Annotated in this window: 38 protein-coding genes and 1 tRNA gene; 11 read left to right on the forward strand and 28 right to left on the reverse strand. The window is 69.3% G+C overall.

From position 1 onward, the window contains the following. Positions 1-151 precede the first annotated feature (151 nt). Positions 152-1,315 carry an alpha-hydroxy acid oxidase gene (locus FE811_RS12970; RefSeq protein ID WP_116220894.1) on the forward strand — a complete coding sequence of 388 codons (1,164 nt, stop codon included), beginning with the start codon at positions 152-154 and terminating at the stop codon, positions 1,313-1,315. A gap of 35 nt (positions 1,316-1,350) precedes the next feature. On the opposite strand, the gene FE811_RS12975 is transcribed toward FE811_RS12970, so the two are convergent. After that, positions 1,351-2,352 (reverse strand): acyltransferase family protein, encoded by a 1,002-nt coding sequence (locus FE811_RS12975; RefSeq protein ID WP_240540431.1) that lies wholly within the window; start codon positions 2,350-2,352, stop codon positions 1,351-1,353. A 183-nt stretch (positions 2,353-2,535) separates the two neighbouring features. Between FE811_RS12975 and FE811_RS12980 the strand changes: the two genes are divergently transcribed. From FE811_RS12980 to gluQRS, 3 genes are all read left to right on the forward strand, one after another. Then, positions 2,536-3,165, forward strand: coding sequence for a 50S ribosomal protein L25/general stress protein Ctc (locus FE811_RS12980; protein WP_036754782.1), 630 nt, complete (start codon positions 2,536-2,538; stop codon positions 3,163-3,165). Between the two features lie 117 nt (positions 3,166-3,282). Beyond that, positions 3,283-4,623 (forward strand): methylenetetrahydrofolate--tRNA-(uracil(54)-C(5))-methyltransferase (FADH(2)-oxidizing) TrmFO, encoded by a 1,341-nt coding sequence (trmFO, locus tag FE811_RS12985; RefSeq protein ID WP_116220892.1) that lies wholly within the window; start codon positions 3,283-3,285, stop codon positions 4,621-4,623. Next, positions 4,602-5,465, forward strand: a complete 864-nt coding sequence (gene gluQRS / locus FE811_RS12990; RefSeq protein WP_166435395.1) for a tRNA glutamyl-Q(34) synthetase GluQRS — start codon at positions 4,602-4,604, stop codon at positions 5,463-5,465. Before trmFO ends, gluQRS begins: the two co-directional genes overlap by 22 nt. Here the strand turns inward: gluQRS and hisI are convergent. Then, entirely contained in the window at positions 5,454-5,813 is a 360-nt protein-coding gene (hisI, locus tag FE811_RS12995) for a phosphoribosyl-AMP cyclohydrolase (protein ID WP_072463542.1), read from the reverse strand. The two genes, gluQRS and hisI, sit on opposite strands and share 12 nt — an antisense overlap. 60 nt (positions 5,814-5,873) lie before the next feature. Between hisI and FE811_RS13000 the strand changes: the two genes are divergently transcribed. After that, the gene (locus FE811_RS13000; RefSeq protein ID WP_116220890.1) at positions 5,874-6,308 is read left to right on the forward strand and encodes an iron-sulfur cluster assembly scaffold protein; all 435 of its coding nucleotides are present in this window, start codon (positions 5,874-5,876) and stop codon (positions 6,306-6,308) included. 373 nt (positions 6,309-6,681) lie between these two features. Here FE811_RS13000 and recG read toward each other — a convergent pair whose 3' ends face one another. The 4 genes from recG to FE811_RS13020 form a co-directional block, all read right to left on the reverse strand. Further along, positions 6,682-8,793, reverse strand: a complete 2,112-nt coding sequence (gene recG / locus FE811_RS13005) for an ATP-dependent DNA helicase RecG (RefSeq protein WP_116220889.1) — start codon at positions 8,791-8,793, stop codon at positions 6,682-6,684. Then, positions 8,769-11,066 carry an NAD-dependent DNA ligase LigA gene (gene ligA, locus FE811_RS13010; protein WP_116220888.1) on the reverse strand — a complete coding sequence of 766 codons (2,298 nt, stop codon included), beginning with the start codon at positions 11,064-11,066 and terminating at the stop codon, positions 8,769-8,771. The genes recG and ligA overlap by 25 nt, the downstream gene beginning before the upstream one ends. Before the next feature lie 123 nt (positions 11,067-11,189). After that, positions 11,190-11,906, reverse strand: a complete 717-nt coding sequence (gene ctrA, locus FE811_RS13015; protein WP_036754655.1) for a response regulator transcription factor CtrA — start codon at positions 11,904-11,906, stop codon at positions 11,190-11,192. A 92-nt stretch (positions 11,907-11,998) separates the two neighbouring features. After that, positions 11,999-12,274 carry a DUF1153 domain-containing protein gene (locus tag FE811_RS13020; protein ID WP_036754658.1) on the reverse strand — a complete coding sequence of 92 codons (276 nt, stop codon included), beginning with the start codon at positions 12,272-12,274 and terminating at the stop codon, positions 11,999-12,001. 163 nt (positions 12,275-12,437) lie between these two features. Between FE811_RS13020 and mnmA the strand changes: the two genes are divergently transcribed. Beyond that, a complete protein-coding gene (gene mnmA, locus FE811_RS13025; RefSeq protein ID WP_036754660.1) occupies positions 12,438-13,607 on the forward strand; it encodes a tRNA 2-thiouridine(34) synthase MnmA in 1,170 nt (389 codons plus the stop codon). 2 nt (positions 13,608-13,609) lie between these two features. Here the strand turns inward: mnmA and FE811_RS13030 are convergent, their stop codons facing one another. After that, complete coding sequence (locus FE811_RS13030; protein ID WP_036754663.1) at positions 13,610-14,017, reverse strand: SufE family protein; 408 nt, start codon at positions 14,015-14,017, stop codon at positions 13,610-13,612. A gap of 128 nt (positions 14,018-14,145) precedes the next feature. Between FE811_RS13030 and FE811_RS13035 the strand changes: the two genes are divergently transcribed. Then, the gene (locus tag FE811_RS13035; RefSeq protein ID WP_116220833.1) at positions 14,146-14,661 is read left to right on the forward strand and encodes a hypothetical protein; all 516 of its coding nucleotides are present in this window, start codon (positions 14,146-14,148) and stop codon (positions 14,659-14,661) included. 303 nt (positions 14,662-14,964) lie between these two features. On the opposite strand, the gene FE811_RS13040 is transcribed toward FE811_RS13035, so the two are convergent. The 6 genes from FE811_RS13040 to FE811_RS13065 all read right to left on the reverse strand — a co-directional run bounded on the left by FE811_RS13040 (position 14,965) and on the right by FE811_RS13065 (position 18,597). Then, positions 14,965-15,510: a GNAT family N-acetyltransferase gene (locus FE811_RS13040; protein ID WP_036754676.1), complete on the reverse strand. Its 546-nt coding sequence runs from the start codon at positions 15,508-15,510 to the stop codon at positions 14,965-14,967. A gap of 110 nt (positions 15,511-15,620) precedes the next feature. Beyond that, entirely contained in the window at positions 15,621-15,893 is a 273-nt protein-coding gene (rpmA, locus tag FE811_RS13045) for a 50S ribosomal protein L27 (RefSeq protein ID WP_114535471.1), read from the reverse strand. Between the two features lie 19 nt (positions 15,894-15,912). Beyond that, positions 15,913-16,335: a 50S ribosomal protein L21 gene (rplU, locus tag FE811_RS13050; RefSeq protein WP_116220832.1), complete on the reverse strand. Its 423-nt coding sequence runs from the start codon at positions 16,333-16,335 to the stop codon at positions 15,913-15,915. A 191-nt stretch (positions 16,336-16,526) separates the two neighbouring features. Further along, positions 16,527-17,588, reverse strand: a complete 1,062-nt coding sequence (locus FE811_RS13055) for a CaiB/BaiF CoA-transferase family protein (RefSeq protein ID WP_181180865.1) — start codon at positions 17,586-17,588, stop codon at positions 16,527-16,529. Positions 17,589-17,606: 18 nt separating this feature from the next. Next, a tRNA-Val gene (locus tag FE811_RS13060) sits at positions 17,607-17,682 on the reverse strand. A gap of 48 nt (positions 17,683-17,730) precedes the next feature. After that, positions 17,731-18,597, reverse strand: a complete 867-nt coding sequence (locus tag FE811_RS13065; protein ID WP_116220783.1) for an NAD(P)-dependent oxidoreductase — start codon at positions 18,595-18,597, stop codon at positions 17,731-17,733. Between the two features lie 129 nt (positions 18,598-18,726). On the opposite strand from FE811_RS13065, the gene FE811_RS13070 reads away from it, so the two are divergent. Continuing rightward, positions 18,727-21,183: a penicillin acylase family protein gene (locus FE811_RS13070; protein ID WP_116220782.1), complete on the forward strand. Its 2,457-nt coding sequence runs from the start codon at positions 18,727-18,729 to the stop codon at positions 21,181-21,183. 63 nt (positions 21,184-21,246) lie between these two features. Then, the gene (locus tag FE811_RS13075; RefSeq protein WP_116220781.1) at positions 21,247-22,194 is read left to right on the forward strand and encodes a nucleoside hydrolase; all 948 of its coding nucleotides are present in this window, start codon (positions 21,247-21,249) and stop codon (positions 22,192-22,194) included. Positions 22,195-22,224: 30 nt separating this feature from the next. Here the strand turns inward: FE811_RS13075 and FE811_RS28275 are convergent, their stop codons facing one another. From FE811_RS28275 to pyrH, 8 genes are all read right to left on the reverse strand, one after another. Further along, complete coding sequence (locus tag FE811_RS28275) at positions 22,225-23,193, reverse strand: OmpH family outer membrane protein (RefSeq protein WP_244294888.1); 969 nt, start codon at positions 23,191-23,193, stop codon at positions 22,225-22,227. Continuing rightward, positions 23,193-25,526: an outer membrane protein assembly factor BamA gene (bamA, locus tag FE811_RS13085; protein ID WP_036754698.1), complete on the reverse strand. Its 2,334-nt coding sequence runs from the start codon at positions 25,524-25,526 to the stop codon at positions 23,193-23,195. The genes FE811_RS28275 and bamA overlap by 1 nt, the downstream gene beginning before the upstream one ends. 103 nt (positions 25,527-25,629) lie before the next feature. Beyond that, a complete protein-coding gene (gene rseP, locus FE811_RS13090; protein ID WP_116221675.1) occupies positions 25,630-26,955 on the reverse strand; it encodes an RIP metalloprotease RseP in 1,326 nt (441 codons plus the stop codon). Continuing rightward, entirely contained in the window at positions 26,952-28,124 is a 1,173-nt protein-coding gene (gene dxr, locus FE811_RS13095) for a 1-deoxy-D-xylulose-5-phosphate reductoisomerase (protein ID WP_036754701.1), read from the reverse strand. Before dxr ends, rseP begins: the two co-directional genes overlap by 4 nt. Before the next feature lie 4 nt (positions 28,125-28,128). Further along, positions 28,129-28,983 (reverse strand): phosphatidate cytidylyltransferase, encoded by an 855-nt coding sequence (locus FE811_RS13100; RefSeq protein WP_116220780.1) that lies wholly within the window; start codon positions 28,981-28,983, stop codon positions 28,129-28,131. Continuing rightward, on the reverse strand, positions 28,980-29,714 hold the full coding sequence (gene uppS / locus FE811_RS13105) for a polyprenyl diphosphate synthase (protein WP_072462786.1): 735 nt from the start codon (positions 29,712-29,714) through the stop codon (positions 28,980-28,982). The genes FE811_RS13100 and uppS overlap by 4 nt, the downstream gene beginning before the upstream one ends. A 3-nt stretch (positions 29,715-29,717) precedes the next feature. Continuing rightward, positions 29,718-30,281, reverse strand: coding sequence for a ribosome recycling factor (gene frr / locus FE811_RS13110; RefSeq protein ID WP_140847837.1), 564 nt, complete (start codon positions 30,279-30,281; stop codon positions 29,718-29,720). 80 nt (positions 30,282-30,361) lie between these two features. Next, positions 30,362-31,096, reverse strand: a complete 735-nt coding sequence (gene pyrH, locus FE811_RS13115; protein WP_024844453.1) for a UMP kinase — start codon at positions 31,094-31,096, stop codon at positions 30,362-30,364. Between the two features lie 85 nt (positions 31,097-31,181). Here pyrH and miaA point away from each other — a divergent pair, with 85 nt between their 5' ends. Together miaA and FE811_RS13125 are read left to right on the forward strand one after the other, a co-directional pair. Further along, complete coding sequence (gene miaA / locus FE811_RS13120) at positions 31,182-32,072, forward strand: tRNA (adenosine(37)-N6)-dimethylallyltransferase MiaA (protein ID WP_116220779.1); 891 nt, start codon at positions 31,182-31,184, stop codon at positions 32,070-32,072. Between the two features lie 186 nt (positions 32,073-32,258). Then, positions 32,259-33,335, forward strand: coding sequence for an AraC family transcriptional regulator (locus tag FE811_RS13125; protein ID WP_116220778.1), 1,077 nt, complete (start codon positions 32,259-32,261; stop codon positions 33,333-33,335). Positions 33,336-33,644: 309 nt separating this feature from the next. Here FE811_RS13125 and hflX read toward each other — a convergent pair whose 3' ends face one another. From hflX to FE811_RS13160, 7 genes are all read right to left on the reverse strand, one after another. Further along, a complete protein-coding gene (gene hflX / locus FE811_RS13130; protein WP_116220777.1) occupies positions 33,645-34,952 on the reverse strand; it encodes a GTPase HflX in 1,308 nt (435 codons plus the stop codon). After that, positions 34,953-35,186 (reverse strand): RNA chaperone Hfq, encoded by a 234-nt coding sequence (gene hfq, locus FE811_RS13135; RefSeq protein WP_010394165.1) that lies wholly within the window; start codon positions 35,184-35,186, stop codon positions 34,953-34,955. Positions 35,187-35,262: 76 nt separating this feature from the next. After that, positions 35,263-36,882 (reverse strand): potassium transporter TrkG, encoded by a 1,620-nt coding sequence (locus FE811_RS13140; protein WP_036754716.1) that lies wholly within the window; start codon positions 36,880-36,882, stop codon positions 35,263-35,265. Between the two features lie 8 nt (positions 36,883-36,890). Further along, complete coding sequence (gene trkA / locus FE811_RS13145; protein ID WP_036754718.1) at positions 36,891-38,267, reverse strand: Trk system potassium transporter TrkA; 1,377 nt, start codon at positions 38,265-38,267, stop codon at positions 36,891-36,893. 342 nt (positions 38,268-38,609) lie between these two features. Next, positions 38,610-39,998, reverse strand: coding sequence for a sigma-54 dependent transcriptional regulator (locus FE811_RS13150; protein WP_036754721.1), 1,389 nt, complete (start codon positions 39,996-39,998; stop codon positions 38,610-38,612). Continuing rightward, complete coding sequence (locus FE811_RS13155) at positions 39,995-42,253, reverse strand: PAS domain-containing sensor histidine kinase (RefSeq protein WP_114535482.1); 2,259 nt, start codon at positions 42,251-42,253, stop codon at positions 39,995-39,997. Before FE811_RS13155 ends, FE811_RS13150 begins: the two co-directional genes overlap by 4 nt. An 85-nt stretch (positions 42,254-42,338) precedes the next feature. Beyond that, on the reverse strand, positions 42,339-42,667 hold a 329-nt coding region (locus FE811_RS13160), incomplete at its 5' end, for a helix-turn-helix domain-containing protein (protein ID WP_305034190.1).

Below are 42,667 nucleotides of genomic sequence, written 5' to 3' on the forward strand. Positions count from 1 at the left end.
CGCGCCGGCGCAGCGCCCGCCGCGGGCGACGCCGCATTGCAGCGCCGCGCCGAGGCCCTGCGCGCCCGCGCCAAGGCGCTGTCGCAGCAATCCCCGGCCGAGGACTGCCCCGAGGGCAGCGCCGATTGCCCGCCGAACTGAGGAGAAGCCCATGCCGGTCATCACCTGCATCGACGACCTGAAGGCGATCTATCGCCGACGCGTGCCCCGCATGTTCTACGACTATTGCGAAAGCGGCAGCTATACCGAGGGCACCTTCCGCGACAATTGCAGCGATTTCCAGCGCATCAAGCTGCGCCAGCGCGTCGCCGTGGACATGACCGGGCGCACCACCGAAAGCACGATGATCGGGCAGAAGGTCGCCATGCCGGTGGCGCTGGCCCCGGTCGGCATGACCGGCATGCAATGCGCCGATGGCGAGATCAAGGCGGCGCGGGCGGCGAAAGCCTTTGGCGTGCCCTTCACGCTTTCGACCATGTCGATCTGCTCGATCGAGGACGTGGCCCAGGCGACCCAGGCGCCGTTCTGGTTCCAGCTTTACGTGATGCGCGACCAGGAGTTCCTGGAGGCGATCATCGAGCGGGCCCGGCGTGCCCATTGCTCGGCGCTGGTGCTGACGCTGGACCTGCAGATCCTGGGCCAGCGCCACAAGGATCTGAAGAACGGGCTGTCCGCGCCGCCGCGGCTGACCCTGCCGGTGCTGCTGGACCTGGCGACGAAATGGCGCTGGGGCATCGAGATGCTGCAGACCAGGCGCCGCTTCTTCGGCAATATCGTCGGCCATGCCAAAGGGGTGGGCGATCCCTCGTCGCTGGTCGCCTGGACGGCCGAGCAGTTCGACCCGCAGCTCGACTGGGGCAAGATCGCCCGCATCCGCGACCTCTGGGGCGGCAAGCTGATCCTCAAGGGCATCAACGACCCCGAGGACGCCCGCATCGCCGCGGATTTCGGCGCCGATGCGATCATCGTCAGCAACCACGGCGGCCGGCAACTGGACGGTGCGGTCAGTTCCATCCGCATGCTGCCCGAGATCGTCAAGGCGGTGGGCGACCGGGTCGAGATCCATCTCGACAGCGGCATCCGTTCGGGCCAGGACGTGCTGAAGGCGCTGGCCATGGGGGCACATGCCACCCATATCGGCCGCGCCTTCATCTATGGGCTGGGCGCCATGGGCGAGGCCGGCGTGACCCGCGCGCTGGAGGTGATCCAGAAGGAGCTGGACATCACCATGGCGCTCTGCGGCGAGCGGGACGTCAAGAATCTCGACCGCCACAACCTGCTGGTGCCGCAGGACTTCCTGCAGCCCTGGAGCTAGGGTGCCGGGTTAGAATGTCGGGCTAGAATGTCAGGCTAGGGCGCGGGATCGGGCCGGGGCCGTTCGCCCCGCCCACGCTTCCTGTCCTTGCCGAAGCCGGGGATCGGCAGCCGGCCCAGCAGCAGCGCGGCCAGCGTCGGCAGGCCGAGCGCGAACAGCATCAGCTCGCCCAGATGCTCGAAACCCAGCGAGCGGGCCAGATGCAGCGCCATCACATGCATGAAATAGATCATGGCCGAGATCGGATCCAGCCGGATCGGCGGCTGCGGCATGGCCGTGCCCAGCACCGCCACGAACAGGGCCGGCGCCGCGACGTAAGAGCTGATCGGGATGTCCAGCATCACCTGGTCGCTGCGCCAGGCCTGCACCAGCCAGGCCTCGGCCATCAGCAGCCCGGCCCCGGCGGCGGTGGCGGCCAGCACCAGCCAGCGCGGCGGCAGCCCCGCCATCCCCAGCCGCGCCATGCGCCGGCCGCAGAGATAGCCGATGGCCACGAAGGGAAAGCACATGAAGAGGCCGTTCGAGAATTTCTTGACGCCGATAGGCGCGATCCCCGACAGGGCGACATATTGCAGCACCAGCCCGGTCGCGGCGCAGACCGCCGCGGCCGCCAGCAGGATGCGGTATTCATAGGCCGGCGCCAGCGCGCGGGCGATGCCGCGCAGCAGCAGGATCACCGCCCCGGCGACCAGGATGCCGGCCATGAACCACAGGTGGAAATAGCCCCAGGCCAGGGTCTTGAGCAGCGAGACCAGCCCATGCACCTCGTTCAGCCAGAAGGGCAGATAGACCGCCATCCAGAACAGGTAGAGCGCCGCCACGCGGGCCAGCCATTTGTTGCCCTTGTCGCGCGCCACCGCAGAATAGAGGAAATAGCCCGCCACGATGCAGAAGGCCGGCACCATGACCCGCATCAGCCCGTTGCCGATCATGAACAGCCTGGGCGTCATGTGCGACTGCAGCCAGTAGGTATGGGCAAAGGCAACCAGGACCGCCAATCCCAGCTTGAGATAGTCCAGCGAATGAATACGATGCAACGCGAAAACCCCGGCCCCGTGTGCTGCAATGCTCTGCAACCGCGAGGGCCATCTGACAAGCCTTTTTCCCCTCGCATGCAAGTGTTTTTTCGCTTCACATCCATCTGACGTCGCGCTATAGGCCCGCATTCGGCCATGCACCCTTGGAGGATGGCCGCGAACCGTCAACAAAGGAATACCATCATGGCCAAAGAGATCCCGGATCTGGTGGCCGAGGCACGCGCGGGGACAGGCAAGGGGGCCGCCCGCCAAGCTCGCCGCGAAGGCAAGGTGCCCGGCATCGTTTATGGCGACGGCAAGGAGCCGCAGCCGATCCAAATCGAGTTCAACTCGCTGCTGACCAAGCTGCGCGCCGGTCGCTTCATGTCCACGCTGTGGAACCTGAAGATCGACGGCCAGGACGACGTGCGCGTCGTCTGCCGCGGCGTCCAGCGCGACGTGGTCAAGGACCTGCCGACGCATATCGACTTCATGCGCCTGCACCGCAACACCCGCGTGAACCTGTTCATCCACGTGAACTTCGAAAACCAGGAAGCCGCCCCCGGCCTCAAGCGCGGCGGCACGCTGGTCGTGGTGCGCCCCGAGGTCGAACTGGTCGTGACCGCCTCGGACATCCCCGAGCAGATCACCGTGGACCTGACCGGCAAGCAGATCGGCGACACCATCCACATCAACGACGTGGTGCTGCCCGCCGGCGTGAAGCCGACCATCGACCGCAATTTCGTCATCGCCAATATCGCGGCGCCCTCGGGCCTGCGTTCGGCCGACAACGAGGAAGCCGCCGCTGCCGAAGGCGAGGCCACCGAGGCCTGATCGCAGGCCCAGGCAAGGCGAATCACATCGGGCGGCACCCCTGCGGGCGCCGCCCTTTCTCTTGCCGTCATGGCCCGCGGTTGCTAGGAGATCGCGCCTGACGCGAAGGGGAAAACCATGGAACCGATCCATATCATCGGCGCCGGCCTTGCCGGGTCCGAGGCCGCCTGGCAGATCGCCCGCGCCGGCGTGCCGGTGGTGCTGCACGAGATGCGGCCCCAGGTCGCGACCTTCGCCCACCGCACCGGCGATTGCGCCGAGATGGTCTGCTCGAACAGCTTCCGCTCGGACGACGACCGCATGAACGCCGTGGGCCAGCTGCATTGGGAGATGCGGGCGGCGGGCGGGCTGATCATGGCCATGGCCGACCGCCACCGCCTGCCGGCCGGCGGCGCGCTGGCCGTGGACCGCGACGCCTTCTCGCAGGCGGTGACGCAGGCGCTGCAGGCCGAGCCGCTGGTCAGCTTCCAGCCCGGCGAGATCCGCAGCCTGCCCTCCGAGGGGCGCTGGATCGTCGCCACCGGCCCGCTGACCTCGGACGCGCTCGGCCGGTCGATCCGCGACCTGACCGGCGAGGGCTCACTTGCCTTCTTCGACGCCATCGCCCCCATCGTCCATGCCGAGAGCATCGACATGTCGATCTGCTGGCGCCAAAGCCGCTACGACAAGGGCGAGACCGAGGAAGAGCGCACCGCCTATATCAACTGCCCGATGACGCGCGCGGATTACGAGGGCTTCATCGACGCCCTGCTGGCGGCCGACAAGACCGAGTTCCACGAGGGAGAAACGGCCGGCTATTTCGACGGCTGCCTGCCGATCGAGGTGATGGCCGAGCGCGGCCGCGAGACCCTGCGCCACGGCCCGATGAAGCCGGTCGGCCTGACCAATGCGCATAACCCGGCGGAAAAGCCCCATGCCGTGGTGCAGCTGCGCCGCGACAATGCGCTGGGAACGCTCTACAATATCGTCGGCTTCCAGACCAAGATGAAATATGGCGCGCAAGTGGATGTTTTTCGGCGTATTCCCGGATTGCAGGACGCGAGTTTCGCCCGTCTGGGCGGCATCCATCGCAACAGTTTCCTGAATTCGCCGCGGCTGATCGACGACCGGCTGCGGCTGCGCGCGCGTCCGAACCTGCGCTTTGCCGGCCAGGTGACGGGGGTCGAGGGCTATGTCGAAAGCGCCGCCATGGGCCTGCTCGCCGGGCGCATGGCCGCGGCCGAGGCGCTGGGGCGCGACCTGCCGCCGCCGCCCGCGACCAGTTCCATGGGCGCGCTGGTCAACCACATCACCGGCGGCGCGGATGCCAGAACCTTCCAGCCGATGAACGTGAATTTCGGCCTCTACCCGCCGCTGGACGCCATGCGCGGCGGCCGCAAGGGGCGCAAGGACCGCTACCCGGCCTATACCGACCGGGCAAAAGCCGATTTTAATGAATGGCTTGCGGGGCAGAGTTGAACCGGACGCGGTTCGCCCCCTCGCCGACCGGCCCCCTGCATCTGGGCCATGCCTTCGCGGCGCTGACCGCCGCGCGGCTGGCCGATCCCGGCCAGTTCCTGCTGCGGATCGAGGACATCGACCAATCCCGCTGCCGCCCGGAATACGAGGCGCTGATCGCGCAGGATCTGCACTGGCTGGGCCTCGACTGGCCGCAGCCGGTCATGCGCCAGTCCGAACGCCTGCCCGCCTATCAGGCGGCGCTCGACCGGCTGGCGGCGCTTGGCCTGACCTATCCCTGCCGCTGCCGCCGCGCCGACATCCGCGCGGCGCTTTCCGCCCCGCAAGAAGGTGCGGCGCCGGCCATCGGCCCGGACGGCCCGGTCTATCCCGGCACCTGCCGCCACTGCCCCATGGCGGATGCCGGGCCGGACGACGCCATCCGCCTGGACGCCGCCCGCGCGTTCCGGCACCTCGGCCTCGACGAGATCGCCTTCCTCGACGAGAATGTCGCCCCCGGCCTGCCGCACCGGCTGTCGGCGCAGGATTTCATCGCCGGCATCGGCGATGTGGTTCTGGCGCGGCGCGGCATGGGCACCAGCTATCACCTTTCGGTGGTGGTGGACGATGCCGCCCAAGGCATCACCTTGGTCACGCGCGGAAAAGATCTTCTGGATTCAACATGGATCCATGTGCTTCTTCAGAAACTGCTGGAGCTTTCGACGCCGCGCTATCACCACCACCGGCTGATCCGAGACGACCAGGGCAAGCGGCTGGCCAAGCGCGACGACGCCCGCGCGCTGAAGCTGTTCCGCGACGAAGGCATCAGCGCCGACGAGATCCGCCGCCGGCTAGGCTTCTGACGGCTCCATGATGACGACCTCCGCCCCCTCGCGGATGGCGGTGTAAAAGCAGCTGCGCCGGTTGGTGTGGCAGGCCGGCCCATGCTGGTCCACCAGCAGCAGCAGGCAGTCGCGGTCGCAATCCACCCGCAACTCCACCAGCTTCTGCACATGGCCCGAACTCTCGCCCTTGACCCAGAAGCCCTGGCGCGAGCGCGACCAATAGGTGACGCGTCCCGTCTCCAGCGTCCGCTGCACGGCCTCGGCATTCATCCAGGCCATCATCAGCACCTCGCCGCTCCGATGATCCTGCGCGATGGCGGGAATCAGGCCCTTCGCGTCATATTTCAGGCTGGCGGGGTCGAACATCGGCTTTCCTTTCGGCTGCACCGTCCCTATCTAGACCGGGCGGCAGCAAGGGAAAAGACCATGTCCGACAGCGACCTGATGCAGCTCTATTCCCGGCGCATCCTGGCGCTGGCCTCGGACATCCCGCATCTGGGCAAGCTTGACCATGCGACAGGCAGCGCCCATCGCCGTTCGCCGCAATGCGGCTCGTCGGTGACGGCACATGTGGCGATGCAGGACGGCCGCATCGCCGATTTCGCGCAAGAGGTGCGGGCCTGCGCCCTGGGCCAGGCCTCGGCCGGGGTGCTGGGCCGCACCGCGCTCGGCCGCACACGGGCCGAGATCGCGCAGGCCCGCGACGAATTGCAGGCCATGCTGAAATCCGGCGGCCCCGCCCCCGCCGCCCCCTTCGAGGAACTCGAGGCGCTGCTGCCCGCCCGCGAATTCCCGAACCGCCACGCCTCGATCCTGCTGGCCTGGGAGGCGCTCCTGGGCGCCATCGACGCCTCGGCCTGACCGGCTTCTTCGTTCCCCAAATACCCCCGCCGGAGGCGCGCCCCGCCCGGCTTCTTCGTTCCCCAAATACTCCCGCCGGAGGCGATAAAAAAAGAAAGCCGGCCCGCAGGGGACCGGCAGTTGCGCGCAGGATCGTCCGGGGAAAGGGACCGGCCCCAGGCGAAGGGCCGTCGATTGCGCGGGGCAGTAGGGATCAGGCTGCCAGGATCGAAGGCAGCGAAAACAGGATGATCGCCGTCACCGAGATCGCGACGGTGCCGAGCAGGTCAGAGAGGGATTCGCGGGTCATGAGGTCTCTCCACGGTTCGTTTATGGTTTGTTCTCATGAGTCGGGAACAAAGTAAAGAACTTTTTAAGAACATCCTGCGAACATCTATCCGGCGGTGATCAGGCGGATGGCGCGGTCCTGTTCCATCAGCCACAGAAGCAGCCGCACCGCCTGGCCGCGCTCGCTCTCCATCGCAGGGTCGCGCTCCAGGAAGCTCTGCGCATCCTTGCGCGCCAGGGCCATCAGCCCGGCCTGGCGTTCCAGGTCGGCGATGCGGAATCGCGGCAGGCCGGATTGCGCCGTGCCGATCACGTCGCCGGCGCCGCGCATGGCCAGGTCTTCCTCGGCGATGCGGAAACCGTCCTCGGTCTCGCGCAGGATCGTCAGCCGCCGCCGCCCGGTTTCCGACAGCGGCTCGTGATACATCAGCAGGCAGCTCGACGCGCCCGAACCGCGCCCGACCCGGCCGCGCAGCTGGTGCAATTGCGCCAGGCCGAAGCTTTCGGCGCGCTCGATCACCATGATCGTCGCCTCGGGCACGTCCACGCCGACCTCGATCACCGTGGTCGCGACCAGGATGCGCGCCCGCCCGGCGGCGAAATCGGCCATGGCGGCATCGCGTTCCTCGGCCGGCATCTGGCCATGCACCATCCGCACCTGCGCGCCGAATCGCGCCCGCAGCTCCTGGAAGCGCGCCTCGGCCGCGGTCAGGTCCACCGCCTCGCTTTCCTCGACCAGCGGGCAGACCCAATAGGCCCGCGCCCCACCCTCGAGCGCGCGGGCCAGATGCGCCACCACCTCGGCCATGCGGGCGTCCGAGATCACCGTGGTGCGGATCGGCTGCCGCCCCGCGGGCTTTTCGTCCAGCACCGACAGGTCCATGTCGCCGAATTGCGCCAGCGCCAGCGAACGCGGGATCGGCGTCGCCGTCATCACCAGCATGTCGGGCGGCTGGTGCCCGCCCTTGGCGCCCAGTTCCATGCGCTGGTTGACGCCGAAGCGGTGCTGCTCGTCGACGATGGCCAGCCGCAGGTCGTGGAACTCGACCGATTTCTGGATCACCGCATGGGTGCCGACCAGGATGTCGATGCGGCCCTCGGCCAGGTCGGTCAGGATATTGGCGCGCGCATCGCCCTTGTCGCGGCCGGTCAGCGCCTCGAGCCGGATGCCGGCCAGCCGCGCGAGCGGCTCCAGCGCGCGGAAATGCTGGCGCGCCAGGATCTCGGTCGGGGCCATCAGCACGCCCTGCCCGCCCGCCTCGACCGCGACCAGCAGCGCCAGGAAGGCGACCAGCGTCTTGCCGGCGCCGACATCGCCTTGCAGCAGCCGGTTCATCCGCCGCGGCGCGGCCATATCACCGGCGATCTCCTCGACCGCGCGGGCCTGCGCCCCGGTCGGCGGCCAGGGCAGCCCGGCCAGCACCTTGGCGCGCAGATGGCCGTCGCCCTGCGTGGACAGCCCCGCCTGCCGCCGCCGGTCGCGCCGCAACAGCGCCAGCGTCATCTGATGCGCGAACAGCTCGTCATAGGCCAACCGCGCGCGCACCGGATCGGTCGACGACAGGCCCGCCGGCCCCTGGGGCGCATGGGCGCGGGCCAGCGCCTCGGCCCAGGCCGGCCAGCCCTCGCGCGCCAGGACCGAGGCGTCGATCCACTCGCCCGCCTGCGGCAGCCGCGCCATCGCGGCCCCCACCGCCTTTTGCACCACCCCCTGGGTCAGCCGGCCCGAGAGCGGATAGACCGGCTCGAATTCCGGCGGCGGGGCCACACCCTCGGCGCCGATATGGTCGGGATGCACCATCTGCGCCACGCCGTCGAACAGCTCGACCTTGCCGGACACCAGCCGCCGCGCGCCCAGGGGCAGCTGGCTTTCGATCCAGTCCTTGCGCGGATGGAAGAAGACCAGCAGCAGGTCGGCGCTGCCGTCCGAGCAAAGCACCCGCCAGGGCCGGCCCTTGGCCGTGGGCGGGCTGTGGCGCTGCACGGTGACGGCCACGGTGACGATCTCGGGCGGGCGGGCCTCGACAAGTCGGGCGATCGGGCGGCGGCGGATGCCGGAATGCGGCAGGGTCAGGACCAGGTCGCGCAGCCGCGTCACGCCCATCTGGGCAAAGGATTCGGCCGCGCGCGGGCCGACACCGGGCAGGGTCTCGACGCCCGCGAACAGCGGGAACAGCGCCGGCGGCCGGCCCGTCACCCCTGGGCGATCGCCAGCCATTCGTCCTCGTCGATGACCTTGATGCCAAGCTCGGCCGCCTTCTTCGCCTTCGACCCCGCGCCCGGCCCGGCGATCAGCAGGTCGGTCTTGGCCGAGACCGAGCCCGCGACATGGGCGCCAAGCGCCTCGGCCCGCGCCTTGGCCTCGGCCCGCGTCATCTTTTCCAGCGTGCCGGTAAAGACCAGCGTCTTGCCGGTGATGGCGCTGTCGGTGGCGCGCGCCTCGGGCGGCAGCACGGTCAGATGCGCGACCAGCCGGTCGATCGCCGCCCGCTCGCGCTCATTGGCAAAGGCGTCCGAAAGCGACATGGCCAGCACCGGGCCGATGCCGTCGGCGGCGATCAGCCCGGCCCAGGCATTCGCCGCATCGGCCGGCAGGTCGGCCTGCGCCAAGGCGGCGGCGCGCGCCTCCGCGGGGCGGGCGCGACGGCCCTCGGCCTGCGCGGCCTCGCGTTCGGCCTGGACCGCCTCCTCGGCGGCGCGATGGGCGATGGCGGCCGGGCGCGCGGTGTCGAGCGCCGCCTCCAGCGCCTGCCAGCTGCCGTAATGGCGGGCCAGATCCTGCGCCGCGACCTCGCCGACATGGCGGATCCCGAGCGCGAACAAGAGCCGCGCCAGCGGGATCTCGCGGCGCTTCTGGATGGCCTGGAACAGGCTCGCGGCGCTTTTCTCGCCCCAGCCCTCGCGATTCTTCAGCTGCCGGGGCTGGCCGGGGCCATAGCGGTCCTCCAGGGTAAAGATGTCGGCCGGCTCGGCGATCCAGCCGTCGCGGAACAGCTCCTCGACCAGCTTGGCGCCCAGCCCCTCGATGTCGAAGGCGGCGCGCGAGACGAAATGGCGCAGCTTCTCGACCGCCTGGGCCGGGCAGATCAGCCCGCCGGTGCAGCGGCGGACCGAATCGCCCTCTTCCCGGATCGCGGGCGAGCCGCATTCCGGGCAGGTGGCCGGAAAGGCATAGGGCGCGGCCTCGGGCGGGCGCTTGGCCAGGTCCACGTCCGCGACCTTGGGGATCACGTCGCCGGCGCGATAGACCTCGACCCAGTCGCCGATGCGGATGTCCTTGCCGCCGCGGATCTCGCTGCCGTCGGCGCCGCGGCCGGCGATGTAATCCTCGTTATGCAGGGTGGCGTTCGAGACGACGACCCCGCCCACCGTCACCGGATGCAGCCGCGCCACCGGGCTCAGTGCGCCGGTGCGGCCGACCTGGATGTCGATGGCTTCCAGCCGGGTCCAGGCGCGCTCGGCCGGGAACTTGTGCGCGAGCGCCCATCGCGGCGTGGTCGAGCGCATGCCCAGCCGCGCCTGATAGCCAAGGTCGTTCACCTTGTAGACCACGCCGTCGATGTCATAGCCCAAGGTCGCGCGCATCTGCTCGATCTCGGCCCAGGCGGCCAGCATGTCCTGGACCGAGGCGCAGATCCGGGTCAGCGGATTGGTCTGGAAGCCGAAATCCTGCATCCGCCGCACCGCCTCCATCTGCGTGCGGGCAAAGGGCGCGCTGACCTCGCCCCAGGCATAGGCAAAGAAGCGCAGGGGCCGCGATGCCGTCACCGCAGGGTCGAGCTGGCGCAGCGAGCCCGCCGCCGCATTGCGCGGGTTGGCAAAGACCCGGCCGCTGTCAGACTGGTTCAGCTTTTCGAAATCGACATGCGACATGTAGACCTCGCCGCGGATCTCCAGCACGTCGGGCCAGTCGTCGCCGGCAAGCTGGCCGGGAATGTCGGCGATGGTGCGGGCGTTGGCGGTCACGTTCTCGCCCACCGCCCCGTCGCCGCGGGTCGCGGCCTGGACCAGCCGCCCGCCTTCGTAGCGCAGCGACAGCGACAGCCCGTCGATCTTGGGCTCGGCGGTGATCTCCAGCGCCGCGCCGGGGGCGAGGTTCAGGAATGAGCGCACCCGCTGCACGAAGGCTTCGACATCGCCCTGGGTAAAGCCGTTTTCCAGCGACAGCATCGGCAGGCGATGCGGGATCTTGGCAAAGCGCGTATCGGGCGTGGCGCCGACCTGCTCGGTCGGGCTGCCGGGATGGGCAAGATGGGGAAAGCGCGCCTCGATCTCTTCCAGCCGGCGCTTGCAGGCGTCGTATTCGGCATCGCTGATGAAGGGCGCATCTTCCTGGTAATAGGCCAGGTTCGCCCGCGCCACCTCGTCGCTCAGCCGGGCGTGCTCGGCCTCGGCGGCCTCGGCGTCCAGGCTGGAGACGGGCGGCAGGGCCGCAGCCGGCGCTGCCGGCTCCCCCGCCGGAACCGCCCGATCCTCGTCATCTCCGGCCATCTGCCCTCCGCCTTCTGTCGGCCTTGCGGGCCGTGATCTGCGCAGCAGGTGATACCGGGGCGAAGGCCGGGTTGTCCAGCGCCCGGCCCCACGGTCTTCCGCGACCCCGAAGCCCCGCCGGGCTCAGGCGCGCAGGGCCATGCGTTCGGGGTTCTGCGTCTCGGAGGCCGGGTCGCGCAGGACATAGCCCCTGCCCCAGACCGTCTCGATATGGCTTTCGCCGTTCATCGCCGCCGCCAGCTTCTTGCGCAGCTTGCAGACGAAGACGTCGATGATCTTCAGCTCGGGCTCGTCCATGCCGCCGTAAAGATGGTTCAGGAACATCTCCTTGGTCAGCGTCGTGCCCTTGCGCAGGCTCAGAAGCTCCAGGATCTGGTATTCCTTGCCGGTCAGATTGACCGCGCGCCCGCCCACCTCGACCGAGCGTGCGTCCAGGTTCACCACCATCTCGCCGGTGCGGATCACCGACTGGCTATGGCCCTTGGAACGGCGGATGATGGCCTGGATGCGGGCGACCAGCTCCTCGCGGTTGAAGGGCTTGGTCATGTAGTCGTCGGCACCGAAGCCAAAGCCGCGCAGCTTGCTTTCGGTGTCGTCCGAGCCGGTCAGGATCAGGATCGGCGTGTCGATGCGGGACATGCGGATCTGGCGCAGGACCTCCATGCCGTGCATGTCCGGCAGGTCCAGGTCCAGCAGGATCAGGTCGTAGTCATAGAGCTTGGCAAGGTCGATGCCCTCCTCGCCCATATCGGTGCGATAAACATTATAACTCGCGTTCGTCAGCATCAGCTCGATGCTGCGCGCCGTGGTCGGATCATCCTCGACCAGAAGGATTCGCATGTCATTTCCCCTTGCTAACCAGGCTACTGGCAAAACCTCTCAGCAAAAGGTTAATATCACGTTACCGGCCTATTTATCAAATTTGTCTCAACTTACGGTTGCCGAAATTTCTGCAGATGCGTGATTTTCAGCGCATTGCGGCCATGCTGGCGAAAGGCGCTGGCCCAGGCGTCGAACTCTTCCTCGGTCAGGCCATAGCGGCGAATCGCCTCGTCCCGCGACAAGAGGCCGTAATGCACCGCATCGACCACCGCCGCCTTGCGGCTGGCCACCCAGCGGGTCTGCGGCTGGGGCAGATCGGCCTGGGTCAGGATGCTGCCATCGGGCAGGATCACGGTGCGCAGACCGGGAGTTTTCTTCAAAAACATCGGCAAGTCCCTGTTCTCTCTGCCTCCTTGTGTCGCAAACTTCTTAAGCCCCGGTGAAGTGGCGCAGGGTTTTTCCAGGCCCGGCCCTTGAGAATTGCCGGTTTTTACCTATAAATGTCATGAACTGCGGGCCAGAGCAGCGCGCCCGCGCAAAGGACGATCCATGACAGCGCCAAGCCCCTCTCTGCGCCATGACGCGCCAGATTCGACCGTGAATTCGCTGGGCTTTGCCAAGCCGCCGGCGCAGACGCGCGTGGTCGTGGCCATGTCGGGCGGCGTGGACAGCTCGGTCGTGGCCGCGATGCTGGCCGCGCAGGGCTATGACGTGATCGGCGTGACCCTGCAGCTTTACGACCATGGCGCGGCGCTGGCGAAAAAGGGCGCCTGCTGCGCCGGGCAGGACATCCACGACGCCCGCCGCGTGGCCGAGCGCATCGGTTTTCCGCATTACGTGCTGGATTACGAGAACAGGTTCCGCGAATCGGTGATCGAGGAATTCGCCGATGCCTACCTGGCCGGTGCGACGCCGGTGCCCTGCATCCGCTGCAACGAGCGGGTGAAGTTCCGCGACCTGCTGGAGACGGCGCGCGAGCTTGATGCCGATTGCATGGCGACCGGGCATTACATCCGCCGCTTCGACGGCCCGCGCGGGGCCGAGCTGCACATGGCGGCCGACCCGGCCCGCGACCAGAGCTATTTCCTGTTCTCGACCACGCAGGAGCAGCTGGATTTCCTGCGCTTCCCGCTGGGCGGGCTGGCCAGCAAGGCCGAGACGCGGGCGCTGGCGGCGCAATACGGGCTTTCGGTCGCCGACAAGCCCGACAGCCAGGACATCTGCTTCGTGCCCGATGGCGACTATGCCGGCGTGATCGAAAAGCTGCGCCCCGGCGCCGCCGATCCGGGCGAGATCGTGGACATGGACGGCAACATCCTGGGCACGCATCGCGGCGTGATCCATTACACCATCGGCCAGCGCCGCGGCCTGGGCATCGGCGGCCTGGGCGATCCGCTTTACGTGGTGCGGCTGGAGCCCGAGACGCGGCGCGTCGTCGTCGGCCCCAAGCAGGCGCTGGCGACCCGGATCGTGCCGGTGACCGAGGTGAACTGGCTGGGCGACGAGCCCTTCGCCGGCGAGATCCCGATCACCGCCCGCATCCGCTCGACCCGGCCGCCGCGGCCGGCCATCCTGCGCGCGACCGGCGAGCGGCGCGCCGAGATCGAACTGCTGGCCCCGGAAGAGGGCGTCAGCCCCGGCCAGGCCTGCGTCTTTTACGCGACCGAAGGGACGCGCGTGCTGGGCGGCGGCTGGATCTCGCATCGCCGCGGCGGCTGAGTTCAGGCCGCCGCAGCCAGCAGGCGGATGCGCTCGACCATGGCGCGCAGCCCGTTCGAGCGCTGCGCCGAAAGATGCTCCTCCAGCCCCAGCCGGCCAAGCTCGGCACTGGCGTCGATCGCCGCCACCTCGCCGACCGGCACGCCGGAATAAAGCGCATGCAGGATGGCGATCAGCCCGCGCACGATCAGCGCATCGCTGTCGCCCTGGAAGTCGAAGCGGCCAGCCTCGATCCGGGGCATGATCCAGACCTGGCTGGCGCAACCCTCGACCTTGGTGGCGGGCACCTGCAACGAGGCATCCATCGGCGCCATCGCCTTGCCCAGTTCGATGACATGGCGGTAGCGCTCTTCCCAATCCTCCAGGAAATCGAAGGTCTCGGCGATTTCTTCAAAGGCGGGCGTGGCCATCGGGGCATCCTCTCGCATCGGGCGGCACTGGCATAGCGCGACGGGGCGGCAAGGTCAAAGAGGCTTTCGCGCCCGCCCGACTTGGCCTATCACTGCGCCAAAGACTTGGGAAAACGGGGGCAGCCTTCATGCGGTCGGGAACCTTGGGCATTCTTGCCTGTGCGATGCTGGTGCTGGGCGGTTGCGGCCGCATGGGGGACAGCAGCCTGAACCCGTTCCGCTGGTTCGGCGGCGGCAGCGGCGCGCCCCGCCAGCAGACGCTGGAGCCCGAAGGCGGCTATCCGACCGCGATCGAGGACGGCCGCCTGCCGCTGGCGCAGATCACCAGCGCGAAATGGGAGCCGCTCTACGAAGGGCGGATGCTGGTCGTGACCGGGCTTGCCGCCAGCAAGGGCTGGTGGGATGTGGCGCTGGTCACCGAGGTGCCGATGCCCAGGGGACGCATCCGCCCCGATCAGGACGGCGTGCTGCGCCTGCGGCTGGTGGGCAAGCCGCCCCTGCCCGACACCTTCGCCGCCGCCAACCCGCCGCAGCCTGCCAGCGATACGGTGACGGTGGCGCTGACGCTTCCCAACGCCGCCCTGGCGGACCTGCGCGAGGTGGTGATCACCGGCGCCGGCAACGCCATCACGCTGCGCCGCTGACGCCGGGCCCAGGCTCGGTTCGGCAGCGCGAAAGGCTGCAGGCAAACCGCGACCGGCACGGTTGCGCCATGGGTATTTGAGGAACGGAGAAGACGTGGGCGGCGCCAGGATCTTCTTCGTTCCTCAAATACCCATGGGCGACATTGCCGCATCGCCCTGTCCGTCATCTTGATCGCCAGACCGGAGTAGCGGGGACGAGGCGCAGGCCATGAGCCGAATGCAGGCAGGGCGGCCGCCGTGGCAGGAAAAAGGCCCGCATGACGCATGCGGGCCTTTTCGCGGAATGCCGGCGGGTGCGGCCGGTCAGGCCATCTTGCGCAGATAGGTCCAGGTCGGCACGCGGGCGGCGCGCGCCACGGACCAGCTTTCCGCATCGCCGAGATATTCGAAGCCGCAATTGGTCAGCACCCGCGCCGAGCCGGGATTGTCCTGGAACGCCTCGGCAAACAGCGTGCGCGAGCCGTGCGGATTGGCCTCGACCAGGGCCGAGACCGCCTCGGTCGCGAAGCCGGTGTTCCAGAACCCCGCCCCGATCCAGAAGCCGAGTTCGGACTGTTCCTTGTCGATCCGCGTCAGCGAGACCACGCCCAGCACCTCGGCCAGCTTGTTGGCCGAGCCGTCGATGGCCCAGACATCCTCGTCCCGGTCAGCCGCCATCGCCCGGCGGACATAGGCTTCGGAGGCGCCAGGCGGCAAGGGATGCGGGATCGAACGGGTTCCCTCGGCCACGCGCCGATCGGCGGTGTAATGCGCGATGAGCCCGGCATCCGATGCCCGCAGCGGGCGCAGGACGAAGCGCTCGGTCACGATCTCGATCTGCCGCGCATCCGAGGAAATCAATTCGTTCATGTCACTATTCTCCCCCAATTACTCGCAATCATATGGGTGCGGCCCCTGAAAACGCGAAGGGGACCGGCCCTGCCGATCCCCCTATTTAGCACCCGAGTGTTGAAATCGGCTTACTCGGCGGCCTCGAGATTGGCGGGAAGCACGGAAATATAGGTGCGGCCCTTGAGGCCCTTCTTGAAGGTCACGTGGCCGTCGGTCAGGGCGAACAGGGTGTGGTCGCGGCCCATGCCGACGTTCTGGCCCGGCCACCAGGTGGTGCCGCGCTGACGCACGATGATGTTGCCGGCGACGGCCTGCTGGCCGCCGAAGAGTTTCACGCCGAGACGACGACCGGCCGAGTCGCGGCCGTTGCGGGACGAACCGCCTGCTTTCTTATGTGCCATGGCTCAGTCTCCTTCTGCCTCAGTTGGCGTCTTCGGCCGAGGCTTCGGCTTCCGACTTCTTGGCTTTTGCCGGCTTGGCGGCCGGCTCGAGTTTGGTGCGCGCGCCGACGGCGGCTTTCACATCGGTCTTGTCGCCGCCTTTTTCAAGCAGCTCGGTGATGCGGACCAGCGTCAGCTGCTGGCGGTGGCCGCGGGTGCGCTGCGACGAATGCTTGCGGCGGCGCTTGACATAGGTGATGATCTTGTCGGCCTTGATGGTGTCGATCACCTCGGCCTGCACGGCGGCGCCGGCAACCAGCGGCGCGCCCACGGTCGCGCCGATCATCAGCACGTCGTTGAACTGGACCTTGTCGCCGGCTTCGGCGTTCAGTTTTTCGACGCGCAGCACGTCACCGGCCTGAACCCGGTATTGCTTGCCGCCCGTCTTGAGAACTGCGAACATTCCGTCTTTCCTTGCTCTGCCGCGTCCTTCGGCCCCTGCCTTGCAGGTGTTGCCGGGGCCAGGCCCCGCCTTCGGACAGCGCACCCATTGTTTCGGGTGAGGTTCAAAATATGATGCCGGCAACGGACATGTGCCCGGCCGGTCGCGGGTATATCGCGGATTCGGCCGGGCAAGTCAACCGAAATGGCGGCTCAGCGCCACAGATCGCGCGCCTCCTCCACCGCAAGCCGCCGCCCCTTGCGCAGCGCGCCCAGACCGGCCGACATGAGCGGCGCCGGGCGCGGATCGGTGCCGCTATAGGCGCCGCGGGCGCGGTTGTGCGGATGGCGCGGCGCCTCGTCCAATGACAGCACCGGGGCCGCGCAGGCATCGGTCCCCTCCAGCACGGTCGCCCAGTCGTCGCGGCTGCGGGTGGCGATGCGCGCGGCCAGGATCGCGCGCAGCGCGGCCCAGTTCGCCGGGTCGGCGCGGTCGGGCAGGTCGGCCTCGGACAGGCCCAGTCGCCGGACCAGTTCCGCCCAGAACTGCGGCTCGATGGCGGCGATGGCCAGGAAGCCGCCGCAGGCGCAGGGATAGCAGCTGTAATAGGGCGCGCCCCCGTCCAGCAGATTGGCCTGCCGCTGGTCCCGCCACAACCCGTTGGCGCGCAGCCCCGAGATCATCGCCATCAGATGCGCCACCCCGTCGGTGATCGCGGCATCGACCACCTGGCCCCGGCCGGTCTCGCGCGCAGCAAGGATCGCCGCCAGCATGCCCGAGACCAGATACATCGAGCCGGCGGCGAAATCGCCGACCAGGTTCAGCGGCGGCACCGGATGATCCGCGGGACCGATGGCGGAAAGCGCGCCGGTGATCGCCAGATAGGTCAGGTCGTGGCCGGCGGAATGGGCCAGCGGGCCGGTCTGGCCCCAGCCGGTCATGCGGCCATAGACCAGGCGCGGGTTTTCCGCGAAATCCTCGGGGCCGAGGCCCAGCCGCTCCATCACGCCGGGGCGCATGCCCTCGATCAGCGCATCGGCGCGCAGGATCAGGTCGCGGGCGATCCCGTGGCCCTCGGGCGATTTCAGGTCCAGTTCCAGCCAATCGCGGCCGCGGTCGAGCACGTCGCGGTCGAGCGGAAAGATCTGCGGCGCGCCGGGCCGGGCGATGCGCACCACCTGCGCGCCGTGGTCGGCAAGCCACATGGCGGCGAATGGCGTGGGGCCGATGCCGGCAATCTCGATGATGCGCAGGCTGGACAGGGCGCCGGTCATTCGCGGCCTCCGGGGGACTGGTGGGCGGTGAGGGACTCGAACCCCCGACATTCTCGGTGTAAACGAGACGCTCTACCAACTGAGCTAACCGCCCCCGTGCCGGCTGATAGCGCGATCCCGGCGTCCTTGGCAAGCACGGGCGTCACCGGCGCAGCCGCGCGATCAGCGACGAGGTGTCCCAGCGCCCGCCGCCCATGGCCTGCACCTCCTTGTAGAACTGGTCGACCAGCGCCGTCACCGGCAGGCTTGCCCCGGTCTCGTCGGCGGTGGCCAGGCAGATGCCCAGATCCTTGCGCATCCAGTCCACCGCAAAGCCGAAGTCGAAGCGGTTCTCGGCCATGGTCTGGTGGCGGTTCGCCATCTGCCAGCTGCCGGCGGCGCCCTGGCTGATCACCTCGACGACCTCGGGGATCGACAGCCCCGCCTTTTCGGCGAAATGCAGCGATTCCGACAGGCCCTGCACCAGCCCGGCAATGGCGATCTGGTTGCACATCTTGGTCAGCTGCCCCGCGCCCGAGGGGCCCATGAGCTTGCAGATCTTGGCATAGGCGGCGATCACCGGCTCGGCGCGGTCGTAATCGGCCTGCGCGCCGCCGCACATCACCGAAAGCTGGCCGCCCTCGGCCCCCGCCTGCCCGCCCGAGACCGGCGCATCGACGAAGCCCAGCCCGGCCTCGGCAGCGACCGCGGACAGTTCGCGCGTGACCGCGGCCGAGACCGTGGTGTGATCGACGAAGACCGCGCCCCGGCCCATGCCGGCAAAGGCGCCCGTCTCGCCCAGGCAGACCTGGCGCAGGTCGTCGTCATTGCCGACGCAGGCCATGACGAATTCGACGCCCCCGGCCGCCTCGCGTGCGGTGGCGGCCAGGCGGCCCTTGTGGCGCGCGGCCCAGGCCTCGGCCTTGGCGGGGCTGCGGTTCCAGACCGTCACCTCATGCCCGGCCGCGGCCAGGTGGCCCGCCATCGGAAAGCCCATCACCCCAAGTCCCAGAAATGCCACCCGCGCCATCAGATTCTCCCTTTCGTGTCGAAAAGGCGCGTTGATCCGGCCCGCGCCCTGCCCTATTCACCCCGATGAATTTCATCACCCGGCGCGGGGGTCAACCTCTCGTGCCCAAGCTCGGGACCGTGCCTTTTCATGGTGACACTTTTCCGCTGGCTTGTGCGCCTGACGGTCGGGCTGATCCTGCTGACCCTGGCGCTGGTGACGCTGGCCTGGTATTTCGCCATCCGCTCCTTGCCCGATTACGACGGCAGCTATGCGGTCCAGGGCATCTCGGCCCCGGTCGAGATCGTGCGCACGACCGAGGACGTGCCGCATATCTTCGGCCAAAGCGACCGCGACGTGTTCTTTGCGCTCGGGCTTGCCCATGCCCAGGACCGGCTGTTCCAGATGACCGTGCTGCGCCGTGCGGCCCAAGGCCGGCTGGCCGAGATCTATGGCATGGGCGCGCTGCCCGCCGACGACCTGGCACGCCGGCTGGGGCTTTACCGCAATGCCCGCGCCTCGCTCGAGGCCCAGGACCCCGAGGTGCTGGACGCGCTGCAAGCCTATGCCGCGGGCATCAACGCCTGGATCGAGCAGGTCAACCTGGGCGCGCGCGGGCGCGGGGCGCCGGAGTTCTTCCTTTATCCCGACGACATCGCCTATTGGGAACCGGCGGATTCGCTGGCGATCCTGAAGCTGCTGGCGGCCTCGTCCAGCGTGCAGCTGCGCCGCGAGGTGCTGCGCGCGCGGCTGTCTCTGGCCGCGCCCGAACGCGGGCAGGATCTGGTCGCCATGCCGGGCGAGCCGCCGCTGCCCGGCTATGCCGCGCTTTTTCCGGGCGCCCGCTTTGCCGCCCCGGAACGCGGCGCCGGGCCGCGGGACTGGACGGCGACGCTGGCCGGCTATCTGGCGCCGGCGGCGGGGGCCTCGGCCAACGGCTTTGCCGCCGCGGCCGGCCGCACGGCGGCGGGAGGGGCGCTGCTGGCCAATGACCCGCAATTCGCCCTGACCGCGCCGGGCCTGTGGTATCTGGCACGGATCGAGCTTGGCTCGGGCGGGGTGATCGGCGGCACCATCCCCGGCATTCCCGCGGTGCTGTCGGGTCGCAATACCGGCCTGGCCTGGGGCATCACCCCGGCCTGGATCGACGACCAGGACCTGTATATCGAGGAGGTCCAGCCCGGCGATCCCAACCGCTATCGCGGCGCGCAGGGCTGGACCGAGTTCGCGACCCGGCGCGAGACCCTGCGCATCCGCGGCGCCGAGCCGCAGACCATCACCCTGCGCGAGACCGAGAACGGCCCGGTCATCCCCGCCGCGCATCTGGACCTTGCCAGCATCCTGCCGGCCGGCCATGTCGCGGCGCTGTCCTGGACCGGCGGCCATGGCGAGGACCGCAGCATGTCGGCGCTGATCGGCCTGATGCGGGCGCAGGACCGCCAGGCGGCGACACAGGCGCTGCGCGGCATGGTCGCCCCGGCCCTGACGGTGACGCTGGCCGATGCGCGGGGCGTGGGCCAGGTGCTGGCCGGCGCCCTGCCGCAGCGTCCCGCCGGGCACCAGACGGCGGGACGCATGCCCGCGCCAGGCTGGGTCGTGCAGAACCGCTGGCAGGGGCTCGACCCCGCACCGTCCGAACTGGCCGAGCTGAGCCCCGAAAGCGGCATCGTCGCCGCAACCGGCGCGGCCGAGCCGGGCTGGGCCGGGCTGGGCCACGACCGGGCCGACGGCTACCGACTGGGCCGGCTGCGCCACCTGATCGAATCGCGCGAGGTGCATTCGCGCGACAGCTTCATCGCCGCGCAGACCGACATCGTCAGCCCGGTGGCCCGCGGCCTGCTGCCGCTGGTCGGGGCCGAGCTGTGGTTCACCGGCGAACCCGCGGCCCAGGGCACGCCCGAGCGGCTGCGCCAGGATGCGCTGGCGCTGCTGGCCAATTGGGACGGCGCGATGAGCGAGCATCTGCCCGAGCCGCTGATCTATGCCGCCTGGATGCGGGCCTTGCAGGACCGGCTGGTGCGCGACGACCTCGGCCCGCTGGCGCAGGACCTGACCGAGCTGTTCCCCGTTTTCATCGACCGGGTGTTTCGCGACGCCGGCGGCGCCTCGGAATGGTGCGACATCCGCCAGTCCGCCCCTGTCGAGACCTGCACCCAGATCGCCCGGCAGGCGCTGGACGCGGCGCTGCTGGACCTGGTGGCGCGCTTCGGCCCCGACCTTGCCAGCTGGCGCTGGGGCGACCTGCACCGCGCCCGCCATGTTCACCCGGCGCTGGGGGACATGCGCGGCATCTCCTATATCGTGAACCTGATCCAGCCGACCTCGGGCGGCGAGGCGACGATCGCCCATGCCGGCTTCCTGGGCCGGGGCCGCAATCCCTGGCTGAACGTGACCGGGGCCGCCTATCGCGGCGTCTATGACCTGGCCGACCCCGACAGCTCGGTCTTCGTCATCTCGACCGGGCAATCGGGCCATCCCTTTTCGCGCCATTACGACGACATGGCCGAGCTGTGGCGGCGCGGCGAATACGTGGTCATGTCGCTGGACCCGGCGCTGGCGCGGGCGGCGGCGGCGGGCATCACCCACCTGCAACCGGCCGGCGACTAGGGGGCTTGCATCCCGCGCCCGGCCGGGCTTCCCTGCGGGCCGGGACGCAGCGAAGGACAGCCCATGGCGCGCAAGATCATCATCGACACCGACCCCGGCCAGGACGATGCCGTGGCGATCCTGCTGGCCCTGGCCAGCCCCGAGATCGAGGTGCTGGGCCTCGGCGCGGTCGCCGGCAACGTGCCGCTGCACCATACCCAGCGCAATGCCCGGATGGTCTGCGAACTGGCCGGCCGACCCGACCTGCCGGTCCATGCCGGCTGCGACGCGCCGCTGCACCGCAAGCTGATCACGGCCGAGCATGTGCATGGCAAGACCGGGCTCGACGGCGTCACCCTGCCCGAGCCGACCATGCCGCTCGCCCCCGGCCATGCCGTCGATTTCCTGATCGAGACCCTGCGCCGCGAAAAGCCGGGCAGCGTGACGCTGGTGCCGATCGGCCCCCTGACCAATATCGCCACCGCCTTCCTGCGCGCGCCCGACATCATCCCGCGGGTGCAGGAAATCGTGCTGATGGGCGGCGCCTATTTCGAGGTGGGCAACATCACCCCCACCGCCGAGTTCAACATCCATGTCGATCCCGAGGCGGCGAAGATCGTCTTTGCCAGCGGCGCACCGCTGACGGTGATGCCGCTCGACGTGACGCATCGCGCCCTGACCAGCCGCGCCTGGGTCGAGGGCATGCGCGCCATGGGTCGCGTCGGCCAGGCCGTCGCCAGCTGGACCGATTTCTTCGAACGCTATGACCGCGAGAAATACGGCAGCCAGGGCGCGCCGCTGCACGACCCCTGCACCATCGCCTGGCTGCTGAAGCCCGAGCTGTTCACCGGCCGCTATATCAATGTCGAGATCGAGACCCAGGGCGAATACACCCTGGGCATGACAGTCGCCGACTGGTGGCGGGTCAGCGGCCGGACGCCCAACGCCACCTTCATCCGCGAGGTCGAGGCCGATGCCTTCTTCGCGCTGCTGACGGAACGGATCGGCGATCTGGACCGCAGGGTCGGATAGCAGCCACACCTGCCGCGGGCGGGTGGGGGTTTATTCCTCCGCCCCGCCGGGCCTGGGGTCGGGTGCCGCGGGGGGCTCGGAGGCCGCATCGTCCCGCGCCGCATCGTCTCCCGGCACCGACAGATCCTGTCCCGAGCCATCCTGCGCCGCATCGTTCCCCGTCTGCACCGGCGCATCCGCCTTGGGCGGGTCGGCCAGCGGGCCCGCGCCGTCCCCCGGCTGGGGGTCGGGTTCGGGTGCCGCCGGGGATTCGGGGGCCGCATCATCCCGCGCCGCATCGTCACCCGGCGCCCGCGCGTCCTGCCCGTCCTGTCCCGAGCCATCCTGCGGCGCGCCGTTCCCCCTCTGCACCGGCGCATCGGCCTTGGGCGGATCGGCCAGCGGGCCCGCGCCGATCTCGCGGTCGATGCGCTCGATCAGCACCTCGGTGACGTCGATGGATTGCGAGGCGACGAAGATCGCGCGCTGGTCCAGCACCACCACCGCGCCCCGCTCGCGCATCACCGCCGCCAGGACCGGCAGCACGGCGCGGAAGAAGGCCTGGCGCTCTTCCTCGGCCTCGGCCTGCAAGGCGCGGGGGGCGGCGTCGCGGGCGCGGCGCACCTCGACCACGCGCTTGTCGAACTCGTCGGCCCGCTTGCGGAACTCGTCGGGCGGCAGGGTCTGGCGCAGCGCCGTCAGCTCCTGCTCCTCGGCGGCGAACTGCTCGACCAGCCGCTCGTTCTCGGCCGCGATCTCGCTTCCGCGCCGCTCCAGCTCGGCCTGCACGCGCTGGCCCCAGCGCGAATGCAGATACAGCGCATCCTGGTCCAGCGTCAGGACCGGCAGCACCGCCTGGCCGTTCGGGGGCGGCGTCTCGACCACGATGGGCGCCGCCTCGGGCGTGGGCGTCCCGGCCTGCCCGGAAGGCTGCTCGGGCACGGGCTGGGCGGGCGCGCGCGCCGGCACCGCCAGCAGCGCGGCCAGGGCCAGCGCCGCGATGCCGCGTCCCCCTGCCATCAGAACCGGGTCGAAATCGTCAGGTCGAAGGACTGCTCTTCGTCGTAATCCTCTTTCTTGAGGGCCTTGGCGAAGTTGAAGCGCAGCGGCCCGATCGGCGTGGTCCAGAAGATCGAGGCGCCGACCGCGGCGCGGACCTTCATGCCGTCGTCGACCTCGACCCCGTTGGTGCCGCTGGTCCGGTCCAGCCCCCAGACCGAGCCGGCATCGGCGAAAAGCCCGCCGGTGATGCCGTATTCCTCGGGCAGGCCCAGAGGGAATTGCAGCTCGGTGCGCAGCGCCCAGAAATAATTGCCGCCAAGCGCATCCTCGTTCGGCGCCGCCAGGTCACGCGGACCCAGGCCGTTCGGCTCGAAGCCGCGGATCTTGCCGTTGCCGGTAAAGCGGTTCAGGAAACGGCTGTCCTCGTCGTCCAGCATATGCACGGCCCCGGTCTCGAACTCGGCCAGCATGGTCACGTTCTCGCGCCAGGCGCGGCTTTCGACGCCGGCGTAAAGCGTGCTGGTGACGGATTTCACGTCGCCGCCCAGGCCGGCGAAATCCTGGCCGGCGCGCAGCCGGTAGCTGGTCACCGGGTCCAGCCCGGCGATGCGGCTGTCATAGCTGTAGGTATAGCCAAGCGCCGAGGTGAAATAGCCACCCTGCTCGTCATAAAGGATCTGCGACGAACCGACGAAGTTGCCTTCGGAATCCTCATGAGGCTCTTCGACGTCGAACAGCGTATCCTTGCTGAGCTTGTAGCGCAGTTCCAGCCGGCCGTTCTCGGAAACCGGGAATTCGATTCCGGTCAAGAAACCCACGGTGCGGGTGTTGTAGTCGGAATTCAGCCGGTCGGTTGTGTTGTACCAGGCCTGCACCCGCGCCCGCAGGTCGCGGCCGAGGAAATAGGGCTCGACGAAGGTCAGGCCCGAGCTTTGCGTATCCGTGCCGGTCGAAAAGGCCAGGTCCACCTGTTGCCCGCGGCCCAGGAAGTTCTTTTCCGACAGCGAGATATTGAAGCCGACGCCGGTCGAGACGCCATAGCTGACGCCGAAGTTCAGGCTGCCGGTCGGCTGCTCCTCGACGTTCACGTCGACGATCACCTGCTCGGGCGTCGAGCCCTGGCGGCTTTCGGCCTGCACATCGGCGAAATAACCCAGCGCGCGCAGCCGCTCGGCCGAGTTGCGGATCTCGCGCGGGTTGAAGGGGTCGCCCTCTACGGTGGCGAACTGGCGCCGGATCACCTCGTCCAGGGTGGTGGTGTTGCCCTCGATGTCGATGCGCTCGACGAAGACGCGCGGGCCGCGGGTCAGGGCAAAGGTCAGGTCCAGGGTCTGGCTGCGCTCGTTGCGGGTGACGCGCGGCTCGATACTGACGAAGTCCAACCCCTTGCGCAGCGCCAGCGCCTCCATCCGGCGGATGGTGGTGTCGATGTCGGTCGGGTTGTAGACCGCGCCGCGCTTGACCCGGTTCTGGGCGGCGAATTCCGCCGCATCGACGCCGGGAATTTCGCTGACGGTGTTGATGGTGCCGAAGGTATAGCGCGGGCCTTCGTGGATCTGGAAGGTGATGTAGAAGGCGTCGCGTTCCCGCGCCAGTTCCGGCGCCACCGCCTGCACGCGGAAATCGGCATAGCCGCGCGAGCGGTAGAAATCGGTCAGCAGCTTTTCGTCCAGCGGCACCCGCTCGGGGGCGAAGGTGTCGCGGCGGATGAAGGTGCGCAGGATGCCGGCCTGCTTGGTTTGCAGCACGTTGCGCAGCCGGCGGTCGGAAAAGGCGCGGTTGCCGACGAAGCCGATGCGCTCGATCTCGGTCACGTCGCCTTCGCGGATCTCGAAGACCAGGTCGACCTGGTTGCTGCCGCGGCGGATGATGCGCGGATCGACGCGGGCGGCCAGGCGCCCCTGCGAGGCATAGACCTGGCTGATCGCGGCGGCATCGGCCTCGGCCTGGGCGGGCGAATAGACCCGGCGCGACTGCGATTTGACGATCTCGGCCAGGTTCTCGTCCTTGAGCCGCTTGTTGCCTTCGAAGGCGACGGTGTTGATGGTGGGATATTCCGCCACCCTGACCACCAGCGTCCCGCCCGAGGGCACCAGTTCGACCGTCTCGAACAGCCCGGAATTCTGCAGCCGCTGCATGGCGTCGTTCAGCGCCCCGGCCGAGACGTCCTGGCCGCGCGGCAGGTCCAGGTAGGAGAGGATCGTGGCCGGCTCGATGCGCTGGTTGCCTTCGATCCGCACGTTGCTGAAGACAAGGGCCGAGGCGGGGGTCGCCACCATCGCGACCGGCGCGGCCACCGCCAGCGCCGAGATCAGCGCCAGCGCGCCCTTGCCGAGTTTCCTGTCCGTCATCGCCGCCCCTCGCGAATAATGCATTGCCCGGCGGGTTTGCCCCGCCATATTTGCCCCGATGGATACCGCGAAGCGGGCCATGCTGTCAAAAGCCTAGCGCCGCTCAGGGGCAGAAAAGATCGTTGGTGAGGCCCAGAACCATCAGCGACAGAACCGCCGCCAGCCCCAGCGCCGACAGGATGTCCATCACCCGGTCCGAGGGGCGCCGCCCCGCCACGGCCTCGTAGAGATAGAACATCAGGTGCCCGCCATCCAGCACCGGCACCGGCAAGAGGTTCAGGAAACCGATGGCCGCCGACAGCACCGCGATCCACCAGATGAAGTTGCTGCCCCCCGCCGAAGCCGCCTGCCCCGTGGTCTCGGCGATCGAGATCGCGCCGCCCAGGTTGCAGCTGCCGATCTGGCCGGTGATCATCGCCCAGAGCCCCGAGACGGAGGAGGCGATGATGTCCCAGGTGCGCGCGGCGCCGATCCCCAGCGCCTCGGCGGCGCCGGCGGGCCGGGTCGCCGGCTCGAAATAGGTGCCGCCGCCGGTCACGCCGATCAGCCAGCGCCGGGTATAGCCGTCGTCGGTGGGCAGATCCTGCTCGCGCGCGGCCAGGGTATAGTCGGCCTCGCCCTCGCCCTCGCGCCAGACCTTCAGCAGCACCGGCCGGCCCTCGGCCTTGGCCACATGCTCGCGCAGCTCGTCGAAGCGCGAGACGGGGGCGCCGTCCATGGCCAGGATCACGTCGCCCGGCTTCAGCCCCGCCGTGGCCGCCGGGCTGCGCGGCGCAATGCCGATGACCAGCGGCGGCATCGGATGCGGGCCGGGCACGGTGATCCGCGCGCCGTCGCGCAGCACGGTCCAGTCGTGGCTGGCCCGCGCGGGCAGGTCGGCCGCGGCCGTGCCGAGGTCGCGCCAGCTTTCGACCGGCCGGCCGTCCAGCGCCAGGACGCGGTCGCCGGTCTGCAGCCGCATCTCGATGCCGGGCGGCGTCGGGTGCAGCCGGCCCACCTCGACCTCATCGACCGGCAGCCCTTGCCAGATCGCCATGCCGGCAAAGACCAGGATCGACAGCGCGAAGTTGAAGACCGGACCCGCCGCCACCGTGGCGAAGCGCGCCCAGAGCGGCGCGCCGGTCAGGCTTTGGCGCGCACGGGCCGGCTCGACCGGCACCGAGCCGGCGCTGGCCGCATCCGCATCGCCCAGGAAGCGCACATAGCCGCCCAGCGGCACTGCCGCCACCTGCCACAGCGTGCCATGCCGGTCGCGGCGCGAGACCAGCCGCGGCCCGAAGCCCAGCGAAAAGCACTCGGCCTTGATGCCGCAAAGCCGGCCGACGATGTAATGGCCATATTCATGCACGGTGACGATGACCGACAGCGCGACGACAAAGGCCGCCGCGGTCCAGAGGAATCCGCCCATCGCGTCCAGAACCAGGCTCATGCCGCCCCCTGCCATTGCGCCGCCGCACGCCGGGCGAAGCCGTCCCAATGCAGCACCTCGGCAAGGTCGCGCGGGCTTTGCCCGAAACCCGCCTCGCGCGCGGCCAGCGCCAGCGCATGCTCGACCGCCGGGGCCATGTCGGTAAAGCGGATGCGCCCGGCGATGAAATCGTCCAGCGCCTGTTCCTTGGCGGCGTTCAGCACCGCGCCGGCGGCGCCGCCCGCCTCGATCGCCTCGCGCGCCAGGCGCAGGGCGGGCCAGCGCGCCTCGTCCGGCTGGGCAAAGGTCAGGCTGCCAAGCGCCGCCAGGTCCAGCGCCGGCACCGGCAGCGGCGCGCGCGCCGGCCAGTTCAGCGCATAGCCGATGGCATGGCGCATGTCCGGCGCCCCCAGATGCGCGATGCTGCCGCCGTCGCGATGCGTGACCATGGCGTGGATGATCGACTGCGGATGCACCAGCACCCGCAACCGCTCGACACCAAGGCCAAAGAACTCATGCGCTTCAATGACTTCCAGCGCCTTGTTGAACATGCTGGCGCTGTCGATGGTGATGCGCTGGCCCATGTCCCAGTTCGGATGCCGGCTGGCCTCGGCCACGCTTGCCTGCGCCAGCCGCTCCAGCGGCCAGTCGCGGAAGGCGCCGCCCGAGGCGGTGATGGTCACATGCTCGACGCTTTCGAGGTCTTCTCCCTGAAGCGCCTGGAATATCGCGGAATGTTCGGAATCGACCGGCAGGATGCGGGCGCCGGTCTCGCGGGCGCGGGACATGACCAGCGGCCCGGCGGCGACCAGGGTTTCCTTGTTGGCAAGCGCCAGCGTGCCGCCGCGGTTCAGCACCTCCAGCCCCGGCGGCAAGCCGGCGGCGCCGACGATGGCGGAAAGCGTCCAGTCGGCGGGACGCGCGGCGGCCTCGGCCACGGCCCGCGGCCCCGCGGCGGCCTCGATGCCGCTGCCGGCCAGCGCCGCGCGCAGCTCGGCCAGGCATTGCGGCCAGGCGGTGACGGCGATCTCGGCCCGAAGCGCGCGGGCCATCTGGGCCAGGCGCGCGACATTGGCGCCGCCGGTCAGGGCAATGGTGCGGAACCGCTCGGGCCCGCCGGCCCGCATCACCAGATCGAACGCGCTTTCGCCGACCGACCCGGTCGCGCCCAGCACCGATATGCTGCGCATGCTCTCAGCCTCCGATCACGGGTAAAAGATTGCCGATCAACAACACAAGCGCCACCAGCAGCGCCCCGGCCATGGCGTCGAACCGATCCATCGCCCCGCCGTGGCCGGGGATCAGGTCGGAACTGTCCTTGACCCCGACCCGGCGCTTGAGCCAGCTTTCCGCGATGTCGCCGAACTGCCCGGCCAGCGCCAGCAGCGGGCCCAGCACCAGCACCGGCCAGGGCGCCTGCCCGGCCAGCAGCAGGACCAGCGCCAGCACCAGCGCGCCCACCCAGCCGGCGATGGTGCCGCTCCAGGTCTTCTTGGGGCTGATGGCGGGCCAGAAGCGCGGACCGCCAAAGCGGCGGCCGATGAAATAGCCCAGCACGTCCGACAGCACCACGGTGCCGACGATCCAGGCCAGCGTCGGCAGGCCCATCACCTCGCGGATCACCACCAGCGCATAGCCCGCGCCCAGGATCGCCAGGGTGAACAGCAGATAGGCCGGGCGTTCGTGTTCATGCGTGCCGTGCCAGCCGGCGATCATCGGCACCAGCGCCAGCGCCATCGGCCAGTCGCCCGGCAGCACCAGCATGGCCAGCATCACCAGCCCCGACAGGATGCCGATCAGCACCGGATGGCGCGGGCTGCGGAACTCGGGGTGGCGCCAGCCGGTCAGCCGCGCCAGTTCCCACATCATCGCCCCGATCACGACCGAAACGCCCAGCCGGATCCACAGCCCCGAGGACAGCAGGAGCAGCAGCCCCAGCATCGCCAGCACCACGCCCGACAGCAGGCGCGGCCAGAGATCGGCCCATTTGTCGCGCCCGCGCTGCAAGGCGCCGCGCAGCCGGCCCGGCCGTGGCCCGCCCCCGCTCATGCGCCGCCGAAGCGCCGTTCGCGCAGCCCGTAGCGGTCGAGGATCTCGGCCAGATGCTCGGGCGTGAAATCCGGCCAGAGCGTCTTGGTGAACTCATATTCCGAATAGGCCGCCTGGAAGGGCAGGAAATTCGAGGTCCGCGTCTCGCCCGAGGTGCGGATCACCAGGTCCGGGTCGGGATGGCCGGCAGTGTCCAGGCAATCGGCCAGGTCGGCCTCGGTCGGCTCGGCCACCTCGCCCCGCGCGATGCGGCCGGCCAGCCGCGCCGCGGCACGGGTCAGCTCATCGCGGCCGCCGTAATTGATCGCCACGGTCAGGTTCAGCCGGGTGTTGCCGGCGGTGCGCGCCTCGATCCCGGCCATCAGCCGCTGCAGCTTGGGCTCCAGCCGCTCGCGCCCGCCGATGAAGCGCATGCGAACGCCCTCGGCGGAAAGCCCGTCGGCCTCGCGCTCGATATAGCGGGCGAAGATGCCCATCAGGCCCAGCACCTCCTCGGTCGAGCGCTTCCAGTTCTCGGTCGAGAAGGCATAGACCGTCAGCCAGTTCACCCCCAGGTCGGGGCAGGCGCGCACGATCTGCTTCACGCGCTCGGCGCCGCGCCGATGCCCGACCAGCCGCGGCCAGCCCCGGTTCTTGGCCCAGCGGCCGTTGCCATCCATGATGATGGCGACATGACGGGGCCGCTGGTCCCCTCCGCCGGGCTTGGACAGGCTGGCTGCGATCTCGGCCATGCGTCAGACCTGCATGATTTCGGCTTGCTTGGCCTCGAGCGCCTGGTCCACCGAGGCGATCATCTTGTCGGTCAGTTCCTGCACGGCGCCCTCCCAGAATTTCTGCTCATCCTCGGACATGCCCGAGGACTTGGCCTTCTTGATCTGGTCCATGCCGTCGCGGCGCACGTTGCGGATGGCGACGCGGGCGTGTTCGGCATATTGCGCGGCGACGCGGGTCAGTTCGCGCCGACGCTCCTCGTTCAGCTCGGGGATCGGCAGCATGATGATGGTGCCGTTCAGCTGCGGGTTGATGCCCAGGCCCGATTCGCGGATCGCCTTCTCGGCCTTGCCGACCAGCGCCTTGTCCCAGATGTTGATCGTGACCATGCGCGGCTCGGGCACGTTCACCGTGCCGATCTGGTTGATCGGCGTGGGCGAGCCATAGGCATCGACCATGATCGGCTCGACCATGCTGGCCGAAGCGCGGCCGGTGCGCAGCGAGGCGAATTCATGGCGCAGGGATTCCATCGCGCCCTTCATGCGGCGTTCCAGGTCGTCGGTGTCGATCTCGATCTCGTCGGACATGCTCGGTCATGGCCTCTGTGCTGTGATTTTCGCCGCTTTTAGCCGAGCCACGCCGACATGGCAAAGCCTATACGGGTTTTTCAGCCATGCACGCGCGTATATGTGCCGGTGCCGGCCAGAATTCCACGGAAACCGCCCGGTTCGTCCAGCGAGAAGACGATGATGGGCAGATCGTTGTCGCGCGCCAGCGCGATGGCCGAGGCATCCATGACCCCAAGATGCTTTTGCAGCACCTCGTCATAGGTCACGTCGTCATAGCGCCGCGCGTCGGGGAATTTGTTCGGATCCTTGTCATAGACGCCATCGACCTTGGTGCCCTTGAAGATCGCCTCGCAATTCATCTCGTTGGCGCGCAGCGTGGCGGCGGTGTCGGTGGTGAAATAGGGGTTGCCGGTGCCGGCGGCGAAGATGCAGACGCGCTTCTTCTCCAGATGCCGGACGGCGCGGCGGCGGATATAGGGCTCGGCCACCTCGTCCATGCGGATGGCCGAGATCACGCGGGTATGGATCTTCAGCGCCTCCAGCGCCGCCTGCATGGCCAGCGCGTTCATCACCGTCGCCAGCATGCCCATGTAGTCGGCGGTCGCCCGCTCCATGCCCTGCGCGCTGCCCTGGAGGCCGCGGAAGATATTGCCGCCACCGATGACCATGCAGATCTCGACGCCCATGTCGTGGACGGATTTGACCTCCTGCGCGATGCGGGCGACGGTCGGCGGGTGCAGGCCATAACCCTGGTCCCCCATCAGCGCCTCACCCGAAATCTTCAGCATCACGCGCGAATAGCTTCCGCGGGTCTTGGACGCGCTTTCCGACATGGTTCACCTTTTTTGCGGCAGTTTCATTGCCGGGCAAAATGTCGCAAACAGGCCCCATGTTCAACCACTGCCGACCCGACCCGAAATGACCCTGCGTCACCCGATCCTGGCCGGGCTGGACCCGGCGCGCCATGTCCTGATCGCCGGGCCCACCGCCAGCGGCAAATCCGCCCTGGCGCTGGAGATCGCCGAGCGGCAGGGCGGCACCATCGTCAATGCCGACGCCTTGCAGGTCTGGTCCTGCTGGCGCGTGCTGACCGCCCGGCCCACGGCAGAGGACGAGGCGCGCGCGCCGCATGCGCTTTACGGCCATGTCGCGCCGGGCCGCGACTATTCCGTCGGCGCCTGGCTGGCCGAGGTGGCGGCGCTGCTGGACCGCGGCCGGCTGATCGTGACCGGCGGGACCGGGCTTTACCTGAACGCGCTCAGCCGCGGGCTGGCGGCGATTCCCGCCACCCCGCCGGAAATCCGCGCCTGGGCCGACCAGCTGCTGCGCGAGCCCGGCGGATTGGCGCGCATGGTCGCGGATCTGGACGCCCCGACCCGCGCCCGCATCGACCTGAGAAACCCGGTGCGCGTCCAGCGCGCCTGGGAGGTGCTGACCACCACCGGCCGCGGCATCGCCGCCTGGCAGGCCGAGACGCCGCCGCCGCTGATCGACCCCGCCGCCGCGCATCTCTTGGTGCTGGACCCCGACCGCGACTGGCTGGCCGGACGCATCGACCGCCGCTTCCGGCTGATGCTGGACCAGGGCGCGCTGGACGAGGTGCGCGCCCTGCTGCCGCGCTGGAGCCCCGATGCGCTTTGGGCCAAGGCCATCGGCGCGCCGGAACTGGTCGCGCATCTACGAGGCGAGATCGACCTGGACGAGGCGATCCGCCGTGCGGTCATCGCCACCCGGCAATATGCCAAGGCGCAGCGCAGCTTCTTTCGCGGGCGGCTGGGGGATTGGCCCCGCATCGGCATCGGCCCCTGACCGGCGCGCCCGCGCAAGCAGGAGGGCGCGCGGAGGCTCTATCTCAGCATTGATCCCCTGACCGACGCACCGCGCAAGCAGGGCAAGACATATTAATCTTTTAGCAACCCTGGGATGACTATATCCTTCATCGACTCGCGTCGTGGGGATAGCCTTTGGTCATGGATTCGCTGAAAGCCGCGGCTGATGGATGAAGCCCGCCGCCACATCGTCCCGCCCGATCCCGTCCTGGCGCGGCTGGCCGCGGCGGGCGTCAATATCGGCACGATCCTCGAACCGGCGGATACCGATCCCCGGTTGCCGGCGCCTGCCGCCCCCGCGGGCCGCCCGTCGGTCCTGTCGCCCACCGTGGTCGGGCTGGCCGAGGCGGGCGGGCCCCGGCCCCGTTCCCTGCTGCCGCAGGGCCGGGCGGGCGACGGGCTGCGGCTGATCCCGCTCGCCGGCCTTCACTGGGGCGGGCCGGTGCGAAGCCCGGCTGCGCCGCGCAGCCCGCGGGTCCGCGGCGACCATGTGCTGCTTCGCCCGACCGGCGGCATGGTCGCGATCATGTTCCCGCGCCACCACCATGCGCTGCCGGCCGGCCGCGTCGCCTTCATCCCCGCGGGCACCGCCTTTTCGCTGAAGCCGCCGCCCGAGGTGCGGGGGCTGGCGCTGCTGATCCCGCCCGCCCTGTGCCGCGGCCTGGCGCTGCCCGCGCAGATGCGCCACGGCCTGCCGGCGGGCGCGGATGCAGATGCGGATCTGCTGGATCGGGCCATGGCCGCGCTGGGATCAAGGGCGCCGCACGACAAGGCGCAGGATGCCGCCACCGCGCGCGAACTGGCGCAGATCGCCACGGTGCTGTCACGGCTGGACGAGGGGCCCGGCGGGGGCCGATCCACCCCCTCGCCCGCCAGCCTGGCCGAGGCGCGGGCGCTGTCCGGGCATTTCCTGCAACTGGCGCGGGCCGAGCTGCAATCCGGCCAGACCATCGCCGAACTGGCGCGGCGGCTGGGCTGCTCGCTGGCGCAGCTGGACCGCGCCTGCCGGCTGAGCCGGGGACGCAGCGCGCTGGAGCTGCTCTACGACCTGCGGCTGCAATGCGCGACCGAGGCGCTGCGCGACGGCACCCAGCCGGTGGCCGAGATCGCGGACCGGCTGGGTTACAGCGGGCTTGGCCATTTCATGCGCGCCTTCCTGGCCGCTACCGGCCGCACGCCCCAGGCCTATCGGGCGCTGATGCAAGAAGGCCGCAGCCGCCCCGGCGAGCGCCCGGCCGGCTGAACCCCGCGCATTCGGCTGGCGTGAACGCCCCCGCGCGGTTCCGGCATGGGAACCCGGCATGCCAGACCGGCGACGGGAAACGGCGTCGCGCCCCGTCGGAAATGGCCGAGGGTTAACGTAAAAAAGCCCGCCGGCTCGCGCAGTTGCGCCACCACCGCGGGCTTCGACAAGAGGCCGCTCTGCGGACCGCGGCAATGGGATCGCAGATGAAAGGCCCGATGGCGCAAAGGCTCGCCGGGGCGGGCGTGCCGCCGCCGCGCGGGCTTCGGCAAGCCAAGGCCCCATGCTCGCCGCGACCGAGAGAGGCTGTCAAAGCGCCTCGAAGGCCGCCCTTTGCCGGTCCGTCCAGCGCAGTCGCAGCCGCACGCCCTCTTCGGCCACCTCCTCGGCGACGATCACGCCCTGCTCATGCAGCCAGGCCCGGCGCCGGCCGTCCGAATGCGGCAGCACCAGTTCGGCCTCGCGGCGCGGCTCGTCCAGGGCTTCGGCCAGCCGCGCCTCGATGGCGGCCAGCAAATCGTCCAGCCCCTCGCCCGACAGGGCCGAGATCGCCTGCACGCCCTGGGTCCGCGCATCGGTGCGCCGCAGGGCGGCGCGGGTCTCGGGCGACAGCGCGTCGATCTTGTTCCAGACCTCGATCAGCGGCACGTCCTCCTCGACGCCCAGCGAATCGAGGATCTCGCCCACGTCGCCGGCCTGCTCCTCGGTCTCGGGATGGCTGATGTCGCGGACATGCAGGATCAGGTCGGCGGCCAGCACCTCTTCCAGCGTGGCGCGGAAGGCGGCAACCAGCTCATGCGGCAGGTCGCTGATGAAGCCCACCGTATCCGACAGGATCACCCGCCGGCCGCCGGGCAGCACCATCTGCCGCATGGTCGGGTCCAGCGTGGCGAAAAGCTGGTCCTGGGCCAGGACCTCGGCCCCGGTCAAGCGGTTGAACAGCGTGGATTTTCCCGCGTTCGTGTAGCCGACCAGCGCCACGATGGGATAGGGCACCTTGGCGCGGGCCTTGCGGTGCAGCTCGCGGGTCTTGACCACGCGCTCCAGCTGCCGGCGCAGGCGCACCACCTGCTCGTCGATGGCGCGGCGGTCGGCCTCGATCTGCGTCTCGCCGGGGCCGCCCACGAAGCCCAGGCCGCCGCGCTGGCGTTCCAGGTGGGTCCAGGCCCGGACCAGCCGCGTGCGCTGATAGGCCAGCGCCGCCAGTTCCACCTGCAACACGCCCTCGCGCGTCTGCGCCCGGTCGGCGAAGATCTCGAGGATCAGCCCGGTGCGGTCCAGGATCTTGACGCCCCATTCCTTTTCCAGGTTGCGCTGCTGGACCGGCGTCACCGGCCCGTCGATCAGCACCAGCTCGGCCCCCTCGCCCTCGGCGGCGGCCTTCAGGTGCTGGCCGATCTCTTCGCGCTTGCCCTTGGAGAACAGCATGCCCGGATCGGGGCTGCGCAGCCGCGTCACCTCGGCCCCAGCCACCTCGATGGCGGGCAGCGCATGGGCCAGGGCCACGGCTTCCTCAAGCGCCAGTTCGGGCGAGCGGCGGGTGCGCGAATTGCCCAGATCGGGATGGATCACATAGGCGCGTGTCGGGCGCTCGCGGGTTTCCGTCGGTTCGCCCAATCAGTCCTCGCCCTCATAGAGGCTGATCGGCTGCCCCGGCATGATGGTCGAGATGGCGTGCTTGTAGACCAGTTGCGACTGCCCGTCGCGGCGCAGAAGCACGCAGAAATTGTCGAACCAGGTAATGACGCCCTGCAATTTCACACCATTGATAAGAAAAATCGTCACCGGAACCTTGCCCTTGCGGACATGGTTCAGAAAAGCGTCCTGGAGGTTCTGTTTGTCGCCGGCCATTCGATGCACCTTGTTCTTATCGCTGGTTTTCAAGACTTAGGCGAGCGGGCGGCGGCTTGCAAGCATGTGATCCCGCCTAGCGCCGCCAATATTCGGGCGAAACCAGCGCCAGGATCGCCAGCGTCTCGACCCGGCCGACGACCATGGCGCCGGCCAGAACCGCCTTGGTCAGCGCCGGCAGCCCGGCCCAGCCCGCCCATGGCGCCCCCGCCATGCCGGCCGAGCCCTGGAAGGTCGGGGTCAGCGGAATCGCCCCGGCCAGCGGGCCGGTATTGGTCAGCGCCGCGATGGACAGGATGGTGGCCGAATCGAACTCGATCCGCTGCAGCGAGATCAGCATCACCGTCACCGCGATCGAACTGGCGAACAGCATGAAGAAGATGAAGGCCAGATAGGCCCCCTCGCGCCGCAGCCGCCGCGCCATCAGCCCACCGCCGCCGACCGAGGCGGGATGCACGATCCGCTCCAGCTCGCGCTCGGAATGGCGGGCCAGCGCATAGACCCGGAGCAGCTTGACGCCGCCCGCGGTGGTGGCGACGCCGCCGCCCATCATCGCCAGCCCGGCCAGCATCAGGCCGGGGGAACTCAGCCCCGACCAGTTGCGCGCGCCCTGCCATTCGACCGAGTTCCAGCCGGTCGTGGTCAGATAGCTCAGCCCGTTGAAGATCCCGCCCCAGGCGGCCGAGGCGGCGCTGTCGAGCGTGTCCAGCACCCCCTTGGCCCCGGTCGGGGAAACGCCGATGGCCCCGGCGAAATGCCGCGCGAACAGCAGGGCCGAGACCAGCAGCACCACGCCCGCGGCCATGCGCAGCTCGGGATCCTCGATCCAGCTCTCGCTGGCCTTCAGCTCGCCCCCGCCGGGCCAGAAGCGGCGCGACAGCGCCGGGATCAGGAACAGGAAGATCACCACCTCGCCGGCCATGCCGCTGCCCTGCCCGGCGGGGCCGGCGACGGGGCTGATGCCGCTGGTCGACAGCGTGCCCATGGCGCGGGTCAGCGCCACCAGCCCGGTCTCGCCCAGCATCAGAAGCAGCGTCCACATCAGCAGCGTCAGCCCGGCATAGACCGGCAGCACCACCCTGCCCGCCCGCATCACCCGATGCACCGGGTCGGCCAGTTCGGTCTGGAAGGCGGGATGCGACCGCTGGCCCAGGATCGAGGGCTCGGCCGAACGCGGCAGCCGCTCGAACCTTTCGCTGCGGCCATAGGGCGAGGACATGATCTCGAAGCCCCCCACCCGCAGCGGCGCCAGCAGCGCGATGGCCGCGACCAGCATGAACAGCCCGCCCAGCCAGCCGACGATGGCGCGCCACAGGTGCAGCGGCGCCGGCAGCAGGTCGGCCGAGTAGAGCGAGGCGCCGGTGGTGGTCAGGCAGGAGATCATCTCCCACCAGGCATTGAAGAAGCCGGTGTCGGGCAGGGCCATGGCAAAGGGCACGGCCAGCATGGCGGGCAGCAGGACCATGGTGCCCAGCATGGTCAGAAGCACGCTGCGCGCCCGCGGCCCTTCGGGCCGGTCGGCGGTGGCCAGGCCCAGGATCGCGGCCAGGATCACGAAGATCCCCGCCGCACCCAGGAAGATCGAGCCGGTCTTGTGCTCGTCCAGCGCATGGGCGTAGAGCCCCGGCAGCACCATGGCCAGCGCGCCGATCCCCCCCAGGATCACGATCAGCGGCAGGCGCAGCAGCAGTCTCATCCCGGCACTCAGAAGAAGTCGATCGAGACCTGAAGCAGGCGCTCGACCTCGGGGATGTCGGAGACGAGGGCAAAGATCACCACGATGTCGCCCTCCTCGATGCGCAGGTCGCCCGTGGGCTTGACCACGCGGTCGCCCTTGCGCACCGCGCCCATCAGCGCGCCTTCGGGAAAGTCGATGTCGCGCACGGCCCGCCCGGCGATGGGCGAGGTCGAAAGCACCTGCGCCTCGATCACCTCGGCCTCGGCATCGCCGATGGAATAGATGTCGCGCACCCGCCCGTGCCGGATATGGCGCAGGATGGTCGAGACGGTGCTGGCACGCGGGTTGATGAAGGCGTCGATGTCCAGGGGCTCCATCAGCGACATCAGCGTGGGGTCGTTGACCAGCGAGATCGCGAGCTTCGCCCCTGCCTGCTTGGCGCGCACCGCGGCCAGGATATTGGTCTTGTCGTCGTCGGTGATGGCCAGGACCGCATCGGCGCGCGGCACGGCCGCCTCCTCCAGCAATTCGGCCGACAGTCCGTCGCCGTTCAGCACGATGGTGCGGTTCAGCGCATCGGCGGCATCCTCGGCACGCGCGCGGCTGCGCTCGATCAGCTTGACGCGGATGCGCTCGGGGCGCGCCTCGAGCGATTGGGCGACGGCAAGGCCCACGTTGCCCGCGCCGATGATGACCACGCTTTCCTGCTTGGCCATGGGCTTGCCGAAGATCTCGAGCGTGCGCGGCACGTCCTCGGCCAGGGTGAAGACATAGACCTGGTCGCCCTCGAAAAGCTGGTCGCCCGGCTCGGGCGCGAACAGCTTGCCGCCGCGCCGCACCCCCGCCACGATGGCGCTGAGGCTGATGAACATGTCGTTGAGCTGGCGCAGGGGCGTGTTCAGCACCGGGCTGTCGGGCTCGAGCGAGATCCCCAGCAGATGCAGCCGCCCCTCGAGGAAGGTCTCGGCATCGAAGGTCGAGGGCGCCGAAAGCCGCTGCATCGCCGCCCGCGCCACCTCGCGCTCGGGGCTGATGACGACGTCGATGGGCAGGTGGTCGGTGCGGTAGAGATCGGAATAGATCGCGTCCAGATAGGCCGAGCTGCGCAGCCGCGCGATCTTGCGCGGCACCTGGAAGACGGAATGGGCGACCTGGCAGGTGACCATGTTGACCTCGTCCGAATGGGTCGCGGCGATGATCAGGTCTGCGTCCCGCGCCCCCGCCCGGTCCAGCACGTCGGGGTGGCTGGCAAAGCCGGTCACGCCCTGCACGTCCAGCGCATCGGTGGCGCGCCGGATCAGCTCGGCATTGGTGTCGATGATGGTGACATCGTTGCGCTCGCCCGCAAGATGGCGTGCGATGTGCCAGCCGACCTGCCCCGCCCCGCAGATGATGATCTTCATTCCGGCCCCGGTTCATGCCCTTCGTGAGGCGCGATCCTAGCGCGCGGCGCGGGCGACGGATACAGGGAAAGCGTCAGGACCACCCGTGCGCCTTTGATGCGTGCTGGACGGTCGCATGGGTATTTGCAGAACGAAGAAGTCGTTAAGGGTTTTTCAATCTTTTGCGCCTAGCCTGGTTGCGCGGTACAGGCTGGGGAGCCGATGACCGCGAACGGAGAAGTCGCCCCGGTCATTTGGCCAAAACCTGTCCCGCCTGAACCGTGGGGGTGGCCGGGGCGCAGTTTCCGGCCTTCTCTGTTCCATAAATACCCATGAAACCGCGCCACCGGCATGGCACCGCCATCATTTCCCCATCAGCTCCTCCTCGACGCGCATGCCGCCGACGACGCCGAGCGACTTGAGCTTGCGATGCAGAGCCGAGCGCTCCATGCCGACGAATTGCGCCGTGCGGCTGATATTGCCGCCGAAGCGGTTGATCTGCGCCAGCAGGTATTCCCGCTCGAAGAGTTCGCGCGCCTCGCGCAGCGCCAGGCTGGTGATCTGCGGGCCGAGCGCCAGGGCCTCGCTGGTGCTGGTGCTGCCGTTCTGGCCTTCCAGTTCCGAGGGCTGAATCGGCCCGGTGCCGTCGCCCAGGATCAGCACCCGTTCGATCACGTTGCGCAACTGGCGAATATTGCCCGGCCAGTTCATCGCCTGCAGCGCGGCGCAGGTCTCCTCGGGCAGCGCGCGCGCCGGCAGGCCCTGGGCCGCATGGAACTGCTCGATGAAATGCGTGGCCAGCAGCGGGATGTCGTCGCGCCGCTCGGCCAGCGAGGGCACCGCCACCGGCACAACGTTCAGCCGGTCGTAAAGCTCCTGACGGAAGCGGCCGGCGGCAATCTCGGCCGAAAGGTCGCGGTTGGTCGAGGAGATCACCCGCAGGTCCACCCGCACCTTGTCGGTGCCGCCGGCGCGCTGGAACTGCTGCTCGGTCAGCACGCGCAGGATCTTGGGCTGGGTGCCCAGCGGCATGTCCGCCACCTCGTCGAAATAGATCACGCCGCCATGCGCCTGTTCCAGCAGGCCCGCCTCGATGCCGCGCTCGGGGGTTTCGCGGCCGAAGAGCACCTCTTCCATGTGCTCGGGCTCGATGGTGGCGCAGGGCACGGTGACGAAGGGCTCGCGGGCGCGCGGGCTTTGGGCGTGGACATAGCGCGCGGCGATTTCCTTGCCCGCCCCCGGCTCGCCGGTCAGCATGACCCGGCCGTTCGATTTCGCCACCTTGTCGAGCTGTTCGCGCAGCCTGCGGAAGGGCGCCGAATTGCCCAGCATCTCGGCCGCCCGCGCCTCGCCGCGCTTCAGCGTCGAGTTCTCGCGGCGCAGGCGCGCCGTCTCCATGGCGCGGCGGATCACCACCAGCAGCTGGTCGATGTTGAAGGGCTTCTCGATGAAGTCGTAGGCGCCCTGCTTGATCGCCGCCACCGCGATCTCGATATTGCCATGGCCCGAGATGATGACCACCGGCACCTCGGGATTGTTGCGCTTGACCTGCTTGAGGATGTCGATCCCGTCCATCTTGCTGTCCTTGAGCCAGATGTCGAGGATCATCAGCGCCGGTTCGGCCGCGTTCAGCTCGGCCACCGCCTGGTCGGAATTGGCGGCGAGGCGGGTCGAGAAGCCCTCGTCGCGCAGGATGTCGGAAATCAGTTCCCGGATGTCCCGCTCGTCGTCGACAATCAGAATATCGCTCATTTCATTGCTTCCTGCTCGTTTTTCTGGCGGCGCGCGGAAAGCCGCACCGGCTGGCGTTCGCGCGGCAGGCGGATTTCGGCCATGGCGCCGCGTCCTTCGGGAGTGTCGGTCAGCATCAGGCTGCCGCCGTGTTCCTCGACGATCTTCTTGACGATCGGCAGGCCGAGGCCGGTGCCGCCGGGCTTCATCGTCACATAGGGCTCGAACAGCCGGGTGCGGTCCTGCGGCAGGCCGGGCCCGTTGTCGGCGATGCGGATCGTCACCGCATCGGGGGCCGAGCGCAGCGAGACGCGGACCTGCGGCACCCAGCCCTGGGGCGGGTTCGCGCGCAGCTCGTCCAGCGCCTCGCCCGCGTTCTTCAGCAGGTTGGTGAAGACCTGCCGCATCATGCCGGCATCGGCATCGACGATCACCGGCTCGTCGGGGATGTCCGAGACCAGCGCGCCTTGCAGCGCGTCGCGCTGCATCAGCTCGGCATCGCGCAAGAGCTTGGCGATGTCGGTTTCCTTGCGGTCGGGTTCGGGCATGCGGGCGAAGCGGCTGAATTCGTCCACGATCCGGCGCAGGTCGTTGGTCTGGCGGATGATGACCTCGGTGTATTGCTCCAGCGCCTCGCGTTCCTCGCCGGCGATGGGGCCGAACTTGCGCTTGAGCCGCTCGGCCGAAAGCTGGATCGGGGTCAGCGGGTTCTTGATCTCATGCGCGACGCGGCGCGCCACGTCGCCCCAGGCCGCCATGCGCTGCGCCGAGACCAGGTCGGTCACGTCGTCCAGCGCCACCACATAGCCTTCCAGGCCGCCGGCCGCGCCGCGCCGGATCGCCATGCGCACCAGCAGGCTTTCCACCCGGCCCTCGCGGGTCAGGCGGATCTCGTCCTGCACCGATTCGTTGACCGATTGCGCCAGCCGCTCGAACAGCGGCGCGAATTCCGGCACCGCCTCGGAGAGCAGCCGGTCATGCGCCGTCGCCGGGTCGAGGCCCAGCAGCCGGGTGGCCGAGCGGTTCAGGAAGTCGATCTCGCCCGCCGCATCGAGGCCGATCACCCCGGCCGTGACCGAGGACAGCACCGAATCGAACAGCCGGCGCTGGTCGTCGGCGGCGCGGTAGCTTTCGACCAGCTCCTGGCGCTGCTGCTTCAACTGCCGGGTCATGCGGTTGAAGCTTTCGCCCAGGGTCTGGATCTCGTCGCCGGTATCGGGGGCGGGGATCTGGAAGTCCAGGTTGCCCTCGCCCACCTGCTCGGAGGCCTCGGCCAGCCGGCCGATGGGCCGCGACAGCCGGTCGGCGAACCACAGGCCCAGCCACATCGCCGCCGCCACGAGAAGCAGCGCAAAGCCCAGGTAGAGCAGCGAGAACTCGAACAGCACCCGGCCGCGTTCCTGTTCCAGCCGCTGGTATTCGCCCACCGTCTGCCGGGTGTCGTCCAGCAGGCCCAGCAGGCTGCCGTCCACGTCGCGGGTGACGTAGAGATAGCGGTCCGCCAGCGGCACCAGCGGCACCAGGGCGCGGAATTCGTTGTTCTGCCAATCCTCGATCAGCACCAGGCCCCGCATCGCCGCCTCGTCGAACTGGGCGGGCGAGGGTTCCTCGTACCAGAACTGATAGCTGCGCTCGCCCCGCGCGCGGATGGTGCCGCGGCCATCGACGATATAGGCCTCGCGCAGCCCGCGTTGGATCTGGCTTTGATAGTCCGACAGCAGCAGCCGCAGGTCGCCGTCGTCCAGCATCGGGTTCTGCCGCGCGGCCTGGGTCAGCGCCCCGGCCAGCAGCTTGGCGTCGTTGGTCAGGTCGCGGCGATGCTCGTCCTGATAGGCCTCGGCGGCCGAGAGCGAGGTCGAGACCACCTGCTGCACCCGGTTCGAGAACCAGCCCTCGAGCCCGATGTTCACCGTCAGCCCGGCAAACAGCGCCACCAGCACCGTCGGCACCAGCGCGATGGTGGCAAACACCCCGACCAGCCGCATGTGCAGCCGCGAGCCCGCCGCCGACTTGCGCCGCGCCGCGACGATCCGCGCCATGCGCGCCACCACCAGGCCGGTCAGCACGATCAGGTAGAGCAGGTCCGCCAGCAGCACCAGCCGTAGCACAGACCCGCCCGAGGTGGCGCCGGCGAAAGGCCCCATCACGGCAAAAGTCAGGCCCGCCAGCGCCGGCCCCAGCAGGGCAAGTCCAAGCGTCGCGGTATTGCGATAAAGCCGCAGGCGCCGCAGCCTTGCGACGCGCTCCCATGTGTCCCTGGACAGCGTTCCCGCCACCTTTGCCCGTCCTCACGGTTTCGCCGCTGTGCCGCAGCCTTTCTGTGGCCGTTAAGCGACTCTCGCAAGGCCATCTGTGGCTGTTTTACATCAGTTTGCGGCGCCGTGTCACCTCGATATTCAGGTCGGTCAGTTTCTTGCGCAGGGTATTGCGATTGATGCCCAGAAGATCGGCACAACGCAGCTGATTGCCGCCGGTCGCGTCCAGCGCGATCTCGAGCAGCGGCTTTTCGATCTCGCGCAGGATGCGGTCGTAAAGGCCGGGCGGCGGCAGGTCGTCGCCGTGCAGGTCGAAATAGCGTTGCAGATGCATCTCGACCGATTGCGCCAGGCGCATGTTCGCAGGCTCGCCCAGCGGCGGGACCGGCGCCGCGGCGGGACCGGCCGGTGCCGCGGCGGGGCCGGCGGCCGGGG

It is taken from the genome of Paracoccus sp. FO-3 (genome assembly GCF_006386455.1).
Lineage (GTDB): Bacteria > Pseudomonadota > Alphaproteobacteria > Rhodobacterales > Rhodobacteraceae > Paracoccus > Paracoccus versutus.

What these genes read in the sequence shown, in the direction of transcription:
- FE811_RS12970 (WP_116220894.1), top strand. Translation starts at nt 152, where the DNA reads ATGCCGGTCATCACCTGCATCGACGACCTGAAGGCGATCTATCGCCGA.
- FE811_RS12980 (WP_036754782.1), top strand. Translation starts at nt 2,536, where the DNA reads ATGGCCAAAGAGATCCCGGATCTGGTGGCCGAGGCACGCGCGGGGACA.
- trmFO (WP_116220892.1), top strand. Translation starts at nt 3,283, where the DNA reads ATGGAACCGATCCATATCATCGGCGCCGGCCTTGCCGGGTCCGAGGCC.
- gluQRS (WP_166435395.1), top strand. Translation starts at nt 4,602, where the DNA reads ATGGCTTGCGGGGCAGAGTTGAACCGGACGCGGTTCGCCCCCTCGCCG.
- hisI (WP_072463542.1), bottom strand. Translation starts at nt 5,813, where the DNA reads ATGTTCGACCCCGCCAGCCTGAAATATGACGCGAAGGGCCTGATTCCC.
- FE811_RS13000 (WP_116220890.1), top strand. Translation starts at nt 5,874, where the DNA reads ATGTCCGACAGCGACCTGATGCAGCTCTATTCCCGGCGCATCCTGGCG.
- recG (WP_116220889.1), bottom strand. Translation starts at nt 8,793, where the DNA reads ATGGCTGGCGATCGCCCAGGGGTGACGGGCCGGCCGCCGGCGCTGTTC.
- ligA (WP_116220888.1), bottom strand. Translation starts at nt 11,066, where the DNA reads ATGGCCGGAGATGACGAGGATCGGGCGGTTCCGGCGGGGGAGCCGGCA.
- ctrA (WP_036754655.1), bottom strand. Translation starts at nt 11,906, where the DNA reads ATGCGAATCCTTCTGGTCGAGGATGATCCGACCACGGCGCGCAGCATC.
- FE811_RS13020 (WP_036754658.1), bottom strand. Translation starts at nt 12,274, where the DNA reads ATGTTTTTGAAGAAAACTCCCGGTCTGCGCACCGTGATCCTGCCCGAT.
- mnmA (WP_036754660.1), top strand. Translation starts at nt 12,438, where the DNA reads ATGACAGCGCCAAGCCCCTCTCTGCGCCATGACGCGCCAGATTCGACC.
- FE811_RS13030 (WP_036754663.1), bottom strand. Translation starts at nt 14,017, where the DNA reads ATGGCCACGCCCGCCTTTGAAGAAATCGCCGAGACCTTCGATTTCCTG.
- FE811_RS13035 (WP_116220833.1), top strand. Translation starts at nt 14,146, where the DNA reads ATGCGGTCGGGAACCTTGGGCATTCTTGCCTGTGCGATGCTGGTGCTG.
- FE811_RS13040 (WP_036754676.1), bottom strand. Translation starts at nt 15,510, where the DNA reads ATGAACGAATTGATTTCCTCGGATGCGCGGCAGATCGAGATCGTGACC.
- rpmA (WP_114535471.1), bottom strand. Translation starts at nt 15,893, where the DNA reads ATGGCACATAAGAAAGCAGGCGGTTCGTCCCGCAACGGCCGCGACTCG.
- rplU (WP_116220832.1), bottom strand. Translation starts at nt 16,335, where the DNA reads ATGTTCGCAGTTCTCAAGACGGGCGGCAAGCAATACCGGGTTCAGGCC.
- FE811_RS13055 (WP_181180865.1), bottom strand. Translation starts at nt 17,588, where the DNA reads ATGACCGGCGCCCTGTCCAGCCTGCGCATCATCGAGATTGCCGGCATC.
- FE811_RS13065 (WP_116220783.1), bottom strand. Translation starts at nt 18,597, where the DNA reads ATGGCGCGGGTGGCATTTCTGGGACTTGGGGTGATGGGCTTTCCGATG.
- FE811_RS13070 (WP_116220782.1), top strand. Translation starts at nt 18,727, where the DNA reads ATGGTGACACTTTTCCGCTGGCTTGTGCGCCTGACGGTCGGGCTGATC.
- FE811_RS13075 (WP_116220781.1), top strand. Translation starts at nt 21,247, where the DNA reads ATGGCGCGCAAGATCATCATCGACACCGACCCCGGCCAGGACGATGCC.
- FE811_RS28275 (WP_244294888.1), bottom strand. Translation starts at nt 23,193, where the DNA reads ATGGCAGGGGGACGCGGCATCGCGGCGCTGGCCCTGGCCGCGCTGCTG.
- bamA (WP_036754698.1), bottom strand. Translation starts at nt 25,526, where the DNA reads ATGACGGACAGGAAACTCGGCAAGGGCGCGCTGGCGCTGATCTCGGCG.
- rseP (WP_116221675.1), bottom strand. Translation starts at nt 26,955, where the DNA reads ATGAGCCTGGTTCTGGACGCGATGGGCGGATTCCTCTGGACCGCGGCG.
- dxr (WP_036754701.1), bottom strand. Translation starts at nt 28,124, where the DNA reads ATGCGCAGCATATCGGTGCTGGGCGCGACCGGGTCGGTCGGCGAAAGC.
- FE811_RS13100 (WP_116220780.1), bottom strand. Translation starts at nt 28,983, where the DNA reads ATGAGCGGGGGCGGGCCACGGCCGGGCCGGCTGCGCGGCGCCTTGCAG.
- uppS (WP_072462786.1), bottom strand. Translation starts at nt 29,714, where the DNA reads ATGGCCGAGATCGCAGCCAGCCTGTCCAAGCCCGGCGGAGGGGACCAG.
- frr (WP_140847837.1), bottom strand. Translation starts at nt 30,281, where the DNA reads ATGTCCGACGAGATCGAGATCGACACCGACGACCTGGAACGCCGCATG.
- pyrH (WP_024844453.1), bottom strand. Translation starts at nt 31,096, where the DNA reads ATGTCGGAAAGCGCGTCCAAGACCCGCGGAAGCTATTCGCGCGTGATG.
- miaA (WP_116220779.1), top strand. Translation starts at nt 31,182, where the DNA reads ATGACCCTGCGTCACCCGATCCTGGCCGGGCTGGACCCGGCGCGCCAT.
- FE811_RS13125 (WP_116220778.1), top strand. Translation starts at nt 32,259, where the DNA reads ATGGATGAAGCCCGCCGCCACATCGTCCCGCCCGATCCCGTCCTGGCG.
- hfq (WP_010394165.1), bottom strand. Translation starts at nt 35,186, where the DNA reads ATGGCCGGCGACAAACAGAACCTCCAGGACGCTTTTCTGAACCATGTC.
- FE811_RS13140 (WP_036754716.1), bottom strand. Translation starts at nt 36,882, where the DNA reads ATGAGACTGCTGCTGCGCCTGCCGCTGATCGTGATCCTGGGGGGGATC.
- trkA (WP_036754718.1), bottom strand. Translation starts at nt 38,267, where the DNA reads ATGAAGATCATCATCTGCGGGGCGGGGCAGGTCGGCTGGCACATCGCA.
- FE811_RS13150 (WP_036754721.1), bottom strand. Translation starts at nt 39,998, where the DNA reads ATGAGCGATATTCTGATTGTCGACGACGAGCGGGACATCCGGGAACTG.